At 65.0% G+C, this 57,298-nt stretch carries 47 protein-coding genes and 1 pseudogene (1 of these 48 cut by a window edge); 27 read left to right on the top strand and 21 right to left on the bottom strand.

From position 1 onward, the window contains the following. The 4 genes from dnaJ to grpE all read right to left on the bottom strand — a co-directional run. Positions 1–573, bottom strand: partial view of a molecular chaperone DnaJ gene (gene dnaJ / locus ABQJ48_RS15880; RefSeq protein WP_367838958.1) — the 5' portion only. It extends 567 nt beyond the left edge of the window; only the first 573 of its 1,140 coding nucleotides appear in the window; its start codon is at positions 571–573; its stop codon lies off the left edge, out of view. 280 nt (positions 574–853) lie between these two features. Then, on the bottom strand, positions 854–2,821 hold the full coding sequence (gene dnaK / locus ABQJ48_RS15885) for a molecular chaperone DnaK (RefSeq protein WP_367838959.1): 1,968 nt from the start codon (positions 2,819–2,821) through the stop codon (positions 854–856). A 153-nt stretch (positions 2,822–2,974) separates the two neighbouring features. Beyond that, positions 2,975–3,412 (bottom strand): thioredoxin family protein, encoded by a 438-nt coding sequence (locus tag ABQJ48_RS15890; RefSeq protein ID WP_367838960.1) that lies wholly within the window; start codon positions 3,410–3,412, stop codon positions 2,975–2,977. Between the two features lie 53 nt (positions 3,413–3,465). Beyond that, positions 3,466–4,047 (bottom strand): nucleotide exchange factor GrpE, encoded by a 582-nt coding sequence (gene grpE, locus ABQJ48_RS15895; protein ID WP_367838961.1) that lies wholly within the window; start codon positions 4,045–4,047, stop codon positions 3,466–3,468. Positions 4,048–4,423: 376 nt separating this feature from the next. On the opposite strand from grpE, the gene ABQJ48_RS15900 reads away from it, so the two are divergent. Beyond that, complete coding sequence (locus ABQJ48_RS15900; RefSeq protein ID WP_367838962.1) at positions 4,424–4,585, top strand: hypothetical protein; 162 nt, start codon at positions 4,424–4,426, stop codon at positions 4,583–4,585. On the opposite strand, the gene ABQJ48_RS15905 is transcribed toward ABQJ48_RS15900, so the two are convergent. The 3 genes from ABQJ48_RS15905 to hrcA form a co-directional block, all read right to left on the bottom strand. Next, positions 4,557–4,964, bottom strand: coding sequence for an RNA-binding S4 domain-containing protein (locus ABQJ48_RS15905; RefSeq protein ID WP_367838963.1), 408 nt, complete (start codon positions 4,962–4,964; stop codon positions 4,557–4,559). The genes ABQJ48_RS15900 and ABQJ48_RS15905 overlap by 29 nt on opposite strands. An 8-nt stretch (positions 4,965–4,972) precedes the next feature. Beyond that, complete coding sequence (hemH, locus tag ABQJ48_RS15910) at positions 4,973–6,043, bottom strand: ferrochelatase (protein WP_367838964.1); 1,071 nt, start codon at positions 6,041–6,043, stop codon at positions 4,973–4,975. Between the two features lie 173 nt (positions 6,044–6,216). Beyond that, complete coding sequence (gene hrcA, locus ABQJ48_RS15915; protein ID WP_367838965.1) at positions 6,217–7,236, bottom strand: heat-inducible transcriptional repressor HrcA; 1,020 nt, start codon at positions 7,234–7,236, stop codon at positions 6,217–6,219. Positions 7,237–7,593: 357 nt separating this feature from the next. Here hrcA and ABQJ48_RS15920 point away from each other — a divergent pair, with 357 nt between their 5' ends. Next, positions 7,594–8,496, top strand: a complete 903-nt coding sequence (locus tag ABQJ48_RS15920) for an NAD kinase (RefSeq protein WP_367838966.1) — start codon at positions 7,594–7,596, stop codon at positions 8,494–8,496. A gap of 79 nt (positions 8,497–8,575) precedes the next feature. Further along, positions 8,576–10,249 (top strand): DNA repair protein RecN, encoded by a 1,674-nt coding sequence (gene recN, locus ABQJ48_RS15925; protein ID WP_367838967.1) that lies wholly within the window; start codon positions 8,576–8,578, stop codon positions 10,247–10,249. A gap of 131 nt (positions 10,250–10,380) precedes the next feature. On the opposite strand, the gene glnE is transcribed toward recN, so the two are convergent. Continuing rightward, the gene (gene glnE / locus ABQJ48_RS15930) at positions 10,381–13,230 is read right to left on the bottom strand and encodes a bifunctional [glutamate--ammonia ligase]-adenylyl-L-tyrosine phosphorylase/[glutamate--ammonia-ligase] adenylyltransferase (protein WP_473094141.1); all 2,850 of its coding nucleotides are present in this window, start codon (positions 13,228–13,230) and stop codon (positions 10,381–10,383) included. A 131-nt stretch (positions 13,231–13,361) separates the two neighbouring features. Between glnE and ABQJ48_RS15935 the strand changes: the two genes are divergently transcribed. The 5 genes and pseudogenes from ABQJ48_RS15935 to ABQJ48_RS15955 form a co-directional block, all read left to right on the top strand. Beyond that, positions 13,362–17,567, top strand: coding sequence for a YhdP family protein (locus ABQJ48_RS15935; protein WP_367838969.1), 4,206 nt, complete (start codon positions 13,362–13,364; stop codon positions 17,565–17,567). Between the two features lie 142 nt (positions 17,568–17,709). Next, positions 17,710–18,573, top strand: a complete 864-nt coding sequence (locus tag ABQJ48_RS15940) for a carbon-nitrogen hydrolase family protein (RefSeq protein ID WP_367838970.1) — start codon at positions 17,710–17,712, stop codon at positions 18,571–18,573. 88 nt (positions 18,574–18,661) lie between these two features. After that, positions 18,662–20,128 (top strand): metalloprotease TldD, encoded by a 1,467-nt coding sequence (gene tldD, locus ABQJ48_RS15945; RefSeq protein ID WP_367838971.1) that lies wholly within the window; start codon positions 18,662–18,664, stop codon positions 20,126–20,128. 402 nt (positions 20,129–20,530) lie between these two features. After that, on the top strand, positions 20,531–21,604 hold the full coding sequence (gene aroG / locus ABQJ48_RS15950; protein WP_367838972.1) for a 3-deoxy-7-phosphoheptulonate synthase AroG: 1,074 nt from the start codon (positions 20,531–20,533) through the stop codon (positions 21,602–21,604). A 97-nt stretch (positions 21,605–21,701) separates the two neighbouring features. Then, positions 21,702–21,794: pseudogene (locus ABQJ48_RS15955) on the top strand (helix-turn-helix domain-containing protein); the annotation flags it as partial. A 36-nt stretch (positions 21,795–21,830) separates the two neighbouring features. Here ABQJ48_RS15955 and ABQJ48_RS15960 read toward each other — a convergent pair. Next, entirely contained in the window at positions 21,831–22,385 is a 555-nt protein-coding gene (locus tag ABQJ48_RS15960) for a cob(I)yrinic acid a,c-diamide adenosyltransferase (protein WP_367838973.1), read from the bottom strand. 248 nt (positions 22,386–22,633) lie between these two features. Here ABQJ48_RS15960 and ABQJ48_RS15965 point away from each other — a divergent pair, with 248 nt between their 5' ends. The 6 genes from ABQJ48_RS15965 to proC all read left to right on the top strand — a co-directional run bounded on the left by ABQJ48_RS15965 (position 22,634) and on the right by proC (position 29,704). Beyond that, positions 22,634–24,049: an FAD-linked oxidase C-terminal domain-containing protein gene (locus ABQJ48_RS15965; RefSeq protein ID WP_367838974.1), complete on the top strand. Its 1,416-nt coding sequence runs from the start codon at positions 22,634–22,636 to the stop codon at positions 24,047–24,049. Between the two features lie 97 nt (positions 24,050–24,146). Then, a complete protein-coding gene (locus tag ABQJ48_RS15970) occupies positions 24,147–25,640 on the top strand; it encodes an FAD-linked oxidase C-terminal domain-containing protein (RefSeq protein WP_367838975.1) in 1,494 nt (497 codons plus the stop codon). 139 nt (positions 25,641–25,779) lie between these two features. Next, positions 25,780–26,868 (top strand): glycolate oxidase subunit GlcE, encoded by a 1,089-nt coding sequence (gene glcE / locus ABQJ48_RS15975; RefSeq protein WP_367838976.1) that lies wholly within the window; start codon positions 25,780–25,782, stop codon positions 26,866–26,868. A gap of 8 nt (positions 26,869–26,876) precedes the next feature. Beyond that, positions 26,877–28,103, top strand: a complete 1,227-nt coding sequence (gene glcF, locus ABQJ48_RS15980; RefSeq protein ID WP_367838977.1) for a glycolate oxidase subunit GlcF — start codon at positions 26,877–26,879, stop codon at positions 28,101–28,103. Positions 28,104–28,142: 39 nt separating this feature from the next. Further along, on the top strand, positions 28,143–28,841 hold the full coding sequence (locus tag ABQJ48_RS15985; protein ID WP_367838978.1) for a YggS family pyridoxal phosphate-dependent enzyme: 699 nt from the start codon (positions 28,143–28,145) through the stop codon (positions 28,839–28,841). 47 nt (positions 28,842–28,888) lie between these two features. Continuing rightward, positions 28,889–29,704, top strand: a complete 816-nt coding sequence (gene proC / locus ABQJ48_RS15990; protein WP_367838979.1) for a pyrroline-5-carboxylate reductase — start codon at positions 28,889–28,891, stop codon at positions 29,702–29,704. A gap of 313 nt (positions 29,705–30,017) precedes the next feature. Here the strand turns inward: proC and ubiA are convergent, their stop codons facing one another. From ubiA to recG, 5 genes are all read right to left on the bottom strand, one after another. Continuing rightward, positions 30,018–30,881 carry a 4-hydroxybenzoate octaprenyltransferase gene (ubiA, locus tag ABQJ48_RS15995; RefSeq protein WP_367838980.1) on the bottom strand — a complete coding sequence of 288 codons (864 nt, stop codon included), beginning with the start codon at positions 30,879–30,881 and terminating at the stop codon, positions 30,018–30,020. A gap of 233 nt (positions 30,882–31,114) precedes the next feature. After that, a complete protein-coding gene (locus ABQJ48_RS16000; protein WP_367838981.1) occupies positions 31,115–31,609 on the bottom strand; it encodes a Dps family protein in 495 nt (164 codons plus the stop codon). A gap of 154 nt (positions 31,610–31,763) precedes the next feature. Beyond that, a complete protein-coding gene (locus tag ABQJ48_RS16005; RefSeq protein WP_367838982.1) occupies positions 31,764–31,925 on the bottom strand; it encodes a hypothetical protein in 162 nt (53 codons plus the stop codon). Between the two features lie 259 nt (positions 31,926–32,184). After that, positions 32,185–33,144: a LysR substrate-binding domain-containing protein gene (locus tag ABQJ48_RS16010; RefSeq protein ID WP_367838983.1), complete on the bottom strand. Its 960-nt coding sequence runs from the start codon at positions 33,142–33,144 to the stop codon at positions 32,185–32,187. A 151-nt stretch (positions 33,145–33,295) separates the two neighbouring features. Beyond that, the gene (gene recG / locus ABQJ48_RS16015) at positions 33,296–35,671 is read right to left on the bottom strand and encodes an ATP-dependent DNA helicase RecG (protein WP_367838984.1); all 2,376 of its coding nucleotides are present in this window, start codon (positions 35,669–35,671) and stop codon (positions 33,296–33,298) included. A gap of 148 nt (positions 35,672–35,819) precedes the next feature. Here recG and queA point away from each other — a divergent pair, with 148 nt between their 5' ends. From queA to secF, 5 genes are all read left to right on the top strand, one after another. Further along, positions 35,820–36,887, top strand: a complete 1,068-nt coding sequence (gene queA / locus ABQJ48_RS16020) for a tRNA preQ1(34) S-adenosylmethionine ribosyltransferase-isomerase QueA (protein ID WP_367838985.1) — start codon at positions 35,820–35,822, stop codon at positions 36,885–36,887. Positions 36,888–37,046: 159 nt separating this feature from the next. Beyond that, complete coding sequence (gene tgt, locus ABQJ48_RS16025; protein ID WP_367838986.1) at positions 37,047–38,237, top strand: tRNA guanosine(34) transglycosylase Tgt; 1,191 nt, start codon at positions 37,047–37,049, stop codon at positions 38,235–38,237. A gap of 195 nt (positions 38,238–38,432) precedes the next feature. Beyond that, positions 38,433–38,762 (top strand): preprotein translocase subunit YajC, encoded by a 330-nt coding sequence (yajC, locus tag ABQJ48_RS16030; protein ID WP_367838987.1) that lies wholly within the window; start codon positions 38,433–38,435, stop codon positions 38,760–38,762. A gap of 117 nt (positions 38,763–38,879) precedes the next feature. Continuing rightward, the gene (secD, locus tag ABQJ48_RS16035) at positions 38,880–40,940 is read left to right on the top strand and encodes a protein translocase subunit SecD (RefSeq protein ID WP_367838988.1); all 2,061 of its coding nucleotides are present in this window, start codon (positions 38,880–38,882) and stop codon (positions 40,938–40,940) included. A gap of 18 nt (positions 40,941–40,958) precedes the next feature. Continuing rightward, the gene (secF, locus tag ABQJ48_RS16040; protein WP_367838989.1) at positions 40,959–41,909 is read left to right on the top strand and encodes a protein translocase subunit SecF; all 951 of its coding nucleotides are present in this window, start codon (positions 40,959–40,961) and stop codon (positions 41,907–41,909) included. 87 nt (positions 41,910–41,996) lie between these two features. Here the strand turns inward: secF and ABQJ48_RS16045 are convergent, their stop codons facing one another. The 4 genes from ABQJ48_RS16045 to ABQJ48_RS16060 form a co-directional block, all read right to left on the bottom strand. Beyond that, positions 41,997–43,274, bottom strand: coding sequence for an MFS transporter (locus ABQJ48_RS16045; RefSeq protein ID WP_367838990.1), 1,278 nt, complete (start codon positions 43,272–43,274; stop codon positions 41,997–41,999). A 296-nt stretch (positions 43,275–43,570) separates the two neighbouring features. Then, entirely contained in the window at positions 43,571–44,149 is a 579-nt protein-coding gene (locus ABQJ48_RS16050; protein WP_367838991.1) for a YceI family protein, read from the bottom strand. Between the two features lie 72 nt (positions 44,150–44,221). Continuing rightward, positions 44,222–44,785 carry a YceI family protein gene (locus ABQJ48_RS16055; RefSeq protein WP_367838992.1) on the bottom strand — a complete coding sequence of 188 codons (564 nt, stop codon included), beginning with the start codon at positions 44,783–44,785 and terminating at the stop codon, positions 44,222–44,224. An 8-nt stretch (positions 44,786–44,793) separates the two neighbouring features. Beyond that, complete coding sequence (locus tag ABQJ48_RS16060; RefSeq protein ID WP_367838993.1) at positions 44,794–45,354, bottom strand: cytochrome b; 561 nt, start codon at positions 45,352–45,354, stop codon at positions 44,794–44,796. 430 nt (positions 45,355–45,784) lie between these two features. Here ABQJ48_RS16060 and ABQJ48_RS16065 point away from each other — a divergent pair, with 430 nt between their 5' ends. The 6 genes from ABQJ48_RS16065 to ABQJ48_RS16090 all read left to right on the top strand — a co-directional run bounded on the left by ABQJ48_RS16065 (position 45,785) and on the right by ABQJ48_RS16090 (position 51,965). Beyond that, positions 45,785–46,588, top strand: a complete 804-nt coding sequence (locus ABQJ48_RS16065) for a paraquat-inducible protein A (protein ID WP_367838994.1) — start codon at positions 45,785–45,787, stop codon at positions 46,586–46,588. Between the two features lie 7 nt (positions 46,589–46,595). Continuing rightward, positions 46,596–47,246, top strand: coding sequence for a paraquat-inducible protein A (locus tag ABQJ48_RS16070; RefSeq protein WP_367838995.1), 651 nt, complete (start codon positions 46,596–46,598; stop codon positions 47,244–47,246). Then, entirely contained in the window at positions 47,239–48,900 is a 1,662-nt protein-coding gene (locus ABQJ48_RS16075) for a PqiB family protein (RefSeq protein WP_367838996.1), read from the top strand. Before ABQJ48_RS16070 ends, ABQJ48_RS16075 begins: the two co-directional genes overlap by 8 nt. Beyond that, the gene (locus ABQJ48_RS16080; protein ID WP_367838997.1) at positions 48,897–49,628 is read left to right on the top strand and encodes a PqiC family protein; all 732 of its coding nucleotides are present in this window, start codon (positions 48,897–48,899) and stop codon (positions 49,626–49,628) included. Before ABQJ48_RS16075 ends, ABQJ48_RS16080 begins: the two co-directional genes overlap by 4 nt. Positions 49,629–49,899: 271 nt before the next feature. Beyond that, complete coding sequence (locus tag ABQJ48_RS16085) at positions 49,900–51,204, top strand: THUMP domain-containing class I SAM-dependent RNA methyltransferase (protein WP_367838998.1); 1,305 nt, start codon at positions 49,900–49,902, stop codon at positions 51,202–51,204. Between the two features lie 86 nt (positions 51,205–51,290). Further along, positions 51,291–51,965, top strand: coding sequence for a helix-turn-helix transcriptional regulator (locus tag ABQJ48_RS16090; RefSeq protein ID WP_367839092.1), 675 nt, complete (start codon positions 51,291–51,293; stop codon positions 51,963–51,965). A 45-nt stretch (positions 51,966–52,010) separates the two neighbouring features. On the opposite strand, the gene ABQJ48_RS16095 is transcribed toward ABQJ48_RS16090, so the two are convergent. The 3 genes from ABQJ48_RS16095 to ABQJ48_RS16105 are packed head-to-tail and all read right to left on the bottom strand — an operon-like array spanning position 52,011 to position 54,965. After that, entirely contained in the window at positions 52,011–53,465 is a 1,455-nt protein-coding gene (locus ABQJ48_RS16095; RefSeq protein WP_367838999.1) for an NAD(P)(+) transhydrogenase (Re/Si-specific) subunit beta, read from the bottom strand. After that, the gene (locus ABQJ48_RS16100; protein ID WP_367839000.1) at positions 53,465–53,797 is read right to left on the bottom strand and encodes an NAD(P) transhydrogenase subunit alpha part 2; all 333 of its coding nucleotides are present in this window, start codon (positions 53,795–53,797) and stop codon (positions 53,465–53,467) included. Before ABQJ48_RS16100 ends, ABQJ48_RS16095 begins: the two co-directional genes overlap by 1 nt. Positions 53,798–53,822: 25 nt before the next feature. Next, positions 53,823–54,965: a Re/Si-specific NAD(P)(+) transhydrogenase subunit alpha gene (locus ABQJ48_RS16105; protein ID WP_367839001.1), complete on the bottom strand. Its 1,143-nt coding sequence runs from the start codon at positions 54,963–54,965 to the stop codon at positions 53,823–53,825. 311 nt (positions 54,966–55,276) lie between these two features. On the opposite strand from ABQJ48_RS16105, the gene ABQJ48_RS16110 reads away from it, so the two are divergent. Both ABQJ48_RS16110 and mnmA read left to right on the top strand, forming a co-directional pair. Continuing rightward, positions 55,277–55,768 carry an NUDIX hydrolase gene (locus ABQJ48_RS16110; protein ID WP_367839002.1) on the top strand — a complete coding sequence of 164 codons (492 nt, stop codon included), beginning with the start codon at positions 55,277–55,279 and terminating at the stop codon, positions 55,766–55,768. A gap of 79 nt (positions 55,769–55,847) precedes the next feature. Then, the gene (gene mnmA / locus ABQJ48_RS16115) at positions 55,848–57,002 is read left to right on the top strand and encodes a tRNA 2-thiouridine(34) synthase MnmA (protein ID WP_367839003.1); all 1,155 of its coding nucleotides are present in this window, start codon (positions 55,848–55,850) and stop codon (positions 57,000–57,002) included. The last annotated feature ends 296 nt before the right edge of the window (positions 57,003–57,298 follow it).

Raw genomic sequence — 57,298 nt, forward strand, 5'->3', positions numbered from 1 at the left:
GCAGGTCTGCTGAATGCTGAAGAAGCCTTGCGACATCCGCACCGCGCCAGAGCCGCTACAGGTCGGGCAGGTTTCCGGCTTGGTGCCGGGTTTCGCGCCCGAACCGTGGCAGACTTCGCACGAGACCCAACTCGGCACGCGAATTTGCGTGTCGTAGCCGTGCGCGGCCTGCTCCAGTGTGATTTCCATGCTGTAGCGCAGATCGGCGCCGCGATATACCTGCGGACCGGCACGGCCACCGCCGCGCGCCGCGCCGCCAGCCGCCTGGCCGAAGATGTCGCCGAAAATATCGCCGAATGCATCGGCGAAACCGCCGAAGCCTTGCGCACCGGCACCGCCCATGTTCGGATCGACGCCCGCGTGGCCGTACTGGTCGTACGCGGCACGCTTTTGCGAGTCCGACAGCATTTCATAGGCTTCCTTCACCTCTTTGAAATGCCCTTCCGCATCCTTGTTGCCCGGATTGCGGTCTGGGTGGTGCTTCATCGCGAGCTTGCGATAAGCCTTCTTGATTTCGTCGTCGCTCGCGTTCTTTGCGACGCCCAGAACCTCGTAGTAATCCCGTTTCGCCATATCGGTTCAACGCCACTCGCGCAATGCGACGCGGTGGCTCCTCTTGAATGCTGGAGTCTCGCGACTCGTCCGGCCGCTGTTTTCACCCGTTTCGACACGGTTCAAAACAACGCCCTCCATAAAACAAATGTGCCCGGAGAACCCCAAAAGGCTCGCCAGGCGTGATAACCGCTCTTGCACATTGTTCGCCCGAAGAGGCGCGGTTCCTTGCGGTTCCTTGTGCAGCCGGGCCGCGCACATTGCTCTGTGCGCGGCTTTACGGTCGAAATGCGACCTGGCTTTAGTCCTTCTTCACTTCCTTGAACTCGGCGTCGACCACGTCGTCCTGCTGCTGGCTCGCGCCTGCCGGTGACGCACCCGCGCCCGCGCCCGTCGCGCCTGCCGCACCCGCTGCCGCTGCTTCGGCACCTTGCGCGGCCTGCATGTCGGCGTACATCTTCTCGCCCATCTTCTGCGACGCCGTTGCCACCACTTCGATCTTGGCTTCGATCGCGGCCTTGTCGCTCGATCCGCTCTTCAGCGTTTCTTCGAGGTCTTTCAGCGCGGCTTCGATCTTTTCCTTCTCGCCGGCGTCCAGCTTGTCGCCGTATTCGGTGAGCGCCTTCTTCGTGCTGTGGACCAGCGCGTCGCCCTGGTTACGGGCGTCGGCCAGCTCACGCAGCTTGTGGTCTTCTTCCGCGTTCGCTTCCGCGTCCTTCACCATCTTCTCGATTTCGGCTTCGGACAGACCCGAGTTCGCCTTGATCGTGATGCGGTTTTCCTTGCCGGTCGCCTTGTCTTTCGCACCGACGTGCAGGATGCCGTTCGCGTCGATGTCGAAGCTCACCTCGATTTGCGGCGTGCCGCGCGGTGCCGGCGGAATGCCTTCCAGGTTGAACTCGCCGAGCAGCTTGTTGCCCGCTGCCATTTCGCGTTCGCCCTGATACACCTTGATGGTCACGGCGCTCTGATTGTCGTCGGCCGTCGAATAGACCTGTGCGTGCTTGGTCGGGATCGTGGTGTTCTTGTTGATCATCTTCGTCATCACGCCGCCGAGCGTTTCGATGCCGAGCGACAACGGCGTCACGTCGAGCAGCAGAACGTCCTTGCGGTCGCCCGACAGAACCTGGCCTTGAATCGCGGCGCCAACGGCGACGGCCTCGTCCGGGTTCACGTCACGGCGCGGATCCTTGCCGAAGAACTCCTTGACCTTTTCCTGCACCTTCGGCATGCGGGTCATACCGCCGACCAGAATCACGTCGTCGATTTCGCCGACCTTCACGCCCGCGTCCTTGATGGCCACGCGGCACGGCTCGATCGTACGTTCGATCAGCTCCTCAACCAGCGCTTCGAGCTTCGCACGCGTGATCTTCAGGTTCAAATGCTTCGGACCGGATGCGTCCGCCGTGATGTACGGCAGGTTGATTTCGGTCTGCTGGCTCGACGACAGCTCGATCTTCGCCTTTTCAGCCGATTCCTTCAGGCGCTGCAGCGCGAGCACGTCTTTCGACAGATCGACGCCCTGCTCCTTCTTGAACTCGCCGATGATGTAGTCGATGATGCGCTGGTCGAAGTCTTCACCGCCAAGGAACGTATCGCCGTTCGTGGACAGCACTTCGAACTGCATTTCACCGTCGACGTCGGCGATTTCGATGATCGAGATGTCGAAGGTGCCGCCGCCGAGGTCGAACACGGCGATCTTGCGGTCGCCCTTTTCAGCCTTGTCCAGACCGAATGCCAGAGCAGCAGCGGTCGGCTCGTTGATGATCCGCTTCACTTCCAGGCCGGCGATGCGGCCGGCGTCCTTGGTTGCCTGGCGCTGGCTGTCGTTGAAGTACGCGGGGACCGTGATCACGGCTTCAGTGACCGGCTCGCCGAGGTAGTCCTCAGCGGTCTTCTTCATCTTGCGCAGCACTTCCGCGGAGATTTGCGGCGGCGCCAGCTTCTGCGTGCGCACTTCGACCCACGCGTCGCCGTTATCGGCCTTGATGATCTTGTACGGCATCAGGCCGATGTCTTTCTGCACTTCTTTTTCTTCGAAGCGACGGCCGATCAGGCGCTTGACCGCATACAACGTGTTCTTCGGGTTCGTGACCGACTGACGCTTCGCAGGCGCACCGACGAGGATCTCCCCGTCTTCCATGTAAGCGATGATTGACGGCGTGGTGCGCGCACCTTCCGAGTTCTCGATCACCTTGACCGAATTGCCTTCCATGATCGCCACGCACGAGTTGGTCGTGCCGAGGTCGATACCGATAATTTTGCCCATTTTCACTGATCTCCTGACTTTGATCGCTGCGAGAATCGCCCTGTTTGCGCACGCCGCGCTCGGTCGATCCGCTCTCAATTCACACCTGCACTCAACATAAGTGCGTCCGCATCGTTTTCAAGACCTCTTTTGCGATGCGGTCTTTAATTTTTTTCAATCGGCCGAACTTTTGCCTGCATCCGATCCATCTGCTTGCGCGCCACTTGCAGCGGTGGCCCGGATCTTTTCACGTGCGGCTCTGACTGCCGCCTCGAACTGCCCGAGGCCATGCCAGCCGGTCGCCCGGCCAAGCCGCTTGCCGCGGTGAAAGAAGAACCACGTGGGCACGCCGTGCAGCACGAACCGCCGACCTAATTCGCGGTGCTCGTAAACGTTGCTGTGAAACCAGCGCAAGCCGAGCGCACGGATCGAATCGGGCTGCGCCAGCATGGCCTTCTTGGCGACCTCGCAGTTGAAGCAGTCGAGACCCCAGAAAAAGACCACGGCCAGCTCGTCTCCCGCTTCGGCCAAGCCCGCGTCGAACGAATCGGCGCTCAACTCCTGCATCTCGAACACTGCAAACGCGGTTGCGCCGACGGGGATGTTGGCCATAGCAATGCCGCTGTGCGCGCCCGAAGGAACGGCTTACGAAGCGTCGTGGCGCGTTACTTCGGCGCGGCGACGGTCACGAGCGCGGGACGCAGCACGCGATCCGCAATCACGAAGCCCTTTTGCAGGACGGACACGACCGTGTTCGGTTCCTGGTCGGCCGGCACCACCGAAATAGCCTGATGGCGATGCGGATCGAACTTCTCGCCGACCGGGTTCAGGGCGACGACGCGGCCCTTCTCGAGCGCGCCGGTCAACTGCCGCAGCGTTAGTTCGACCCCTTCGCGCACCTTTTGCAGGTCGTCGGACGAATGGGCGACGGCCGCTTCGAGGCTGTCGACCACCGGCAACAGATGCTCCGCAAAGCTCTCGATCGCAAACTTGTGCGCCTTGGCGACGTCCTCCTGAGCGCGACGACGCACGTTTTCCGTTTCCGCCTTCGCGCGCAGGAAGCTTTCCTGCAACTCGGCGATCTTCGCCTGAGCTTCGGCCAGTGCGGCTTGGTCGGCGGCGACAGGCGTTTGCGTCGTGGCGCTCGCAGCCGCGTCCTGCGGTGCCGCAGCCTCGACGGCCTGGCGCGCGGGCTCGTCCGCGGGCGTGGGATTCTGGCTCGTCGGGTTCTCTTGCGTGTTTTCCATGTCGCTGAAAAGTCGTTAAAAGGTAAAAAACCAACGGTGGCGACGGCGCATGAAGCATGCCGTGCTCTGTGCGTTGCCAGAGAGCGACCTGCGCATTGGCGCGCAACCGGATATCAGAGCCGCAGATGGGGTCGGACAGACCCGTTTCAAGCGATGCGCCGCGTTCTTTTCGCACCGTTTCAGGGCGGCGGAAATGCCCCGTAACAACGATTTTTGCCGCGCAATCAGATTGAGATTGAGTGCGGCGAACAAGTGGCCTATGCTGCAATAAAGCATCGGGAAAGACGCGTTAACCCTAATCTGACGTATCGCTTACCGATTTAACTATTCCACCTGATTCGCCCGTTTCGTCCCGAATCTTCCTGAAGGGAGTACCGTGAAACTGACCTTTGCAATCGGGGTGGTCGCACTGGTACTTGTTGCGGGCACCACGACCATCTGCATGTCCGGTGCGGTCAACGACCGCACCACCGAGTACGGCGGTGTGCACGCGACCATGGAACAGCTGTTTAGTCCCCACCCGAAAATCTGTCGATGACGCGCCGCTGGCGCTTGGTCGGCCGCCCATGCAATTCGGCCGCCGGTTCGCGATATGTCCGGCGCCGCTCCTGCTCGGCCTGGCGCTTCAGCTTGCTCTCTGCGGTCTCCGCATAGAGCGTTTGCGCGACGCTCGCCGGGCCGCGCACGTCGCATACGCCGAGCACTTGCACCTGCCACACGAACCGCTCGATCTCGATCTCGACCAGGTCGCCAACATGCACGTCCTTGGCCGGCTTGACGCTGGCTCCGCCGATGCGCACATGCCCTTGGTCGACCGCGGCCGCCGCCAGCGACCGCGTCTTGAAGAAGCGCGCAGCCCACAGCCATTTGTCGATGCGCAGCTTCGCGCCCGCTTCGGTTGAAATGCGGTAGTTCATGAGCCTGCTCAACCTCCTGTGGCGTGCGGCACAGGCACCGCCTGCACCGGCCAGCCCTGCAAATTCTGCGCGACGATTTCGCCGAGCGCGGCAATCCACGGCTGCGACGCGTTCACGCACGCAATGCGGTGAAACTCCTTGCCGCCCGCATGCAGGAATTCGTCGCGCACTTCCATGCCGATTTCCTCGATCGTTTCGAGGCAGTCGGCAGTGAAGCCCGGACAGAACACGTCGGCACGCCGCACGCCCGCGGCGCCCAGTTCCTTGAGCGTAGGCGCCGTGTACGGCTGCAGCCACTCGGCCTTGCCGAAGCGCGACTGGAAGGTGATCCGGCATTCCACCGGCGTCAGTTCCAGCGCCTGCATCAACATGGCGCCGGTCTGCTGGCATTGCTCGTGGTACGGGTCGCCCAGGTCCAGCGTGCGCTTGGGCACGCCGTGGAAACTGAACACCAGCCTGTCGCCCGCCGCGAAATCCGGACGGCCATGGAGATGCCAATAGTGACGCACCTGCGCGGCGAGCGCCGCAATGTACGCCGGATGATCCGCGTACTGGCGCACCATGCGGATCTCCGGCTGGTTGCGCATGCGCTTGAGCGCCGAAAAAGCGTCGTCGAACGCGGTCGCCGTGGTCGACGATGAGTATTGCGGGTACATGGGCATAAGCAGCACACGCTCGGCGCCCGCCAGCTTCAACTGGTTCAGCATGGCCGGAATGCCCGGCGTGCCGTAGCGCATCGCGTAGTCGACCAGCACCGTGTAGTCGTTCAATTGCAGCAGGTGGCGCAGGGCCTCCGTCTGCTTCTCCGTATAGACGCGCAGCGGCGAGCCTTCGGGCATCCAGACCGCGGCGTACTTCTTTGCAGAACTGCGGCCGCGAAACGGCAGGATCAACAGACGCAGAATGATCTGCCAGAGCAGCGCCGGAATTTCGACCACCCGCGGATCGGACAGGAACTGGGCGAGATAACGGCGCACCGCGCGCGGCGTCGGCGCGTCCGGCGTGCCGAGATTGATCAGCAGCACGGCAACGCGATGTGACGCGGCGTTCTGCGAAGGCCGCTCGAGGTCAAAGCGCATAGGCAGCGGGAGTCACCGCTTCACGCGGAGATTGGATTGAATGGAAATTCATTATAGCGGTGCGGTCCATGGCCGGGTCCGCCGCGCGCCCCTGGCCGTTCGGCCGATTGGCAAGCCGCGCGCGCTCGCGCATCATGCTCGGCACGGCTCGCGGCAATGGAGCCGACCGGCAGCTATTGCTGGCTCAAGGTCAGAGAAAGCAGACGCGCAGTGATGTCGACAATCGGAATCACGCGGTTGTAGGCCATGCGAGTGGGTCCGATCACGCCGAGGGTGCCGACAATCTTGCCATTCACCTCGTACGGCGCGGTGACGACGCTCATCTCTTCGATGGGAACGAGATTCGACTCGCCGCCGATGAAGATCTGCACACCCGCCGCGTGACTCGATACGTCGAGCAATTGAAGGAGACTGGTCTTTTGGTCGAACACATCGAACAGCTTGCGCAGGCGCGCCATGTCCGACGACAGGTCGGCGACTTCCAGAAGATTGCGCTCGCCGGATATCAGCACGGTCTCGCCGGTGTCGGACTCGTCGGTGCTGGCCGTGACGGCGGCGTGCATCAGCGTCGTCATGTCGCCGCGCAGCTCGTCGATCTCCTCACGCAGGCGGCGGCGCACCTCGTCGAACGACAGGCCGGCGAAATGCGCGTTGATGTAGTTGGACGCCTCGACCAGTTGCGACGGCGAAAAATCGCGCTGCGTGGCCATGATGCGATTCTGCACGTCGCCTTCGGGCGTCACGATGATCAGCAGGATGCGCTTGTCGGACAAACGCATGAACTCGATTTGCTTGAATACGTGGCTGCGCCGCGGCGTGAGCACCACGCCGGCGAACTGCGACAGATTGGACAGCACGCTGGCCGCCGCGGCGACGATTTTCTGCGGCTCGCCTGCCTGCAGCGTGGTCTTCACGGTGCGCATCACCGCTTCCTCGTCCGCGGCGGATTCCACCGTCAGCATCGTATCGACGAACAGCCGGTAGCCGCGCGGCGTGGGGATCCGGCCTGCGGAGGTATGCGGACTGATCACGAGCCCCAGATCCTCGAGATCGGACATCACGTTGCGAATGGTTGCCGGGCTCAGTTCGAGGCCCGAATAACGTGACAGCGTGCGCGAGCCGACCGGCTGACCTTCGGCGATGTAGCGCTCGATCAGCGTTTTCAGGAGGGTTTGTGCGCGAGGATCTAGCATGACGAAAAATTTTAGCTCAATGACAGAACGACCGCGAGCGCTAACGATGCCTGGCCCTCACGACCGCACGACTGCTCGCCGGGACGCCACCTGCTGGGTGGTTGGGCGCTGCAAAGTCGCCCAGCACTGGATCCGTCGCGTCAGCAGCGCTCACCCACGGCATCTGGGGCACGCTTCAGGCCGCGCTCGCCGCACGTCGGTCGGCAGATCGCCGCAATGTTTTGGCCGGCGCACACATCATGAAGCCTTCACCATTCTAACGACAATCGCCGCATGCGCTCACGGCCTGCGCGCGGCGGCCCGCTACCGGGTCTGTGTGCGGTTCTTTTCAGGCCCTACCTATGGTGTAATGCCGGCATGCAAGTGACCAGCCAGTTCAAGACCGTCGCGCTCGTTGGGCGCAACAACACGCCAGGCATCGGGGAGCCGCTGACCGCGCTCGCTTCGTGCATCGCGAAGCGCGGCTTCGAGGTCGTGTTCGAAGCCGACACCGCGGCTGAAATCGGCGTCACCGGCTATCCGGCGCTGCGTCCGGCCGAGATCGGCGCGCGCGCCGACGTCGCCGTGGTGCTGGGCGGCGACGGCACGATGCTCGGCATCGGTCGCCAACTCGCGCCGTACCGCACGCCGCTCATCGGCATCAACCATGGGCGGCTCGGCTTCATTACCGACATTCCGATCTCGGACATGAGCGAGATCGTGCCGCAAATGCTGTCCGGCAAATTCGAGCGCGAAGAGCGCGTGCTGCTCGAAGCGCGCATCATGCGCGGCGGCACCCCCATCTACAATGCGCTTGCCTTCAACGACGTCGTGGTCAACCGCAGCGGCTTTTCGGGGATGGCGGAACTGCACGTCTGTGTGGATGGGCGCTTCATGTACAACCAGCGCTCGGACGGTCTGATCGTTGCTACGCCGACCGGCTCGACCGCTTACGCGCTGTCGTCGCAAGGGCCGATTTTGCATCCGCAATTGCAAGGCATCGTATTGGTGCCGATCGCGCCGCATGCTTTGTCGAACCGCCCTATCGTGCTGCCCGACGATTCGAAGGTGAGCATCCAGATCGTCTCCGGGCGCGAAGTGAACGTCAATTTCGACATGCAGTCATTCACCTCGCTCGAGTTGAGCGACACCATAGAAGTACGGCGCTCGCGTCACACTGTGCCGATGCTGCATCCCGTCGGCTACAGCTACTTCGCCACGCTGCGCAAAAAGCTGCACTGGAACGAGTACCCGTCGCACGAAGAAGACCCCAACCCCTGAGCGGCACAGCAACGCTGGAACGCTTGCGACAAAGCCCGCCGCTGCCGGACCCGAATCTCAAAGCTCATCAGACGACCTCATGCTTCGCCACCTCTCGATACGCGACTTCGTCATCGTCGCCGCGCTCGACCTCGAATTCGACAGCGGCTTCACTGTTTTCTCCGGCGAAACGGGCGCCGGCAAGTCGATCCTCATCGACGCGCTGGCGCTCGCGCTCGGTGCCCGCGCCGATGCGAGCGTCGTGCGCACCGGCGAGAGCCGTGCCGACATCACTGCCGAATTCGACACGCATGCCGACGTCGAGCAATGGCTCGACGAGCAGGCGCTCGGCGCGACGGCCGGCACCGGCGACGAGCACGGCGGCACGGTCATGCTGCGGCGCGTGGTGGACGCGAACGGCCGCTCGCGCGCTTTCATCAACGGCACGGCGGCGACGCTCGCGCAGTTGCGCGAGGTCGGCCAGATGCTGGTGGATATTCACGGCCAGCACGCGCACCAGTTGCTGATGCGCGCCGACGCGCAACGCGAGCTGTTCGATACCCACGCCGGCCTTGCCGACCTTGCGGCCAACGTCACGCGGGCGTGGCGCACGTGGCGCGAGAAAGTGCAGGCGCTCGAGCATGCGCAGACGCGCGACCGCGAGCTGCAGCTCGAGCGCGAGCGCCTCGCGTGGCAACTTACCGAACTCGACAAGCTCGCGCCGCAGCCGGGCGAATGGGAAGAGGTCAATAGCGAGCACCGGCGGCTATCGCACTCGGCCAATCTGATCGACGGCGTGCAAGGCGCGCTCGGCGCGCTGTCCGAGTCGGACGAAGCGATGATCACGCAACTTGCGTCGATCGTATCGAAGGTGCGCGACCTCGCGGACATCGACCCGGCGTTGAGCGACGTGCTGGCCGCACTCGAACCGGCCGAAATCCAGTTGCAGGAAGCGGTCTACTCGCTCAGTCATTACGCGCAAAAGCTCGAACTCGACCCGGAGCGGCTCGCGCAAGTCGAAAAGCGCCTCGACGCGTTGCACTCGGCCGCGCGCAAATTCCGCCTGCGACCTGAAACGCTGCCGGACGAGCACGCGGCGCGTCGCGCGCAACTGGCCGCGCTCGATGCCGCCACCGACCTCGACAGCCTGCACGCCGCCGAAGCCAAGGCCAAAGAAGCCTTCCTGAGCGAAGCGAAACAACTGTCGAAGGCGCGTGCCCGGGCCGGCACCGCGTTGGGCGCCGCGGTCACCACCGGCATGCAGGAGCTGTCGATGAAAGGCGGCAGCTTCGAAGTCGCGCTGATGCCGCTGCCCGAAGGCGGCGCGCATGGGCTCGAACAAGTCGAATTCCGCGTCGCGGGACATGCTGGCGTGCCGCTGCGGCCGCTCGCCAAGGTCGCCTCCGGCGGCGAACTCGCGCGTATCAGCCTTGCGCTGGCGGTCATCGCCAGCGCCGCGAGTCCGACCCCTACGCTGATCTTCGACGAAGTCGACACGGGCATTGGCGGCGGCGTGGCCGAAGTCGTTGGACGGCTGCTGCATCAACTGGGACAAGCGCGCCAGGTGTTGTGCGTGACCCACTTGCCGCAAGTCGCCGCGCGCGGCGACCACCATTTCCAGGTGGCGAAAGCGGGCAACGGCAAGGGCGGCACGGTGAGCAGCGTGATTTCGCTCGACAAGGCGAGCCGCGTCGAGGAAGTTGCGCGGATGCTGGGCGGCCTGGAAATCACCGCGACGACCCGCAAGCACGCGAAGGAAATGCTGGCCGCCTAGCGTGAAGTGGCTGGCCAAGCGCTCGTTCGGGGCCTTGCGAACTGGTCGATGCACGAGGTGACAGCGGGGATGACAGCGGGCAACGCGGGCCTCCTGCCCCCGCTCTTAAGCTAAATTCAAGCAACGCCCGCTCACCCGAACACCCGCTTCCACAACGCCAGCACCGCTTCACGCTCGGTGCTGACCAGCGCCGGATCGACCCGCGCCTTCTCCATCCCGTCCAGTCGCAGCGTGTGTTGCAATTTGCGATACCGGCGATACGCGGCGCCGACCGTCTCCGCTTCCGCCTCGCTCATCAGACCAAAGCGCGACACTTCCCGCAGCAACGCGATGTTGCCGGTATTGCGGATCAGTTCGGGATCGCTGGCCGCGTGCAGGAGCACCCAGTACTGCACGGTGAATTCGATATCGACCATGCCGCCGCGGTCGTGCTTCAGGTCGAACAACGCGGGCGTGCGGTTCGGGTGCCCCGCCTCGACGCGCTCACGCATCTCCAGGATCTCCCTGGCGAGCGGCGCCGCTTCGCGCGGCGTGGTCAACACCTGCTCGCGGATGGCCTCGAACTTCGCGCCGATCTCGGCGTCGCCCGCGCAGTAACGCGCGCGGGTCAATGCCTGGTGCTCCCACACCCACGCGGTGTTGGCCGCGTCGCCTTCGCGCAACTGGTAGCGGCGAAACGCGTCGAGGTCGGTGACGAGCAGGCCCGACTCGCCGTTGGGCCGCAGGCGCAGATCGACGTCGAACAACGTGCCGGCGCCCGTCGCTGTAGTCAGCCAGGTGATCAGGCGGCGCGTGTAGGTCGCGTAGACGTCGGCTGCGGCGTCGTCGGGATCGTCGTACAGGAAGATCACGTCGAGGTCGGAGGCGTAGCCCAGTTCCTTGCCCCCCAGCTTGCCGTACGCGATCACCGCGAAACGCGGCACCTCGCGATGGCGTTTCGGCAGCTGGTTCCAGACGGCCTCGAGCGCGACGTCGAGCACCGCGTCGGCGAGTTCGGACAAGCGGTCGCTCACATGTTCGACGCTCAGCTTGCCGGCGAGATCGATCAGCAGAATGCGGAATACCTCCGCCTGGTGCGCGTGCCGCAGCAGGTCCATCTGCTGCTCGACGCCGTCGGCGGCGGCAAGCCGCAAGCGCAGCGTGCGCTTGAACTCCGGCCAGTCGAACGGGCTGTTGATCGCTTCTTCGTCCAGCAGTTCGTCGAGCAATTGCGGATGGCGGATCAGATAGCCCGCCGCCCAGCGCGATCCGCCTAGCACCGACAGCACCTGATGCAGCGCCTGCGGATATTCGGTCAGCAGCGCGAGGTAGGCGCCGCGCCGGCTCACCGCTTCGAGCAGATCGAAGCAGCGTGCAAGGGTGTCGCCGCGTCGCTCGGGCGGCTCCAGCGTGCGCGCGGCTTCCAGCGCGCGCTGCGCGACGATGTCGAAGCGTTGCCGGCTGCGCTCGACGAGCCCCGCGTAGCGCGACGATTGCCACACCGCGCGCAGACGCGCGAGCAGCTCGCCAGGCTCGGACACACCGAGCTCGATCAGGCGCGCGCGCAACGCGTCGCCGGCGCTGTCGTCGGCGAGCGCGCTGCTCCACACCCACGCGGCCGCGCCGTCTTCGGGCACGCCACAGCCGTCGCGGCCGTTCATCTTGTCGGCGAAAATCTGGTCGAACTGCTGTTCGACGAATTCGCGATGCGCGTCGAGCCTTTCCATCAGCGCAGCGTAGTTTTCGCAACCCATTGCCTGAGCGAGCGCGGCGCGCTCTTCGGGATCGACCGGCATTGCGTGCGTCTGCGCATCGTTGCGGTATTGCAGCCGGTGCTCCAGTTCGCGCAGGAACCGGTAGGCCTGCGAGAGCTTTACGCACACCGACGAGTCCAGCAGCCCGTGCGTGGCCGCGTGCCGTAGCACGGCGAGCGTCGGCCGCACGCGAAAGCCCGCGTCCTGGCCGCCGCGGATCAGTTGGAACACCTGTGCGCTGAATTCTATTTCGCGGATGCCGCCGCGCCCGAGCTTGATGTCGTCGGCCTTGTCGGGCCGCATGGACGCACGGCGCTGCGCCTCCTGGCGAATCTGCAGATGCAGCGCGCGAATCGCACTGATGACGCCGAAGTCGAGATAGCGGCGGTAGACGAACGGCGTGACGATCGCATCGAGTTGCTTGTGCAGCCGTTGGGCAGCGTCGCTCGCGCTTTCGGACACGAGGCGGCCCTTGATCCACGCATAGCGCTCCCACTCGCGGCCCTGCACGTAGAAATACTCTTCGAGCATCCCGAGGCTGCATACGAGCGGCCCCGAGTCGCCGTTCGGCCGCAGACGCATGTCGACCCGGAACACGTAGCCGTCGGCGGTCAGGTCAGCGAGCGCGGCGATCAGGCGCTTGCCCAGGCGGGTGAAGAAATCCTGCGTCGCAATCGGCGAACGCTGGCCGCCCGCGGTCTCGCCATCGTCTTCGTAGACGAAGATCAGGTCGATGTCCGACGATACGTTGAGCTCCCGGCCGCCCAGTTTGCCCATGCCGACCACGCCCAGCACCAGCCGCTCGCCGTGCGGACCGCGCGGCTCGCCGTAAAGCGCTTCGAACTCGGCCGACAGAACCGCGAGTGCCCGCTGGATAGTCGCCTCCGCCAGATCGGTCATTGCGCCGGTGACTTCGGCGACGTCCGCTTCGCCCGCCAGGTCGCGCTCCATCACCGCGCAAAAGACCTCCGTGCGCAGTTGGCGCAACGCCCGTTTGAGCGCATCCTCGTTCAATGGCGCGCCGGCCGCGCCGGCGGCTTGCGCGCACAATGCGTCGAGGCGCGCGTCGAGACGCTCGCGGGTCAGCGGCGCGCACGCAAGCGCGGCGACCTGCGCCATCAGTTGCGGACGGGCCGCCACGGCGCGCGCTGCGTAGTTTGAATAGCTGGAACTCAGGGGAGTGGCGTCAGTCATTAATGGTCTGGCTCGCTCGTTGCGTGAATGGCGTTGTCCGGTACGCTGAAACACCCCGACCCCGCGCCGCGCGCAGGGCGCGAGGCGGCATGCAGACAGGGTTTGCAGGAAGTCCGCCGGCGCGATTGCGTGTGTTACATTTCGTCGTTAACTCGCAAAACTACCATACGCCCACCCGCCGCAGCATGTCCGAGCGAAACGAATCCGCCGACCCGCACGAAACCGGGCAGGTCCGGCCTGTGAGCGGAAACGACCACATCGTGCTGCGTCGGATCCTGCGTGTGGTTCTGACCTTCGCGCTCGTCGTCTATTTCATTGCAACGGGTCTCTTTCTTGGCTTGCGCTACGTCGTACTGCCCCGCGTCGACTCGTTTCGTCCACGCATAGAAGCCGCCGTCTCCGACAAGCTGCACACCCAGTTCACCATCGGCAAGCTGGCGCCGCATTGGAGCGGCTTTCAACCGGGCGTCGACGTCACCAATCTGGTCATTCGCGATCACGAAGGCAAAGCCGCGCTGACGATCCCGCGCGCCACCGCCACGGTTTCCTGGCACTCCCTGTGGCAATTCCATCCGGCGCTCTCCAGCCTGATCGTCGAGCAGCCCGACGTGCTGATTTCGCGCAGCAACGACGGCGTGCTGGCCGTCGCGGGCGTGCCGGTGCCGACCCGCCACAGCGGTAACGACACCTTGTCCACCTGGCTGTTGCGCCAGCAGGCGATCGTGGTGCGCGGCGGCGTGCTGCGCTGGCGCGATGCGACGCACCCTGCGCCGGAACTCGCGCTGCGCGATATTCGCATCGCCATTCTCAACGACGGCTACGACCACCGTCTGGCCATGCAAGCGCCCCCCGACGGCCAGGTGCTGCTGGGCCCGATCGATTTCCGCACGCACTTCCGGCATGCGCCGCTCTCCGCGATCGGCAAGCCGATCAACTGGACCGGCCAGGCGTACGTGTCGACGGGACCGGTCGAGCTGCCAGCGCTCGCGCGCTACGTCAACTTCCCGATCGAGGCGTTTGCCGGCCGCATCGACAACGCCATCTGGATCGACTTCACCGACGGCCAGATGAAGACCGCGACCGGCCAGCTGGCCGGCACGGACGTCGCGCTGCGCGTGCGTCCCACGCAGCCGAAACTGCTGCTGCCGATTGCCCATTTCTCGTGGCGCCTCGACGCCGGGCAGCGCGACTACCGGCTGCAGCTGACCGACATGCGCGCCGAACTGGGTCAGCCGCCCCTCGAGGACGGCACGCCGCTCACCCGCACGCTGACGTTCTCGGTGCTCAACGCCCGCTACCGGACCACCTCACAGCAGTACGGGCAGCTCATCAGCATCAACGGCGACCGGGTCGACCTCGGCATTCTCGCGGAATTCAGCCGCGCGCTGCCGCTGCCGCGGCGCCTCCTCAACAGCCTCGTGCGCTTCAATCCGCGCGGCCTCGTCGCCAACTATGTGATCGAAGTAGAGCGCGCCAAACCGGAGTCCGGCGAAGCAGGCAGCGACCGCCGCTCGGCCGGCGCCGAGCCGATCGAGCACTATCGTTTCAACGGCGATCTGCAAGGCATCAGCGTGGCCGCCCAGGAACCGCCGCCGGGGTTGACCGCGCGCAATCACCCGCGCGCGGGCATACCGGGCATCGAAAATCTGTGGGGCCGCGTCGACGCCGACGAAAACCACGGCACCGCGCTTCTCGACACGTCCAACGTGGCGATCACGTTGCCGGGCGTGTTCGACGACCCCCGGTTGAAGCTCGACCGCCTCCACGGCCGCGCCGACTGGACAGTGAAGCCGAAGACGCCGGGCGAGAACCGGCCGGGCTTCACCGTGAAGCTGGCCGATTTCGGCGTGTCCAACGCGGATGTCGCGGCCACGGCCAGCGCCGACTACAGCAACCCCGGCCACGGTCGCGGCTCGCTCGACCTGAAAGCCGATTTCCAGCGTGCGCAGGTAGCGCGCATTGCCCGCTACCTGCCGACCAGCATCAGCGAAAAACTGCGCATCTATCTGGCGCACGGGCTGCAGGCCGGCATGTCGCGCGGCGCGACGATCGAAGTGCACGGCGACCTGACCAAATTCCCGTACTCGCGCGATCCGGAGGCGGGCCTGTTCCATATCGTCGCGCCGTTCAAGGGCGGCAAGTTCGACCCTACACCCTACCCGCCCCGCAATATGAGGAACGGCACGCCGAACGTGTGGCCGCCGCTCGACGGCATCGACGGTGTGTTCGAACTCAAGCAGAACGTGCTGCGCTTCGATATCGACCGCGGGCGCTACAAGCGCGTCGCGCTGACCGGCGTCAACGGCAAGATAGACGACCTCGGCAACCGGGGCTCGAACCTCGTGATCCAGGGCAACGGGCGCGGGCCGCTCGCCGACATGCTCGACTACGTGAACGGCAGCTCGCTCGGCATCATGACCCGGCATCAGACGGAGAAGATCCGCGCGGAGGGGCCGGCCTCGCTCGCGCTCAAGCTGACGTTGCCGCGCACGCCGCAACCACATGTCGGCGTGGAAGGCGCGGTCGGCTTCCTGAACAACCGCTTGAGCATCCCGCAGGCGCCGCCGCTGTCGCAGCTGAACGGCCGAGTGCGCTTCACCGAGCACACCGCACAGGCCGAGCGGCTGTCCGGGCGGTTTCTGGGCGGCGACGTCCATGCGAACGGCGGTCTGCGCCAGGATGGGACGTATGCGCTGGCGCTCGGTGGCCATATTGCCGTCGATGCCGCGCGCGGCCTCGATCTGCATGGCCCGGCCGCGCAGGTGCTGGCGCGCATGAGCGGCAGCGCACCCTACGCGCTGAACGTGCAAGGCGCGAAAGGGCGCTTGCCGGAAGTGAGTGCGAATTCCGATCTGACCGGCCTTGCGCTCGACTTCCCGGCGCCATTCCACAAGCAGGCCGGCACGCCTATGCCGCTGCACTTCGCCGTCAACCCGTCCGGGACGCCGGGCGAAGTGGGCCTCGAACGCGCCGATCTCACCTTCGGGCCGATTGCCGCCGCGTATCTGCTGCGCTATCGGCCGAAAGCCGTGCCGACGGTCGTGCGCGGCGCGATCGGCGTGAACCGGCCCGCCGACCTGCCGTCCGAGGGCGTGGTCGCCGCTATCGACGTGCCCGCGTTCGACGCCGACGCATGGCGCGCGCTCGTCACCCAGATGCGCAGCCAGGGCGCGGCCACCGCAAGCGCAGTGCTCGCGGCGAGCGCGCCGCCGCCCGCACCGAACCCCGCCGTCACCCAGTTCCTGCCGAACCGCTTCGCGCTCCATATCGACACGCTGACCCTGCTCAAGCGCCACTGGGACGACGTGGTCGTCGGCGCGTCGCACACGGAGGGCAATTGGCAGGCGAACGTAGCGTCGAACCAGGTGTCCGGCCACGTGTCGTGGCTGCCGGGCGCCGCCCGCAACTCGCCCGGCACGCTGCAGGCGCGCTTTGCGCGCGTCGTGATCCCGGCCGTGGCCGACAAGGATCTGCTCGGCCCGGCGATGTCCGCGCCCGTGCAGAACATGCCGACGATCGATCTGGTGGTCAACGAGCTGATCGTGCGGGATCGCAACGTCGGCCGTGTCGAAGTCGACGCGCACAACTTCGAGGAAGACGGCGTGCCGGTGTGGCAACTCGACAAGCTCGACATCACGAACCCGGCCGCCACGCTGAGCGCCACCGGGAACTGGCGCACCTCGGCGTCACTGGGCGGCGCCACCGACGAAGCCACGCCGCGCCGCACCGTGTTCGATTTCAAGCTCGACGTGAAGGATGCCGGAGCGCTGCTCGAACGGCTCGGCCAGCCGCGCACGATCAAGGGCGGCAGCGGCTCGCTGGCAGGCAAAGTGGTGTGGCGTGGCGGCCCGGCCACGATCGACTATCCGACGCTCAACGGCAATTTGGCCATGGACCTGCGGCACGGCCAGATCCTCAAGATCGACCCGGGCGTCGCCACGCTGCTGGGCGTGCTCAGCCTGCAAAGTCTCGCGCGCATTGCCACGCTGGATTTCCGCGACGTGATGGGCGAAGGACTGCCGTTCTCGAGCGTCACGGGCACTGCGCAGATCCACGACGGCATCGGCCACACGGACAACTTCAGGATGGTGACCGCGCCGGCGCGCGTCGACATGGCGGGCTCCGTCGATCTCGCACAGAAGACCCAGGACATACATCTGCATGTCACGCCGACCCTGAGCGTCGGCGCCGCGGTGATCGCCGCGGCGGTCATCAATCCATTCCTGGGCCTGGGTGCGTTGGCGGCCGATCTGGCGTTCAGCCACTCGGTCTCGCACGTGTTCGCGCGCGAGTATGCGATCACCGGGTCGTGGACGAAACCGCACATCGAGCGGCTGACGGGCGATCGCGGTAAGATGGACGTTCCGGCTTCGGCCGTGGAAGCGCACTGAGCTTTCTCCGGGCCGCGCCCTTTGTCCCGTTGCCCGTCCGAAACAGCCCAGCGCCACAGCGACGGCCCCAGCCAACCCTGAACGACGTCAGCGGCGCGAGCGGTTCCAGCCGTCGCCTTGCCGGGAGTTTTCTGAAACGCTCATGAGCGAAACACACGCCTTCTCATCTCCGTCCGCCGCGGCGTCCAGCGGTCCTTCGGCAAGGACGTTCCGGGTGGCCGCGCTGCAGATGGTGAGCACGCCCGAGCCCGAACGCAATCTGGCCGAGGCGCAGCGCCTGATCGCCGAAGCCGCCGCCGACGGCGCGCAACTCGTGCTGCTGCCCGAATACTTCTGCTTCATGGGCTTCAAGGACACGGACAAGCTGGCCGTGCGCGAAGCCTATCGCGACGGGCCAATCCAGCGTTTTCTCAGCGACGCCGCGCGCCGCCATCAGATCTGGGTGATCGGCGGCACGCTGCCGATCACCGCGCCCGAAGTGTCGCGCGTGCTGAACACCACGCTGGTGTTCGACCCGCAAGGCACCGAAGCCGCGCGCTACGACAAGATCCATCTGTTCAACTTCGAGAAAGGCGAAGAATCGTTCGACGAGGCACGCACCATCTGCCCCGGCGGCGAGGTCCGCAGCTTCGAGGCGCCGTTCGGCCGTGTCGGCCTGTCGGTCTGCTACGATCTACGCTTTCCGGAACTGTACCGGCGCCTGGGCGACTGCGCGTTGATGGTGGTGCCGTCCGCGTTCACCTACACCACCGGCCGCGCGCACTGGGAAATGCTATTGCGCGCCCGGGCGGTCGAAAACCAGTGTTACGTGCTGGCCGCCGCGCAAGGCGGCAAACACGAAAACGGCCGCCGCACGTGGGGCCACAGCATGTTGATCGACCCATGGGGCGACATCGTCGCGGTGCGCGACGAAGGCGCCGGCGTGGTGGCCGGCAATCTCGAGCGTGCGCGCATCGAAGAAGTGCGACAGAGCCTGCCCGCCTGGCGCCATCGTGTGCTCAGTTAAAGCCGGCACTGAAACTGCGGCGCCCCGCAATCCCCCGAGTGAGTTGGGCGCTAACCGAATCCTTCGTATCGAGCAGAACATACTTCGCATGAACATCATCGAACCCGGTATCCGTAATCTCGCCACCGCCAAGGACATCCTTCTCACGCCCTACGGTCTCGACGAATCTCTGCTCACCCGCACGCTTGCCGAAATCTTCACGCACCGCATCGACTACGCCGACCTGTACTTCCAGGCAACCCGCAGCGAAGCGTGGAGCCTCGAAGAAGGCATCGTGAAGTCGGGTAGCTTCAGCATCGACCAGGGCGTCGGCGTGCGCGCCGTGGCAGGCGACCGCACGGCTTTCGCGTACTCGGACGACCTGTCGCCCGAAGCGATTCGCCAGGCCGCGATCGCCACCCGCGCGATCGCCAAGGCGGGCGGCGGCAAGCAGAAGATCAAGGTGGCCTCGTCGCTGACCGGCATTGCCGGGCGCGATCTGTACCTGCCGTCCGATCCGCTGCATTCGCTCGACGCCACCGCCAAGGTCAAGCTGCTCGAACGCATCGAGCAGATGGCGCGCGGCCGCGACCCGCGCATTCAGCAGGTGATGGCCGGGCTCGCGGGCGAATACGACGTGGTGCTGGTCGCGCGCAGCGACGGCGGCTTCGCGGCCGACATCCGTCCGCTGGTACGCGTGTCGATCACGGTAATCGCCGAGCAGAACGGCCGCCGCGAAATCGGCAGCGGCGGCGGCGGCGGCCGCTTCGACTACGGCTATTTCACCGACGAAGTGCTGTCGCGCTACGTCGACGACGCCGTGCACGCGGCGCTGGTGAACCTGGACGCCCGCCCTGCGCCGGCCGGCGCAATGACCGTCGTGCTCGGCCCGGGTTGGCCCGGCGTGCTGCTGCACGAGGCGATCGGCCACGGCCTGGAAGGCGACTTCAACCGCAAGGGTTCGTCGGCGTTCGCCGGGCGGATCGGCGAGCAGGTTGCCGCAAAGGGTGTCACCGTGGTCGACGACGGCACGCTGCCCAACCGCCGGGGTTCGCTCAACATCGACGACGAAGGCAATCCGACCCAGTGCACGACCCTGATCGAAGACGGCATCCTGAAGGGCTACATTCAGGACACGCTGAACGCGCGTCTGATGAAGATGCCGGTCACCGGCAACGCGCGCCGCGAGTCGTACGCGGCGCTGCCCATGCCGCGCATGACCAACACCTACATGCTCAACGGCGACCGCGACCCGCAGGAAATCCTCGAGTCGGTGAAAAACGGTTTGTACGCGGTGAATTTCGGCGGCGGCCAGGTGGACATCACCAACGGCAAGTTCGTGTTCTCGGCCTCCGAGGCGTACATGATCGAGAACGGCAAGATCACCTATCCGGTCAAGGGCGCGACGCTGATCGGCAGCGGTCCGGAATCGCTCAAGTATGTCAGCATGATCGGCAACGACATGAAGCTCGATTCGGGCGTCGGCGTGTGCGGCAAGGAGGGTCAGAGCGTGCCGGTGGGCGTCGGCCAGCCGACGTTGCGCATCGACCGGATGACGGTTGGCGGCACGGCCTGACCCCGGGCAGACGCATGTTTCGCGCATGAACAATGGCAAACATGCGGTTTTTCCGCATTTTAGTGCCCTGAAGCTTGTCAGCTCAGCCTGAGCGGGTTATAAAGTCACGCACTCTTTTCATCAGCCACCTCATTTCGCCATGTCTGCCAAGTTTTATTTTCACTTCTTTTGGTATCTCAGACCGCTGGCGGATCGAGAGGGGTGTTAGTGCATGCAGGACACCGAGAATTCCCGAAAAACCGCCAGCTAGCCTGGCGGTTTTTTTTCGCCTCACGCGCTGGAAACCGCATTTGAAGCCTAGTCGTTGAACATTTTTTGATTGTTGTCCGCTCTGGCACCGCTGCGTCATCACAGCCTTGGTTGCCCGCGCGAACACGCTACGAACCGATCCAGGAGAACAGCATGCCCCCGCACAACACCGACGATGTCCGCATCCGCGAATTGAAAGAACTCACGCCGCCCGCCCATCTGATCCGCGAATTCGCCTGCGACGAAACGGTGTCCGACCTGATCTACAACTCGCGCAACGCGATGCATCGCATCCTGCACGGCATGGAAGATCGTCTTATCGTCATCATCGGGCCGTGCTCGATTCACGATCCGCAGGCTGCGATCGAATACGCCGGGCGTTTGATCGAGCAGCGCAAGCGCTTGGCGGGCGAACTCGAAATCGTGATGCGCGTGTACTTCGAAAAGCCGCGCACGACGGTGGGCTGGAAGGGCCTCATCAACGATCCACACATGGATAACAGCTTCAAGATCAACGAAGGTTTGCGCGCCGCCCGCGAACTGCTGTTGCGCATCAACGAGCTGGGCCTGCCGGCCGGTACCGAATACCTCGACATGATCAGCCCGCAATACATCGCCGATCTCATCTCGTGGGGCGCGATCGGCGCGCGCACCACGGAGTCGCAAGTACACCGCGAACTCGCGTCGGGACTGTCGTGCCCGGTCGGCTTCAAGAATGGCACGGACGGCAACGTGAAGATCGCCGTCGACGCGATCAAGGCCGCCTCGCAGCCGCACCATTTCCTGTCGGTCACCAAGGGCGGCCACTCGGCGATCGTATCGACCGCGGGCAATGAGGACTGCCACATCATCCTGCGTGGCGGCAAGACGCCGAACTACGACGCGGACAGCGTCAACGCCGCTTGCGCCGACATAGGCAAGGCTGGGCTCGCGGCGCGTCTGATGATCGACGCAAGCCACGCGAACAGCTCGAAGAAACATGAAAACCAGATTCCGGTGTGCGCGGACATCGGCCGCCAGATTGCTTCGGGCGACGAACGAATTGTCGGCGTGATGGTGGAATCGCACCTCGTGGCGGGTCGCCAGGACCTGCAGCCGGGCTGCGCGTTGACGTACGGCCAAAGCATTACGGACGCGTGCATCGGCTGGGACGAAAGCGTCGCCGTGCTCGAGGGTCTCGCCGACGCGGTCAAGCAACGCCGGATTGCACGCGGCAGCGGCAATTGACACGCTGCCCCGCTGTTCAACTCCGTAGCAAAAACCGGTTCACTTCGTGCGCCGGTTTTTTTTAGGCAAGCGGACGAAGGGTGCTTCATCAAGGGTCCTGGTGAACAAGAAAACCACCAGGTTCACCATCGATACGCTCATCGAAATGATGTGCCGGATCGGCAAACCTGTCACGCTGGCCGTCGGTTGACACCGGCCTGGCTAACGTGAACAAACCGCTGCGGGTTCAGCCTGTGCTGCGTTCATGCTGCCACAGCACATCGGTGCCGCCGTCGACACGATTGAGTACGCGCGCGAGCACGAACAGCAGGTCGGACAGCCGATTCACATACTGACGCGGCGCCGCGTTGACCGGCTCCTGTTCTCCCAATGCAACAATCGCCCGTTCGGCCCGCCGGCAGACCGTGCGGCACACGTGCGCGAGCGCGGCTGCGCGGGAGCCTCCCGGCAGAATGAACTCCTTGAGCGGCGGCAATGCCGCGTTGTAATCGTCAAGCCAGTCGTCGAGTTGAGCGAGATGCCGGTCGGTAATCATCGTGTGGCCGGGAATGCATAGTTCGCCGCCAAGATCGAACAGATCATGCTGGATCGCAATCAGCGCCGCGCGAACCGTGTCGGGCAGCGCTTCGCACAAGAGCACACCGAGATTCGAATTGAGTTCGTCGACCTCGCCTATCGCGGCAATGCGCGCGCTGTCCTTGCGCACGCGGCGGCCGTCGCCGAGACCCGTGGTGCCGTCGTCGCCGGTACGGGTTGCGATCTTGCTCAAGCGGTTGCCCATGATGTCTCCCTGGTCTTCTGTGACGATGCGTCCGTCGAATATGGCTTGAAACAGGGTGCAGCAACGAGAAGCAGCGCAACGGCTCCTTGCGCCACCGCGTTTGTCCACGCGTTTGTCCATATTGCGCGCATCACGAAGTCGCCGCCATTATAGAAGCGATGGCCGGACCGACGCCGGCCTGGGGGCGACCGGCGTAAAATCCAAAGACCGGCTGCGAACCCGCTCTGGCCCAATATCAGGAGACATGCGTGAACCATCCCGTGCCGCCGGCCCCGCTGCGCCGGCCGTTTCCCGCTGAATTGCTCGACGCGCTCAAAGCTGTCTTCGGCGAGCGCGTCTCCGTTGCCGAAGCCGTGCGGGCCCACCATGGCCGCGACGAATCGCCGTTCGATCCTCAACTGCCCGACGCCGTTGTGTTCGCGAGCAGCACGGAAGACGTGCAAGCTGCCGTCAGACTATGCGGCGAGCACAACGTGCCGATCATTCCGTACGGCAACGGCTCGTCTCTCGAAGGCCATCTGCTGGCGGTGCAAGGCGGCGTGTCGATCGACCTGTCGGAAATGAACCGGGTGCTGTCCATCAACGCCGAAGACCTGACCGTCACGGTCGAGCCCGGCATCTCGCGCAAGCAGTTGAACGAAGCGCTGCGCGCCACGGGCCTCTTCTTTCCGATCGACCCCGGCGCGGACGCAAGCATCGGAGGCATGTCGGCGACCCGTGCGTCGGGCACCAATGCCGTGCGCTACGGCACGATGCGCGAGAACGTGCTTGGGCTGAGCGTCGTGCTGGCCGACGGCCGCGTGATCAAGACCGGAACGCGGGCGCGCAAATCGTCGGCAGGCTACGACCTCACGCGTCTGTTCGTCGGCTCGGAAGGCACGCTCGGCGTCATCACCGAAATCACCCTGCGCCTGTATCCGCAACCGGAAGCGGTTTCCGCCGCGGTGTGCGCGTTTGCGTCGATGGGGGATGCGGTGCGCGCGGTCATCGAAACGATCCAGATCGGCGTGCCGATTGCACGCGTGGAGTTCGTCGACTCGCTTGCAATCCGCTCGATCAACCGCCACTCGAATCTGACGCTACGTGAAGCCCCCACGCTGTTCTTCGAATTCCACGGCACGCAAGCCGGTGTGAAAGAGCAAGCCGAACTGGTGCAGGAAATCGCCGCACAGCATGCCGGCGAAGGCTTCGAATGGGCGACGCGTCCGGAAGAGCGCAGCCGTCTGTGGAATGCGCGTCACAACGCGTACTTCGCGATGCTGCAACTGAAGCCCGGCTGCCGCGCTGTCACGACCGACGTCTGCGTGCCGATCTCGCGCCTCGCCGAGTGCGTAGTGGAAACGGAGCAGGACCTGCAAGCATCGCCGCTGCCTTGCCCGATCGTCGGCCATGTCGGCGACGGCAACTTCCACGTCGCGATCCTGATCGACCCCAACAAGCCCGAGGAACTCGAAGAAGCCGAGCGCCTGAATCACCGCATCGTGCAACGCGCGTTGCGCATGGACGGCACCTGCACCGGCGAGCATGGGGTTGGGCTGCACAAGATGGGCTTCCTGCTGGAAGAACACGGCGACGTGGCCGTCGACACCATGCGCTCCATCAAGCACGCACTCGACCCGCGCAATCTGATGAACCCGGGCAAGATCTTCGCGTGGGCGGCTTGACGCGATCTCAGGCGCCGCGGCGTGGCAGCGCGGCCGCTGCAATAAAACAGCTTGCAACCAGAGCAAGATGGGCGAAACGCACGAGGAGACAAGTGACATGAACGCACCCGCTGAACTGACGGCCGACGTACTCGCCCAGCGCCAGCGCGAAGTCGTGCAGGCGCTGATGGCTGTTTTGCCGACCCACTGTCTGCTGTATCGCGAGGAAGACACCGTCGCCTATGACTGCGACGGCCTCGCCGCATACCGGCGTCTGCCGCTCGCGGTCGCATTGCCGGAAACGGAGTCGCAGGTGCAGCGCATCGTGCAGATCTGCCACCGGCTCGACGTGCCGATCGTGCCGCGCGGCGCGGGCACCGGCTTGTCGGGCGGCGCGATGCCGATCCGGCACGGCGTGGTGGTGTCGCTCGCGCGCTTTCGCAAAATCGTGGAAGTCGACTCGTATGCGCGAACCGCCACCGTGCAGCCGGGTGTGCGCAATCTGTCTATTTCGGAGGCCGCCGCCCCGTATGGGCTCTACTACGCGCCCGACCCGTCGTCGCAGATCGCCTGCACGATCGGCGGCAATGTGTCGGAGAACTCGGGCGGCGTGCATTGTCTGAAGTACGGCCTCACCGTGCACAACGTACTGCGCGTGCGCGCGGTGACCATGGAAGGCGAGGTCGTCGAATTCGGCTCGCTCGGGCCGGATGCGCCCGGTCTCGATCTGCTCGCGGTGCTGATCGGCAGCGAAGGCATGTTCGCTATCGTCACCGAGGTCACCGTCAAGCTGATCCCGAAGCCGCAAACCGCGCAAGTCATCATGGCCAGTTTCGACGACGTGGTGAAAGGTGGGGACGCGGTCGCCGGCATCATCGGCGCGGGCATCATCCCCGCGGGCCTCGAGATGATGGACAAGCCCGCCACGCGCGCCGTGGAGGAATTCGTCAAGGCGGGCTACGACCTGGATGCGGCCGCTATTCTGCTATGCGAGTCGGATGGCACGCCGGAAGAAGTCGCCGACGAAATCGTGCGGATGACAGCGGTGCTGCGAGAACACGGCGCCACGCGCATCCAGATTTCGCGCTCGGAAGCGGAACGGCTGCGCTTCTGGTCCGGCCGCAAGAACGCATTTCCAGCCGCCGGCCGCATTTCGCCCGACTACTACTGCATGGACGGCACGGTGCCGCGCCGCAGTATCGGGCCGCTGCTCGCGCGTATCGAAGCGATGGAGAAAACTTACCGCCTGCGCTGCATCAACGTGTTCCATGCCGGCGACGGCAACATGCACCCGTTGATTCTTTTCAATGGCAACGACCAGGACGAGTGGCACCGGGCCGAGGCGTTCGGTAGCGACATCCTGGAAGCCTGCGTGGAACTCGGCGGCACGGTGACGGGCGAGCACGGCGTCGGCATCGAGAAGATCAATTCGATGTGCGTGCAATTCTCGCCGGAAGAGCGCGACGCGTTCCATGCAGTCAAGCGAGCGTTCGACGCACCCGGTCTGCTGAACCCCGACAAGGGTATTCCCACCCGCGCGCGCTGCGCCGAATACGGCAAGCTGCACGTGCGCGGCGGCTTGCTGCCTCACCCGGAACTGCCGCGTTTCTGAGCTCCTCACCGCACATGAGAGGCCGCGTCGGCCGGCCTCTCACGGTGTCCCACCCTGATTACCCGATGCGGGTCCGCTCCTGGTTGCCAGCGAGCCCCCGCCCGGTACAATCAAACGAAACACAACGAAGCAGGGCACCATGGAAGAGGACGACATCGTCGCCGTATGGTCGGAACGCGTGCGTTCGGCCACCGCCGAGGGCCGCGCGTTGCGCCTGCGCGGCGGCGGCACCAAAGACTGGTATGGTCAGACGCTGGAAGGTGAGATCCTCGACACGCGCGCGTATCGCGGCATCATCGCGTACGATCCGGCGGAACTCGTCATCACCGCGCGAGCGGGCACACCGCTGCTGGAGATCGAAGCCGCTCTGGCCGATCACCATCAAATGCTGGCTTTCGAGCCGCCGCACTACGGACCTCAGGCCACCTTCGGCGGCTGCATCGCCGCGGGCATCGCCGGCCCGCGCCGCCCCGCGGTCGGCGCGGCGCGCGACTTCGTGCTGGGCGCCGTCATCATGAACGGCCAGGGGCAGAAGCTGCATTTCGGCGGTCAGGTGGTGAAGAACGTCGCCGGCTACGACGTGTCGCGTTTGATGGCGGGCTCTCTCGGCACGCTGTGTTTGATCCTCGAACTGTCGATCAAGGTGCTGCCGCGGCCGAAAGCCGAAACCACCCTCAAGTTCGACGTGAACGGCACCGATGCCGTGCGCAAGCTCAACGAATGGGGCGGCCGGCCGCTGCCGATTTCCGCGAGCGCATGGCGTAACGGTACGCTCGCCGTGCGCCTCGCGGGCGCCGAAGCGGCGGTCAAGGCGGCGCGAACGTCACTCGGCGGCGAGGTAGTCGATGCGGTGGAAGCAGAACGTTTCTGGGCCGGCCTGCGCGAGCAAACCGATCCGTTTTTCGCGGCTATCCCGCCGCAGGCAGCGCTCTGGCGTCTTGCGCTGCCCTCGATCACCGAGCCGATGCAACTGCCCGGTGCACAGCTGATGGAATGGGGCGGCGCCCAGCGCTGGTGGATCACCGACACCGATGCACAAACCGTGCGCATCAGTGCGAAGCAGGCGGGCGGCCATGCCACGATCTTCCGCACCGGCCCTGGTTACGACCGCAGCACGGGCGTCTTCACCCCGCTGCCCGCGCCGCTGATGAAAATCCATCGCGGCCTGAAAAGCGCTTTCGACCCGGCCCGGATCTTCAATCGCGGCCGGCTCTACCCCGACTTCTGAGCGACGCGATGCAAACCAACCTCGCGGACTTCATTCGCAATACGCCCGATGGCGACGAAGCCGACGCCATCTTGCGCAATTGCGTACATTGCGGTTTCTGCACGGCCACCTGCCCGACCTACCAGTTGCTCGGCGACGAGCTGGACGGTCCCCGCGGGCGCATCTATCTGATCAAGCAGATGGTCGAAGGCGCGCCGGTCACGCGCAGCACGCAGCTCCATCTGGACCGGTGCCTGACCTGCCGCAACTGCGAAACCACCTGTCCGTCCGGCGTGCAATACGGCCGGCTGGTGGAGATCGGCCGCAAGCTCACCGAAGAGAAGGTCACGCGCCCGCTGGGTCAGCGGCTCACGCGCCGGCTGCTCGCGAGCTTCGTGCCGAACAGCGCGGTGTTCACGCCGACGATGCGCCTCGGCCAGCATTTCCGCCGCGTGCTGCCGAAGAAACTGCGCGACAAGGTGCCCGCGCGGCAGCGTCCCCTGGAATGGCCGAGCGCGAAACACCCGCGCAAGATGCTGATGCTGGCGGGTTGCGTGCAACCGTCGATGATGCCCAATGTCAACATCGCGACGGCGCGCGTGCTCGATGCGCTCGGCATCGAAACCGTGATCGCGCCGGATGCCGGCTGCTGCGGCGCAGTCCGCCTGCATCTGGGCTACAACGATGAAGCGCTCGACGACCTGCGCGCCAACATCGACGCATGGTGGCCGTATGTCGAAGAAGGCGTCGAGGCGATCGTGATGAACGCGTCCGGCTGCGGCGCGACGGTCAAGGAATACGCGCACCTGTTGCGCCATGACCCGGCGTATGCGGACAGGGCGCGCCGCATCGTCGAACTGACGCGCGACATCGCGGAAGTGCTGCCGGACTTCGAAGAAGCGCTGACCGCGATCACGCGCCGGCGCGCCGTTCATACGGTGGCGTTTCATCCGCCCTGCACGTTGCAGCACGGTCAGCAGGTGCGCGGCAAGGTCGAGCAGCTGCTCACCGCGCTCGGCGTCGAAGTGCGCCTGCCCACGGACAGTCATCTGTGCTGCGGTTCGGCCGGTACTTACTCGATCACGCAGCCGCGGCTCTCGTATGCGCTGCGCGATCAGAAGCTCGAACGACTGCATGCCCAGGAGCCGCAGTTGATCCTGTCCGCGAACGTCGGCTGCATTGCGCATCTGCAAAGCGGCACGTCGACGCCGGTCGCGCATTGGATCGAATTGGTCGAACACATGCTGTCCGTATAATCCGGTGATCGCCATTCGCTGAGCTACCGGTTCCGTTTTATGCCCGACCTGACACACAACCTCGAAGCGGTGCGGCAACGCATCGCCTCGGCCGCGCATGCGGCCGGGCGCGATGTGGGCTCGGTCACGCTGCTCGCGGTCTCGAAGACCTTTCCCGCCGACGCGGTGCGCGCCGCGCACGGCGTCGGCCAGCGCGCGTTCGGCGAGAACTACGTGCAGGAAGCGCTTGGGAAGATCGAGACGCTCGCCGATCTGCGCGCGTCGCTCGAATGGCACTTCATCGGTCCGTTGCAATCGAACAAGACCCGGCCGGTCGCCGAGCATTTCGACTGGGTGCATTCGGTCGACCGGCTGAAAATCGCGCAGCGGCTCTCCGAGCAGCGCCCCAGCGATCTGCCGCCGCTGAACCTGTGTTTGCAGGTCAACATCAGCGGCGAGGCGTCGAAAAGCGGCGTCAGCGTCGCCGAGGCGGTCGAAGTCGCGCAGCAGGTCGCCGCGCTGCCGAAGCTGAGGCTGCGCGGGCTCATGTCGATTCCCGAGCCGGCCGGCGATATCAATGCGCAACGTGTGCCGCATCGCCAGTTGCGCGAGCTTTTCGAGCGGCTGCGCGAGGGCGGACTGCAACTCGACACGTTGTCGATGGGCATGTCGGGCGATCTCGAAGCGGCGGTGCTCGAAGGTGCGACGATCGTGCGAATCGGCACCGCGATTTTCGGCATGCGCGACTATTCCCACTGATTTTGGCGGCGCTCCGCCGCTCTTCATCGAACCTCATTCGGATCAACATGAAAATTGCTTTCATCGGCGGCGGCAATATGGCTGCGGCATTGATCGGCGGTCTCATCAAGCGTGGCGTCGCCCCGGCGGACCTCTATGCGATCGACCCCAACGAAGAGGCGCGCAAGCGCAATGACCAGCAGTTCGGCATCCGCACCGGCGCAACGGCCGACGCCGCGCTCGCCGAATACGACGCCGTCGTGCTGGCGGTCAAGCCGCAGATCCTGAAGAGCGTCGCCCAGGCGCTGGCGCCGCATCTGAGTGCGTCGCAACTGGTCATCAGCATCGTCGCCGGCATTCGCATGGTCGATATCTCGCGCTGGCTGAACGGCCACGGCCGCATCGTGCGCGTGATGCCGAATACGCCGGCGCTGATCGGCATGGGCGTGACGGGCCTCGTCGCAACCGGCAGCGTCGACGAGGCGGGCCGCGCGCTCGCGTCCCAGGTGCTCGGCGCAGTCGGTGCGACGGTGTGGTTCGACGACGAAGCCAAGATCGACGCCGTCACTGCGATCTCGGGCAGCGGGCCGGCGTACGTGTTCTATTTCATCGAAGCGCTGCAGGAAGCCGCGCGTCAACTGGGCATGGACGAAGCGCAAGGCCGCGCGCTCGCGGTCGCGACCTTCACGGGCGCGGCCCAACTGGCGGCAAACTCCGACGAGCCGCCGAGCCTGCTGCGCGAGCGCGTGACATCGAAGGGCGGCACTACGGCTGCCGCGCTGGCGTCGTTTGACGCGAGCGGCATCAAGGAGGCGATCGTCCGCGGCGCGCTCGCTGCCGATACGCGCGCACGCGAAATGGGCGACGAGTTCGGCAAGCAGTGAGCGCGGCTGAGGCGGCGTTTAGCTCGAGGTGCGGGTTTGGCTTGAGCGGCGCCTGCTGCTGGTCACGCTTTAGCATGACCGAAAGAGAGGACGCCGCAGGATGCCACGCACGAGTTCAAGTCGGGCCGGCGGGTACTGCATGTAAAGAAGCGTGCAAGCCGCGCAACGGAACTGGAGCGATGCAGCGTGCCGCCGCAAACCGCTGCCGCATCCGCGCGCAGTCACGCGTGAGCGCAGGCAGCCGCCACTGCGGCATCTGTGTCGACTGAAACGCGAATGCCGGCACGCAGCCACCACCGCCGCGCCGGAACGACTAGAACGAAGCCACCGCGTAATGCGCGGCAATCCCCGCAAACAGCGCGCCGCCGAGCCAGTTGTTGTGCCGGAATGCGGCGAAGCACGCCATCCGCTCGCGGTCGCGAATCAGTGCGTAGTGGTAGACTGCGCAACCCACCGCCGCCGCCCAGCCGAGCCAGTACAGCACGCCGAAACCGAGCAGCGCGCCGATACCCAGGTAAATCCCCAAGGTCAGCCCATAACAGAGCATGATCGCGGCCACGTCGAAGCGGCCGAAGGTCAGCGCCGACGTGCGGATGCCGATCTTGATGTCGTCGTCGCGATCGACCATCGCATATTCGGTGTCGTACGCGACCGACCAGAAGACATTGGCGAGCAGCATCACCCACGCCAGCATCGGCACATGGTTCTGAATTGCCGCGAACGCCATCGGAATGCCGAAGCCGAAGGCGATGCCGAGATAAGCCTGCGGAATAGCAAAGAACCGCTTGGTGAACGGATACGAGCCGGCGACGAACAACGCCGCCACGGAAAGCTCTTTGGTCAGCGCGTTCAGCGGCAGTATCAGCAGAAAGGCCAGCAGCGACAAACCCGCCGCCAGCGCGACCGCTTCCCATGCCTTGATCTTCCCTGACGTAATCGGCCGATTTTCCGTGCGCTTCACGTAGCGGTCGAAGTCTCGATCCGCGTAGTCGTTGATCGCACAGCCCGCCGAGCGCATCAGCACCGTGCCCACGGCGAAGATCACCAGCAGCGGCCACGACGGATGCCCGTCGGATGCAATCCACAATGCGTTGAGCGTCGGCCATAGCAGCAGCAGGCTGCCGATCGGCTTGTCCATGCGGACGAGTCGCAGATACAGCGGAAGTCGGGCGAACATGGCGGATTCGGTGAAATGCGAGGACAGTGCGGCTATTTTAAGGGATGCCGGCGGCGGCCAGCTTCCGCGCGGGCCAGGCCGCAAAACCGGTCTGCATTGGCAGCGAGGCACGACCGGCCGCGCCCGAAAAGAATAAAGCCTTCCGCGAAGGAAGGCTTTGTTGTACTTCAGCGCAAAGCGAGCCCTGAACGAACCGGCTCGCTCGTCGAGCCGAGCGCGGCAACGCAATGTGCTCAGGCCAGCATCGAACGCAGCATCCACGCAGTCTTTTCGTGCGTCTGCATGCGTTGCGTCAGCAGGTCGGCGGTGGGCTCGTCGTTGGCGGCTTCCGTCGACGGGAAGATCTCGCGTGCTGTGCGCACGACGGCCTCCTGCCCTTCCACCAGTTGGCGGATCATTTCTTCAGCGGCCGGCACGCCGTCCGCTTCGGGAATCGACGACAGCTTCGCGAAGTCCTTGTAACTGCCCGGCGCATGCACGCCGAGCGCGCGGATGCGTTCGGCGATGGAGTCGACTGCCAGCGCCAGTTCGTTATATTGCGTTTCGAACATCAGGTGGAGCGTGTTGAACATCGGACCCGTCACGTTCCAGTGAAAGTTGTGGGTCTTCAGGTACAGCGTGTAGGTGTCGGCGAGCAACCGCGACAGGCCCTCTGCAATTTTCTTGCGATCCTTGTCGCTGATCCCGATGTTGACGGGCGGTACGGCTGCGGCTTCTTTCTTGGCCATGATGACTCCTGTGACAAGTGATACGAACCGGTCGGCAAAATGACGGTCTTGCGAATGGCAAAGTCGATACATCGGACGCTCGACAGTGTAGCCTGGAAATCCGCTGGGTTCGCGCAAGCTGCGCTCCGCTGGCGAATGCGCGGCCCGCCTGTGATCAGCCGCCCAGCGCGTGCTGCAACGCCTGCGCGACGAGCACCGCCGAGCCGCCTGCGACTATCGCAAAACCGAGCGCCTGGCGCACCCTGACCACCTGTTGCCGTTGCGCACCGCGTGCGGTTGGCGAGCCACCTCGTGCGGCAAATATCGTCTGTATCATGATTGGGCTCCTGCTTCGGACTGCTTTATATCGCTTGGTATCGCCGCATCGCGCCATCGCAATGGAGGACAGCCAGCGTTGCAACAGACGGTCCGGCGAGAAGCCGATGCGCGGCGCGAACGCCGCCACGATGTCTTATCGGGTCAATAGGTGAGCCGGCGATCCATGGAGGCGACTATATCAACAGCTATCGAATATCTGTATTTGATTAATTTTATATATTCGATAGCCTTCGCATTCGACAGACGCGTTGCCAACCTCAGTTGACGGCGACGGGCAAATCGAGCTTTTTGACGCCCGGCAGTTCGCAGGCGTTGATCGCATCGCAAATGGCGTCGATTGCGGGCATACGCGTGAAGCTCTTGCGCCACGCCAGCACGACGCGGCGATCCGGCACCGGTTCGCCGAACGCGACGTAGCTGAGCAGGCCTGCGTCGATGCCGCCCGCATGCGGCTTCACTTCGTGCACCGACATGCGCGGCAGCACGGTGATCCCGACGCCGCTCGCCACCATATGGCGAATGGTTTCCAGCGACGATCCTTCGAAGGTCTTCTGGATGCCGTCCGCATTTTGCGAAAAGCGCATCAGTTCCGGACACACGCCGAGCACGTGGTCGCGGAAGCAGTGGCCGCTGCCGAGCAGCAGCATGGTCTCCTGCTTCAGATCGTCCGCGTCGATTGTCTGGCGGTTTTCCCACGCGTGCCCCGACGGCAGTGCGACGACGAACGGTTCGTCATACAGCGGACGCAGCATCAGACCCGTTTCAGGAAACGGCAACGCCATGATCGCGACGTCGATTTCGCCCTGCTTGAGTAGCTCGATCAGCTTGAGCGTGTAGTTCTCTTGCAGCATCAACGGCATTTGCGGAACGCGCTTGATCATCTGCTTGACGAGCGTGGGCAGCAGGTACGGTCCGATCGTGTAAATCACGCCGAGCCGCAGCGGCCCGATGAGCGGGTCCTTGCCCTGTTTGGCGATTTCCTTGATGGCGAGCGTCTGCTCGAGCACGCGCTGAGCCTGTGTGACGATCTGCTCGCCGATCGGCGTGACACTCACTTCGCTGGTGCCGCGCTCGAAAATCTGCACGTTCAGTTCGTCTTCGAGCTTTTTGATTGCCACCGACAGCGTCGGCTGGCTGACGAAGCACGCTTCAGCGGCCCGGCCGAAGTGCCGCTCGCGGGCCACCGCAACGATGTATTTCAATTCGGTGAGCGTCATTCGTGGACCAATCAGTGCAATGAGTTTGATAGGTTCTAGTTATACACCCATAGGGTCGGTTCGCCAACCTCTGCGTGGCGGCGGGCGGGTTGACTTTGCAGAAGACGTTTGGGGCGGCCGCCCGCGCACGGACATCGACGTCAAACCAGCGTCACGCCTTCAAATACTGCTCTCGCGCGCCGAGCCACCGCGCCAGATGCCGCATCACCACGTCGGGATATTGGTCGAGCAGGACGGCCGCAGCGTCGCGCGCGGGCTCGATCAACCACTGGTCGTTCTCCAGATCGGCGAACCGCAGCATCGCCGCGCCCGACTGACGCGCACCCAGAAACTCACCCGGTCCCCGGATTTCGAGGTCGCGCCGCGCGATCTCGAAGCCGTCGGTCGTCTCGCGCATCGTCTGCAAGCGGGCGCGCGCCGTCATGGACAGCGGTCCCGTGTAAAGCAGCACGCACACCGACGCCGCGCTGCCGCGCCCCACCCGGCCGCGCAACTGGTGCAGTTGCGCGAGGCCGAAGCGCTCGGCGTGCTCGACCACCATCAGCGACGCGTTCGGCACGTCGACGCCCACTTCGATCACTGTGGTCGCGACTAGCAACTGCACCTCGTTGCGCGTGAACGCATCCATCACCGATGCCTTCTCGGCAGGGCTCAGACGCCCGTGCACGAGGCCGACGTTCAGCTCGGGCAGCGCCGCGACCAGCGTCTCGTAGGTTTCGACCGCGGTCTGCAACTGCAAGGTCTCGCTTTCTTCGATCAGCGGACACACCCAGTAGACCTGGCGCCCGGTCAGCGCCGCCTCGCGCACGCGGGCGATCACCTCGTCGCGCCGCGCATCGGATACGAGCTTGGTGAGGATCGGCGTGCGTCCGGGCGGCAATTCGTCGATGGTCGACACGTCGAGGTCGGCGTAGTAGGTCATGGCCAGCGTGCGCGGAATCGGCGTCGCGGACATCATCAGCTGATGCGGCTGGAAGTCGCGCGCGCGGTCGGCCGCGTTTTGCCCGGAAGGTGCGCCCGCCGGGGGGCTCGCCTTGGCGCGCAGCGCGAGCCGTTGGGCGACGCCGAAGCGATGCTGTTCATCGACGATCACGAGCCCGAGGCGGGCGAACTCCACGGCGTCCTGAATGATGGCATGCGTGCCGATCACGAGTTGCGCGGTGCCGAGCGAGGCGGCTTCGAGCGCGGCGCGCTTTTCCCTGGTCTTCAAACTGCCCGCCAGCCACGCGACGCTCACGCCAAGCGGTTCCAGCCAGCCGCGCAGCTTGCGCGCGTGCTGCTCGGCGAGGATTTCGGTCGGCGCCATCAGCGCGGCCTGGTAGCCGGCGTCGATGGCCTGCGCGGCGGCGAGCGCGGCGACGATCGTCTTGCCGCTGCCCACGTCGCCTTGCAGCAGGCGCTGCATCGGATGAGGCTGGGTCAAATCCAGCGCAATCTCGCCGCCGACGCGCTCCTGCGCCGCCGTCAGCGAAAACGGCAGCGCCTTGAGCAAGCGCGCGACCAGCGCCGACTCATCGCCCTGCTTGCGGCGCGGCATGGCCGGCGCGGTACGCGCGCGGCGCTCTTCGTGCGCGCGCTTGAGCGACATCTGCTGCGCGAGCAGCTCCTCGAACTTGATGCGCACCCACGCCGGATGCGTGCCGTCGATCAACGCAGTCTCGTCGGTCTGCGCGCCGGGATGATGCAGGGTGCGCACCGCGTCCATCAGCGACGGCACGCCGAGCGGCGCGAGGAACGCGTGCGCGACGGGCTCGGGCAACAACTCCGGCAGCGACGTGCGCGCCAGCGCGTTGTCGATCGATTTGCGCAGATACGCCTGCGTGACGCCGGCGGTGCTCGGGTAGACCGGCGTGAGCGCCTGCGGCAACGGCGTGTCCTGGTCGACGACGCGCACTGCCGGGTGCACCATCTCCATGCCGAAGAAGCCGCCGCGCACATCGCCGCGCACCCGCAGCCGCGCGCCGATCGCCATCTGCTTGACCTGCGAGCCGTAGAAGTTCAGGAACCGCAGCACGAGTTCGTCGCCGGCATCGTCGTGCAGCTTCACCAGCAGCTGACGGCGCGGCCGATAGGCGATCTCGTTGTCGAACACGACGCCTTCCGTTTGCGCGATGCCGCCCGGCAGCAACTGGCCGATTGGCGTCAGCGAGGTTTCGTCCTCGTAACGCATCGGCAGATGCAACACGAGGTCGATGTCGCGCGTGAGGCCGAGTTTGGCCAGTTTGTCGGCGGGCTTCGCGCCGGCTTTGCCGGCGGGTTTGCCAGCGGCGGGTTTGCCAGCTGGCTTATCGCCGAACGGGTCAGCGGGCTTTTCAGGGAGATCTTCGCCGGCTCTTTTACCCGGGTCTTCACCCGCCTTGTCCGCCGTGTTTTCACCTTCAACGGCAGCGCTCGCCCGGTGCGTCTTCGCAACGTCCGCGCCGGTCTCGCTCACGTGCGCCGCCGCACCGCCGCGCATCCCGCGGCGCTTCGGTTCGGCGCCCGCTTCATCGGTAGCGGAGGACAATCGGCGGTCGGACAAAGGCATGGGCTGCTTCGCAAGTACAATATCGGCTGTCAAAGGTATTGCCGCCATACAGCGCGCGGGCGTGCGGGCCGCTCTGGCGTCCCGCAATCATAGCCGCCCGGCTCCGGCTTCGGCTCAATCCAGTCTCAATTCGCTTCCAGTCGTTCGCATGTTTAAGCTTTCCGATTTCGATTTCGATCTGCCACCCGAGCTGATCGCGCAAGTCGCGCTGCCCGAGCGCAGCGCCAGCCGTCTGCTCGAAGTGGACAACACCGGCGACGCAGCGCGTCTGATCGATCGCCGCTTTGCCGAATTCCCCGCTTGCATCGCGCCTGGCGATCTGCTGGTCTTCAACGATACCAAAGTCCTGAAGGCGCGCTTCCTCGGCCAGAAGGCCAGTGGCGGCAACATCGAAGTGCTGGTAGAGCGCCTCACCGGCGAGCGCACGGCGCTCGCGCAGATCCGCGCGAGCAAGAGCCCGCAGCCGGGCAGCACCATCCGTCTCGCCGACGCCTTCGACGTTACCGTCGGCGAGCGCGTCGAGCCGTTCTACACGCTGCACTTCCCCGCCGACTGCCTGACGCTGATCGAGCAGTTCGGCCGTCTGCCGTTGCCGCCGTACATCGAGCACGATCCCGACTCGACCGACGAGACCCGCTACCAGACCGTGTTCGCGCGAAACCCCGGCGCGGTGGCCGCACCCACCGCCGGCCTGCATTTCGACGACGCGCTGCTCGCGCAACTGGATGCCCGCGGCGTGGAGCGCGCGACGCTGACGCTGCACGTCGGCGCGGGCACGTTCCAGCCGGTGCGGGTAGAGAATCTCGACGAGCACAAGATGCATAGCGAGTGGTATCACCTGCCGCAGTCGCTCGCCGACAAGATCGCGACGACGAAGGCGCGCGGCCACCGCGTGATCGCGGTGGGCACGACCTCGATGCGCGCGCTCGAAGCCGCCGCACGCGACGCCGAAGCAGCCGGTCGCCCGCTCGCCGCGGCCAGCACGGAAACCGACATTTTCATCACGCCGGGCTACCGGTTTCGCGTGGTCGACCGGCTGGTGACCAACTTCCATTTGCCAAAGTCGACGTTGCTGATGCTGGTGTCGGCGTTCGCCGGTGTCGAGACGATTCGCGCGGCATATCGTCACGCGATCGCGCAGCGTTACCGGTTCTTCAGTTACGGCGACGCGATGCTGCTCACGAGGCGCGAGCCTTGGGCCGGGCCGGCCGCATAGCCTGATCAGCTTTTTGAGCTTTTCGCAATTCCCTTAGCCGCCGCGAAGCCTTCCGGCGGCGATTCGATATTCACGCCGGACTTGCCGATCCGAAGCGAGCGCCGCAGCGCTTGCTCCGGTCCCAGGCAAAGCGCTTTCCGGCAGCACAGGAGTTAGCCCATGACCATCGGTCATCGATTGCAAGAGACCGCCGCCGAGCGCCCTGCCAACGGCCTCAAATTCGAACTGCTCGGCACCGACGGCCAGGCGCGCCGCGGCCGTATCACGCTCACTCACGGCGCGGTCGAGACGCCGATCTTCATGCCGGTGGGCACCTACGGCACGGTGAAGGCGGTCCAGCCGCGCGAGCTGGAGGAAATGCACGCGCAGATCATCCTCGGCAACACCTTCCACCTGTGGCTGCGCCCGGGTCTCGAAACCATCGAGGCGCACGGCGGCCTGCACGGCTTCATGGGCTGGAAGAAGCCGATCCTGACGGACTCCGGCGGCTTTCAGGTGTTCTCGCTCGGCGAGCTGCGCAAGATCACCGAAGACGGCGTCACGTTCGCGTCGCCGATCAACGGCGACAAGCTGTTCCTGTCGCCCGAAGTGTCGATGCAGATCCAGAAGGTGCTGAACTCGGACATCGTCATGCAGTTCGACGAATGCACGCCGTATGCGACCAACAACGTACCGACCTCGCACCAGGACGCGGCCGATTCGATGCGCATGTCGATGCGCTGGGCGCAGCGCTCGATCGACGAATTCAGGCGGCTCGGCAATCCGAACGCGTTGTTCGGGATCGTGCAGGGCGGCATGTTCGAGGACCTGCGCGAAGAGTCGCTGGCCGGACTCGCGCAAAAGGACTTTCACGGTCTCGCGATCGGCGGGCTGTCGGTCGGCGAGCCGAAGGAAGACATGATGCGCGTGCTGAACCACATCGGCCCGAAGCTGCCGGCCGACAAGCCGCACTACCTGATGGGCGTCGGCACGCCGGAAGATCTGGTGGCAGGCGTCGCGGCCGGCGTCGACATGTTCGACTGCGTGATGCCGACCCGCAACGCGCGCAACGGCTGGCTGTTCACGCGGTTCGGCGACATCAAGATCCGCAACGCCGCGCACCGGAATTCGCTGCGCCCGCTCGACGAGCAATGCGGCTGCTACACCTGCCGCAATTTCACGCGCGGCTATCTGCATCATCTGCACCGCGTCGGCGAAATCCTCGGCGCGCAGCTGAACACGATCCATAATTTGCACTACTACCTTGAGCTGATGCAGGAAATCCGCGACGCAATCGACGCGAAAATGTTCGAGCCGTTCCGCAAACGCTTTCACGAAAATCGGGCGCGCGGCGTCGAGCAGGCGCCGTGACGGAGCGCGGCGGCGAATTCGACGGAACCATCCGGGCGCTTGTCGAACGAGACCTTACAATCCACTTTCGCGACCGTCGCAAAAGGCTTCAACGTTCGATCGCAAAGCCGATTCGCCGCGTCGACGCAGGTTCGGCCAGTGGTAGAATAACCGGCTGATTTTTTTGATAGTTTGACTGATAACGGAGAGACCAACGTGTCGTTCATTTCCAATGCCTTTGCCCAAGGCACAGCAACAGGTGGCATTGAATCGAACCTGATGAGTTTCCTGCCGCTGATCCTGATGTTCGGCGTGCTGTACTTCATCATGATTCGTCCGCAAATGAAGCGCCAGAAGGAACATCGCAACATGCTCGCGGCGATGGCCAAGGGCGACGAAGTGGTGACCAACGGCGGCATCGTCGGCAAGGTGACCAAGGTGGGCGAAGCTTACGTCGGCGTCGAGATCTCGGCAGGCACGGAAATCACCGTGCAAAAAGCGTCGGTCACGACGATTCTCCCGAAGGGCACGATCAAGTCGCTGTAAGGCCTGCTCTCTCGCGTCCGGCGCGGCCTCGCCGGCGGGGCACGCCATCGCATGCCAATCCGCCCGCGCTCATCGCCGGACGCATCGCTTCCAAGCCAACCTTCCGTTGGACCGCTCATGAATCGCTACCCCCTGTGGAAATACGCCGTGATGCTGGTGGCTCTGGTCATCGGCCTCCTGTACACGCTGCCCAACCTGTTCGGCGAAGCGCCGGCGGTGCAGGTGTCGAGCGGCAAGGCAACAGTCAAGCTAGACTCGGGCACGCTGGCTGCAATCGAAGCCGCGCTCGCCGCCAACCAGATCAAGCCGACCGCCGTCACGTTCGACAACTCCGCGACCAACGCGAACGTTCGCGTGCGCCTCACGGACACCGACACGCAATTGCGCGTGAAGGACCTGCTGCAAAAGACACTGAACAGCGACCCGACCGATCCGCAGTTCGTCGTCGCGCTCAACCTGCAAAGCGCTTCGCCGACGTGGCTGTCCGCGCTGCATGCGCTGCCGATGTACCTCGGTCTCGATCTGCGCGGCGGCGTGCACTTCCTGCTGCAAGTGGACATGGCCGGCGCGCTCAACAAGAAGCTCGACTCGGACGCGTCGGACGTGCGCACCATGCTGCGCGAAAACAACGTGCGCGACGGCGGCGTGGATCGCGTCGGCCAGTCGGTGGTGGTCAAGCTGGCCGATCAGGCTACGGCGGACGCGGCGCTCAAGCTGCTCGGCCGCAACATCAGCGAACTGCAGTGGGCTTCGCAGCCGGGCCAGGACGGCGGCGTGCAACTGGTCGGCACGTTCACGCCGGCAGTGCAACGCGCTGTAGAAGACGCCGCGCTCAAGCAGAACATCACGACGCTGCATAACCGCGTGAACGAACTGGGCGTGGCTGAGCCCGTGATCCAGCAGCAAGGCGCGGACCGCATCGTAGTCGAGCTGCCGGGCGTGCAGGACACGGCGAAGGCGAAAGACATCATTGGCCGCACCGCGACGCTCGAAGCGCGCCTCGCCGATCCGGTCAATACGCATCCGAATCCGTCCGACCCCGTGCCGCCGGGCGACGAGCTGTTCACGCAAGGCAACCAGACGCCGGTGCTGCTGCGCAAGCAGGTCATCTTCACTGGCGACCGGATCATCGACGCGTCGGCGGGCTTCGACGAACATCAGCGTCCGTCGGTCAACCTGCGCCTCGACTCGGCCGGCGGCCGCGCGTTGCGCAGCGTGTCGCGCGACAACATCGGCAAGCCGATGGCGATGGTGCTGTTCGAACACGGCAAGGGTGAAGTGCTGACGGTGGCGACCATCCAGTCGGAACTGGGCGACCGCTTCCAGATCACCGGCCAGCCCACGCCGCAAGCCGCCGCCGATCTCGCGCTGCTGCTGCGCGCCGGTTCGCTGGCCGCGCCGATGGAGATCATCGAAGAACGCACCATTGGTCCGAGCCTCGGCGCCGACAACATCAAGAAGGGCTTCCACTCGGTGGTGTGGGGCTTCGCGGCAATCGCCGTGTTCATGATCGCGTACTACATGCTGTTCGGCGTGATCTCGATGATCGGCCTGTCCGTGAACCTGCTGCTGCTGATCGCGGTGCTGTCGATGCTGCAGGCCACGCTGACCTTGCCGGGCATCGCCGCTATCGCGCTCGCGCTCGGTATGGCGATCGACGCGAACGTGCTGATCAACGAACGTGTGCGTGAAGAACTGCGCCACGGCGCGCCGCCGCAACTGGCGATCCAGAACGGCTATGCGCACGCCTGGGCGACGATTCTCGACTCGAACGTCACCACGCTGATCGCCGGTCTCGCGCTGCTCGCCTTCGGCTCCGGCCCGGTGCGCGGCTTTGCGATGGTCCACTGTATCGGCATCCTGACGTCTATGTTCTCTGCGGTGTTCTTCTCGCGCGGCCTGGTCAACTTCTGGTATGGCGGCAAGAAGAAGCTGAAGTCGCTGGCGATCGGCCAGGTGTGGCGTCCGGAAACCGCGCCCGCGGGCTCGGCCGCGTACCTCGGCACCAACGACGCGGCAACCGACACCGCGCAAGCCGTCGCTGCGGTCACCGCGAAGCGCAAGGCCCCGGCCAGTGCCCAGGCGCGCGCCGGCAAGCCGAGCGTGCGCCGCCGCAACGCGGCGGCTTCGTCGCCGGGTTCATCCAATACGCCGCAGAAACCGGGTTCATCCCGCTGAGTCCCGGAGAACAAGACCATGGAATTTTTCCGTTTTCGCAAAGACATTCCGTTCATGCAGCGTGCGTTGATCTTCAACGCGATTTCGCTGCTGACGTTCCTCGCCGCGGTGTTCTTCCTCGTGCATCGCGGGCTGCATCTGTCGGTGGAGTTCACGGGCGGCACCGTGATCGAAGTGCAGTACCCGGGCGCGGCGCCACTGGACCCGGTGCGCGCCACCCTCGGCAAGCTCGGTTACGCCGACGCTCAGGTGCAAAACTTCGGCACGTCGCGCGACGTGCTGATCCGTCTGCCGCTCAAGCAGGGCCTCACGTCGGCGCAACAGAGCGACCAGGTGATGAGCGCGCTCAGGGCCGACACCCCGCAGGTGCAGTTGCAGCGCGTGGAGTTCGTCGGCCCGCAGGTCGGCAAGGAACTCGCCACCGACGGCCTGCTCGCGCTCGCGTGCGTGGTGATCGGCATCGTGATCTACCTGTCGTTCCGCTTCGAATGGAAGTACGCGGTGGCCGGCGTGATCGCGAACTTGCACGACGTGGTGATCATTCTCGGCTTCTTTGCGTTCTTCCGGTGGGAGTTCTCGCTCTCGGTGCTGGCCGCGGTGCTCGCCGTGCTCGGCTATTCGGTGAACGAGTCGGTCGTCATCTTCGACCGGATTCGCGAGACGTTCCGCCGCGAACGCAAGCTGACCGTGATCGAGGTGATCAACCACGCGATCACCAGCACGATGTCGCGAACCATCATCACGCACGGCTGCACGCAGATGATGGTGCTGTCGATGTTCCTCTTCGGCGGCCCGACGCTGCACTACTTCGCTCTGGCGCTGACGGTCGGTATTCTGTTCGGTATTTATTCGTCGGTGTTCGTCGCCGCCGCCCTCGCGATGTGGCTCGGCGTGAAGCGCGAAGATCTGCTGAAGGACAGGAAGGACCGCCCCGATCCGAACGATCCAAATGCGGGTGCGCAAGTGTGATTCTGCTATAGCAGCGGACTTCGCGAATGCACGAGGCCGGTTCACGATGAACCGGCCTTGTGCGTTTACCGCCGCCTCCATCCGGTGTCAGCGAAATCCCAGCTTGCGACGCGCCGCCATCAACGCCACCAGACTCACCGCTGCGGCGAAGATCAGGTAGTAGCTCGGCGCTGCTTTCGAACCCGTGGCACCGATCAGCCACGCGATGATGAACGGCCCAAACCCGCCGAAGATCGTCACCGCGATGTTATAGGCGAGCGACATGCCGGTCGTGCGCGTTTGCACCGGGAACATCTCGGACAGCAAACCCGGCAGCGCCGCGAAGTAGCCGGTCATCAGAAACCCGAGCACGATTTGCATGACCATCAGCGTGCCGAAGCTCGGATGCGCGATCAGATAGACAAAGGCCGGGTAGATCAGCACGAGCAGCAGCAGCGCCGGGACCAGCATGAGGGTGGTGCGCCCGTGCCGGTCCGACAGATGACCGATGATCGGCGAAAACACCATCTGGATTGCGCCGGTCAGCGCGATCGCCGCGAACGCCACCGACGGCGCCAGTCCCAACTGCTTCACCCCATAGGTCGGCATGAACAGCACCAGATACGTCGACACGGTGCCGAGCACCACCACGCCGATCGCGATCAGAAGCCGCAGTTTCTGGCTCGTGAAGGTGTCGCGCAAGGGCGTCGTGGTCGCTTGCGCCGCGAGGAACTCGGGCGTTTCGTCGAGCTTGGTGCGAATGTACCAGGCGACCGGCCCGATCAGCAGACCGAAAACGAACGGCACCCGCCAGCCCCATGACGTCATCTGTTCGGGCGCGAGGCTCCCGGTGAGCAGCACGCCGAAGCCGGCGGCGAGCAGCGTCGTCAGACCCTGGCTCGCCACTTGCCAACTCGCGAAGAAGCCGCGCCGCCCGGGCACGTGTTCGGCCAGAAAAGCGGTTGCGCTGCCGAACTCGCCGCCGGCCGAAAAGCCCTGCATCAGACGCGCGATCACGAGGATGACCGGTGCGGCAAGGCCGATGCTCTGGTAGGTCGGCAAGATTGCGATGATCAGCGTGCCGCTCATCATCAGCAGGATCGACAGCGTAAGCGCCGCCTTGCGCCCGACGCGGTCCGCGTAAGCGCCGATCACGATCGCCCCGAGCGGCCGCATGAAGAACGACACACCGAAGGTGCCGAGCGTCAGCAGCAGCGAGACCGTGTCGTTGCCGGCCGGAAAAAACAGCTTCGCGATGGTCACCGCGAAAAAGCCGTACACCACCAAGTCGAACCATTCGAGCGCGTTGCCGATCGACGCCGCGATCACCGCGCGCCATGAATTGCGCCGGCTTCCCACGATGCCTGCTGCTGTCGTTGCGTTCATCCAGATCTCCAGTTCGCGCGAAATATTATCGATGCGGGCTTGGTACGCCCGATAATGCCCGACCGGATACGCGCATAGCCGGTGCGACGTCAGCGCTATATTTAACTGGAAAATGGATTCGACGCGAGCGGCAGATTGGATGCGATGCCGCAAAAGGCGTCCGTCGCCGCATGACGCGCGCAAAAAAACCGCTTCGTCGCAAGGCGAACGAAGCGGTTTTTAGCGTTGCGGCGCAACCCGCGCAAGCGATCCGATACCGATACCTGTACCGGAATGCGCGAGACTTACTCAAGCGCTCATTGCTTGATGCCCTCGGACTGGATATGCAGCTTCGTCTCCATGTTGAAGCCGTACTTGGTGCCGAAATCCATCCCGTAGTCGGCGCGGTTGAATTGCGCGCTCGCTTCTACGCCGCACACTTCGCGCTTGAGCAGCGGGTGCTGCATGCACTTGAATGACTCCACCTTCAGATTGAGCGGCTTGGTCACGCCGTGCATCGTCAGGCTGCCGATCACTTCCACCGGTTTGTCGCCATCGAACTTGATGTCGGTGCCCTTGTAGGTCACCGCCGGATACTTGGCCACGTCGAAGAAAGCATCCGTTTTCAGATGATCGTCGAGCTTGCTGTTGCCGGTCTGCACCGAAGCGGGATCGACGGTCACGTCGACGGTACCGGTCTTCGCTGCGCGGTCGAGCGTCACGGTGCCGGAGCTTTTAGTGAACTTGCCGCGCCATGTGGACAAACCGCCGAAATGATCCGCATCGAAACTCGGATACGTGTGCGTCGGATCGAGCTGATAGGTGTCGGCGGCAAACGCGCCGAGCGAGAAGGACGAAGCGAGTGCTGCAACAGCGATCAACGTGCGTGTTTTCAATTCATGCTCCTGGTTTTGCTGAAATATAGCCGCGCCCGCAAGGCGCAGCGGACATCGGGCTCGCCAAACGCGTCACTTGTGCGCGGCGACGATATGAAATTTGATCACCACGTCATCGGCGACCACCGACGTGTCTTTCCACTCACCGGTGCCGATGTCGAATTGCGAGCGCTTGATCGGCAACGAGCCGTCGAATAATTGCGTCGCCCCCTGCTGGCTCACCGTGACCGGCACGACCACTGTCTGCGATTTGCCCTTGATGGTCAGCTTGCCGGTCACCTTGAACTGATTGCCGCCGGCCGGCACGATCGAGCTCGACACAAAGGTAGCGCTCGGATAGGCCTTCGCGTCGAACCACTCCTTGCCGCGCACCTGGTCGTTGTAGCTTTCGTCGCCGAGATCGTAGCTCGCCACGTCGATGCTCAGTTGCGCGCTGCCGTCGGCCGGCTTCGCCGGATCGAACTTGACCTGCGCATTGAATTTGCCGAACTTGCCTTCCACCGGCACGTTCATCTGCTTCGAAGTGGCCGTCACGGAACTCTTCCCGACGTCCACTTGCGCGAGCGCGCTGCCGGCCGCGGTCAGCGAGGCCGCGGCGAACGCAGCGAGCATGTAGCGATAAAACGAGACCTTCATATTTGTCCTTATTTGAGGAAAGGGAGCATGCGCGACAGCAGGCCGTCACGATCCAGCCATTGATGCTTGAGCGCACCGGCCACATGCAGCGCAACCAGCACGAGCAACGTGTAATTCAGCGCGATGTGCACGTTCTTGAGCAGCTCCTTCAGGTGCGGGTCCGGCGCGATCAGACGCGGCAGCGGAATCAGCCCGAGATACACCACCGGTACGTTCGCCGCCGAGCTGAACAGATAGCCCGAAGCCGGAATCGCGATCATCAGCACGTACAGCAGCAGATGCACGAGGTGGGCCGCGCCGCGCTGCCAGGCGGGCATACGGCGCGGCAGCGCCGGGGACGCGTGCGTCGCGCGCCACAGGATGCGCAGGATGGCGAGCGCGAACACCGTCACGCCGATCCATTTATGCCAGGAGAAATAGCGCAGCTTGGTGGGGGTGAAGCCCGGGATATCGGTCATCACCCAGCCGAGCGCGAAACCGCACACGATCAGAAGCGCGATCAGCCAGTGAAAGGCAATCGCAGTGCGCGTGTACGACTCCCGACTGCCGAATGAAGGATTAAGTGCCATGACTGATCAACACGAGCTAAGAGAGGTTAACGGCGCAGCTTGCCCTGCTATTCCCCCGCCCCAATGCGGCGAGCATCGGTGCTTGCGGTCAGGTCTTGTCGGCTGCGGTACACGCCAAGGCCGCCATGCTACCCCATACGCAAAAAGCCGGCCGAGCAGCCCCCAGGCGAGGCTGTCCGAACCTGGCAGCGCTGCGTTGGCTGCTGTCGCAAAATAAGGGACGGTGGCGGTGAACGAGGCCCAGTCGCGTAAGACTTTCGTATGCCGAGGCCGTCGCCGTGAGCGCGCGCGGCCCGCGCCGGAGGTGGGTCAGCGCGGCCGGGACGCCGCGTTTGGTACTATTGCTCGGCACTTGCTCCACACTCCGCCGGACAGGCTCCCGAAGATTCGATGTCGACCGCCGCCGCTCACTCCGTTAGTCCTTCTGCCGATGGAACATGACAACCTGATCGCGTGCCATGAATGCGATACGCTGTTCCGCAAGCCACGGCTTGTGGGACGCACAACCGCGCGCTGTCCGCGCTGCCGGGCGACGCTCTATCGCGGCGTGTCGCGCAAGCTCGACAACATCTGCTCGATGACGCTGGCCGCGCTGATCACCTTCATGATTGCGCAGGCCTTTCCGATCGTCGAACTGGAAACCAACGGCATCACCTCGCAGACCACGCTGTTCGGCGCACTCGTCGCGCTCTGGGGCGAGGACATGCAGATCGTCGCGGTGATGGTGTTCTGCTCGACCATTCTCTTCCCGCTGACGGAACTGGTCGCGCTGCTATATGTGCTGGTGCCGCTGCGCGCCGGCTATGTGCCGAGCGGTTTCAACCGCGTGCTGCGCGCCATCCAGTTCGTGCGCCCGTGGGGCATGATCGAAGTGTTCATGCTCGGGGTGCTGATCACCATCGTCAAGATGGTCAGCCTCGCGCGCGTGATCCCGGAAGCCGCGCTGTTCGCTTTCGGCACGCTGACGCTGATGTTCGCCGTCGTCGTCACGTTCGATCCGCGCGTGCTGTGGGATCTCGCCGACGAACTCGGCGGGCTCGATCAGCGGCCGCGGCCGCGCACGCGCGCCGACAGCGCGGCGGCGGCCCTCGGCTCGCAAGCCGTGCCGCCCGCGCCGGCAGATGTGCAAGCTGCGGTGCCGACCCGGTTGCCTGGCGCGCCGTCGAGCGCAGCGCAACCAGCGACGCCACCGGCATTGCCGCCGGACTTGCCGCGCGCGCCGCGTCACGGATGAGCCGGCGATGAAATACGTCACTGCGAAACGCGCGGGTCTCGTCTCCTGTCATGCATGCGGACGTGTCGAGCCGCGCATCCGCTCTATCTCGCCGCAGCACTGCGGACGCTGCGGCGCCCGGCTTCACTCGCGCACCCCCGACAGCCTGATGCGCACGTGGGCGCTGCTGATCGCGGCCGCGCTGCTGTATATTCCGGCGAATCTGCTGCCCGTGATGCACACCTCGTCGCTGCTCGGCTCCGAAGACGACACCATCATGAGCGGCGTCGTGTACTTCTGGACCTCGGGCGACTGGCCGCTCGCGGTGATCGTGTTCGTCGCCAGCATCATGGTGCCGATGCTCAAGCTGAGCGTGCTCGTCCTGCTCACCGTCACGGCGCAGCGCCGCTCGCGCTGGCGGCCCGAGCAGCGCATCACGCTGTACCGGATGGTCGAGCGGATCGGCCGCTGGTCGATGCTCGACGTGTTCGTCGTGACGCTGACCGTCGCGCTGGTGCGCTTCAAATCGCTTGCCGTGATCACCGCCGGACCGGGCGCGATCGCGTTCGGCTCGGTGGTGGTTCTGACCATGATGGCGTCGATGCAATTCGATCCACGGCTCATCTGGGACCCCGTCGACGGCAACATTCAAAACACTCAGGATCTCGAACATGACTAGCCCGCAAGGACCGACGCCCGCTTCCGCAGATGCGCCGCGCAACGATTCGAACGGACCCACGCTGCCGCCCCAACTCCCCGAGCCCGAGATCGAACCGCGCAGCCGCTGGCTGCCTTCGCTCGTCTGGGTGATTCCGCTCATCGCCGCGCTAATCGGCGTCGCGCTGGTGATCAGGTCTGTGACGGAGCGAGGCCCCACCATCACGATAAGCTTCATCAGCGCCGAAGGGCTCGAGCCGGGCAAGACCCAGGTGAAGTACAAGGACGTCAACGTCGGTGTGGTGAAGACCATCACGCTGTCACAGGATCTCTCGCATGTGCTGGTGCAGGTGCAACTGACCAAGGAGGGCGGGAAGTTCGCGGTCAAGGATTCGCGCTTCTGGGTGGTGCGCCCGCGCATCGGGGCGAGCGGGGTGTCGGGTTTGACCACCCTGCTTTCCGGCGCGTACATCGGCGCGGACGCCGGCCGCTCGCCGGACAGCGAAGACCGCTTCGTCGGCCTCGAAACGCCGCCGCCTGTCACGGGCGACCAGAAGGGCCACCAGTTCATCCTGCATGGCGACTCGCTCGGTTCGATCGACATCGGCTCGCCGATCTTCTACCGGCGCGTGCAGGTCGGCCAGGTGGTCGGCTTCTCGCTCGATAAAGACGGCACCGGCGTGACCATGCAAGTGTTCGTGTCCGCGCCGTTCGACCAGTACGTCGGCACCAACTCGCGCTGGTGGCATGCGAGCGGCCTCGACCTGCGGCTCGATTCGAGCGGCTTCAAGCTGAACACGCAGTCGCTCGCGACGGTAATCGTCGGGGGCCTGTCGTTCCAGTCGCCGCCCGGCCAGGGCGTGGGCGCGCAGGCGCCGAACAATACGACGTTCCGCCTCGCGTCGGATGAGGGCGACGCGATGCGCGATCCGGACGGCGTGCCGCTGCGCGTGGTGATGAACTTCAATCAGTCGCTGCGCGGGCTGTCGATCGGCGCGCCGGTCGACTTCCGCGGCATCGTGCTGGGTCAGGTGACCAACATCGGCATCGACTACGACCCGAAAACGCGCAGCTTCACGATGCCGGTGACGATGAACCTGTATCCGGACCGCCTCGGCAAACGCTTCCGCGAAACCGCGCCGGAGCAAGGCAGTCTCGCCGGCCAGACGCTGCTGCAGCAACTGGTCAAGCATGGACTGCGCGGCCAGTTGCGCACCGGCAACCTGATCACGAGCCAGCTGTACGTCGCGCTGGACGTCTTCCCGAAGGCGCCGCCGGCCACCGTCGACGTTGCCAGCGATCCGCTCGAATTGCCGACGATTCCGAACACGCTGGACGAGTTGCAGACCCAGGTCGCCGACATCGCGAGAAAGCTCGACAAGGTGCCGTTCGATCAGATCGGCGACAACGTGAACACTGCGCTGAAAAACGCCGATCGACTGTTCACGCGTCTGGACAAGGAAGTCCTGCCCCAGGCGCGCGACACGCTGGCCGCGGCGAAACAGACCTTCGGCTCGGCGCAGGCGACGTTGCAGCAGGACTCGCCGATGCAGTCGGATGTTCATCAGGCGTTGCAGGAACTGACGCGCACATTGCAGTCGTTGAACGCGCTGTCGGATTATCTGGAGCGTCATCCGGAAGCGCTGTTGCGCGGTAAATCAGGAGATAAACCATGATGTTTGCCCGGCTCCCCCGCTCGCCGCGAGCGCTCGTGCGCGGCGCTGTGTACGCCGGCGCGCTGGCCGCGGCGGTGGCGCTCGCGGCGTGTACGTCGCCGCAAAGCCGCTTCTATACGTTGGGCGCCGATTCGGCCGCGTCCGCGGTGCCGGTCAGCGCGAGCACGGCGGCCCCCGCCTGGCTGATCGAGGTCGCGCCGATCGACGTGCCGCCGCAAGTGGCGAAGAACCAGCTGGTCGTGCAGAGCGGGCCAACCCAGGTCAGGGTGCTCGAAGAAGAGCGCTGGGCCTCGCTGCCCGGCGACGAGATCCGCCGCGCGCTGTCGACCAGTCTCACGCAGCAACTGCGCACCATCGACGTGTACGGCACCGCCCATCCGGATGCGACGCCCGTGTATCGCGTCAGCATGAACGTGCAGCGCTTCGAGTCGTGGCCGGGTTCGCGCGCGCTGATCGACGCGGTGTGGAGCGTGCGGGCGGTGCGCAGCAATGCGGTGATGACGTGCCGCAGCGTGGTCAACGAGCCGGTCGGCGGCGGGTATGACGCGCTGGTCGAAGGGCATCGGCACGCGTTGGCGCAGATCTCCGCACAGATTGCGGCGGCCGTGCAGGCAATGGCGGCGGGCAACGCTGCGCGTGCGACGAGCGGCAGTTCGGGCAAGGCGGCCAGCGTGGCGGTGCCGGCCTGTCCTCCCGCGGCTGCAACGACGGCGGCGGCTGGCAGCTGAAGTGGCTGAGGCGCGTTGAGTGGAGGCGCAAAGACGACGTACCCGCCTTCAGGCGGCACACCGCAGGGGCAGTGACGCGTGACGCGGAAGCGTCGATGATCCGCCGTAGTGTGTCGGCCAACGTGCCTGATCGTGGACGCGAAGCCAGCTAGCGGCGGTTAGCGCCGCGCGTAGGCCAGCACCGCGGCGGCAGCGCCGCCATCAATCGCGCCGAGCGGCCTACCCCGACCGCGTACAATAGCGCCTTATCCAACGCCTTCCGGCAAGCTCAATGTCCTTCGATTTCTTCCTCCCTTGCCCACGCGGCCTTGAAGCCTCGCTCGCGGCCGAACTCGCCGAAATCGCCACGAAACCTCTGAACGGCGCGCCGTTCACGGCCGGCGCACAAGTGCCGGGCGGCGTGCATTTCCGCGGCGGCTGGGCTGCCTGCATGGCCGCCAACCTGCATTCGCGCCTCGCGAGCCGGGTGATGCTGAAGATCGCGCATCGACCGTATCGCAGCGAGCAGGACATCTACGAACTCGCGGTCGAACAGCGTTGGGAACAGTGGTTTTCGGCCAACGAGACGCTGCGCGTCGATGTCACCGCGATCAAGTCGCCGCTGCGCAGCCTGGAATTTACGACGCTGCGCGTGAAAGACGCGATCTGCGATCGTCTGCGCGAAGTCAGCGGCGCGCGGCCGAGCATCGACACCGCCATGCCCGACGTGCGCGTGTTCGCGTTTCTCACCGCCACCGATTGCACGCTCTACCTCGACACCTCCGGCGACCCGCTGTTCAAACGCGGCTGGCGTCTGGACAAGGGCGCGGCGCCGCTGCGCGAGAACCTCGCGGCCGGCATTCTGCGTTTGACTGGCTGGAGCGTGGGCACCCCGCTGTACGATCCCATGTGCGGCAGCGGCACGTTCCTCGCGGAAGCCGCGCAAGTGGCGCTGAATATTGCGCCGGGAGCGGAGCGCCACTTCGGTTTCGAAAAGCTCAAGCCATTCGAAGCCAGGACCTGGCAGACGCTGAAGGCCGCCGCGCTCGACGCGAAGCACGCCGCGCGCAGCTCGCGCGCCGATCTGCAGATCTTCGGCAGCGATATCTCAGGCGACATGCTCGACAAGGCCCGCGCCAACTTCCAGCGCGCCGGCTTGCCGTCGATCCCGCTCAAGCAGCTCGACGCGCGCGGTATGACGCCGCCGAGCGCCGCTGCGGGTATCCTCGTCGCGAATCCGCCGTATGGCGAGCGGATCGAAGTGCGCGGCCGCAACGCGCGCGGCGAACTGCGCGAAGGCCGCGCCAATCGCGAGAGCCGCGACGACGATGGCTTCCGCCGCGCGCAGGAAGAAACGCCGGACAGCGAGTTTTTCCAGTCGCTCGGCGATGCGTTGAAGCAGCGCTTCACCGGCTGGCATGCGTTCATCCTGACATCGGATCGCAAACTGCCGGGGCAATTGCGGCTGCGCGAGTCGACCAAGACGCCGCTCTTTAACGGCGCGCTGGAATGCCGGCTGTTCCGCTTCGATCTGATCGCGGGCAGCGTGCGTCAGCGCCCGCAGGCCGATACGCCGGCGGGATCAGAGGGCGCCTGATACACGCCTCGTCACACCGCAAGCAAAACCGCGGACCTTCGGGTTGCGCGGTTTTTTTTCGTCGTTGCGACTCGCGCGCCGACCGCCTGTTCCAGATCGCCGAACTGCTGCGCGGGCGGCGTTTGACCACCGCGCAGCAACTCGCCGACTGGCTGAACATCTCGCTGCGCACGGTCTATCGCGACGTGCGCGATCTGCAATTGTCAGGTGTGCCAATCGAAGGCGAAGCCGGCATCGGCTACCGGCTAAGCCGCACGGCGAGCCTGCCGCCGCTCACCTTCACCGCCGACGAACTGGCCGCGCTCGCCGCTGGCGCGCGCATGCTCGAAACATGGGGCGGCGCGGGCTTCGCGGGCGGCGCACGCGGGGCGCTCGCCAAGATCGCCTCGGCGATGCCCGCCGACAAACGCGCAGCGCTCGAACGGCTGGCGATCTTCGCGCCGTCGTTTCACATCAAAGGGAATTTTTCGGCGCAGCTCGATGCGCTGCATCGCGCGATCGACACGCGGCACGTGGTGCGCTTCGCCTACACCGATGCGAACGGCGCAGCGACCGAGCGCCGCGTCTGGCCACTCGCGCTGGCCTATTGGGGCGCGCGCTGGACGCTCGGCGCGTGGTGCGAGCTACGCGGCGACTTCCGCAATTTCGGATTGGAGAACATCAAAAATCTTCAGGTGCTCGAACTTTATCCGGACCAGGAAGGCCGGCGGCTCGCGGACTTGCTGCGGCACGTGAACGCGAAGTCCAGATCGGGCAGGTGACGAAAGCGGGCATCGCGGGTACGCGACCCGCGATGCCCGCCGCAGTCATTCCACTGCCTTGACCATATCCTCAATCACCTTCTTGGCGTCGCCGAACACCATCATCGTCTTGTCCATGTAGAACAGATCGTTGTCGAGCCCGGCGTAGCCCGCCGCCATCGAGCGCTTGTTGACGATCACCGTGCGCGCCTTGTACGCCTCGATGATCGGCATGCCCGCGATCGGTGACTTCGGGTCGGTTTTCGCGGCCGGATTCACCACGTCGTTTGCGCCGAGCACCAGCACCACGTCGACCTGACCGAACTCGCCGTTGATGTCATCCATTTCATAGACCATGTCGTACGGCACTTCGGCCTCGGCGAGCAGCACGTTCATATGCCCCGGCATCCGCCCCGCCACCGGGTGAATCGCGTACTTCACCTCGATGCCCTTCTCGACCAGCTTGTCGGTCAACTCCTTCAACGCGTGCTGCGCGCGCGCCACAGCAAGTCCATAACCCGGCACGATCACCACGGTTTCCGCATTGCCGAGCATGAACGACGCATCATCCGCCGAACCCGATTTCACCGGACGCTGCTCCGCCGAGCCGCCCGCCGCCGCCGCCCCCGGCTCATTGCCGAAGCCGCCGAGAATCACGTTGAAGAACGAACGGTTCATCGCCCGGCACATGATGTACGACAGGATCGCGCCCGACGACCCCACCAGCGAGCCCGCGATGATCAGCATCGGATTGTTCAGCGAAAAGCCGATGCCCGCCGCCGCCCAGCCCGAGTACGAGTTCAGCATCGACACCACCACTGGCATGTCCGCGCCGCCGATCGGAATGATGATCAGCACGCCGAGCACGAACGCGATGATCGTCATGATGATGAACGGCAGCCACGCCTGCGTGAGGAAGAAGAGGATGCCGAAGCCGAGCATTGCGATCGCCAGCAGCAGGTTGATCAGATGCTGGCCGCCGTACACGACCGGCGCGCCCTGGAACAACCGGAACTTGTACTTGCCCGACAGCTTGCCGAACGCGATCACCGAACCGGAGAACGTGATGGCGCCGACGAACGTGCCGATGAACAGTTCGATGCGATTGCCGTAAGGCAGGAAGCCGGGAACCGGATTCTCGGGATCGATGAGTCCAAACGCGGCCGGCTCCGACACCACCGCATACGCGATACACACCGCCGCCAAACCGATCAGCGAGTGCATCGCGGCGACCAGTTCGGGCATCTTGGTCATTTCGACGCGCGCCGCGACGAACGCGCCGACCGCACCGCCGATCACCAGCGCGAACAGCAGCAAGCCGAGCCCGAGGCCGAGATTCGAGCCGAGCGCGCTCGCCTGGTTAGCAATCAGCGCAATGGTGGTGAGGATCGCAATCGCCATCCCGACCATGCCGAAGGTATTGCCGACGCGCGCCGTCTTCGGATTCGACAGGCCCTTGAGCGCCTGAATGAAGCAGACCGACGCGACCAGATAAAGCAGCGTGACGACGTTCAGGCTCATTACGCGTTCTCCTTGGCCGTCTTGTCGGCGATCAGCTTCTTGGGCTCTTTCTTGCGAAACATCTCCAGCATGCGCCGCGTGACGAGAAAGCCGCCGAACACATTCACCGCCGCAAGTGCGACCGCGAGCGTGCCGAAGAACTTGCCTGGCGTGCCAAGCGTCAGACCGGTCGCGAGCATCGCGCCGACGATCACGATCGCCGAAATCGCGTTGGTCACGGCCATCAGCGGCGTGTGCAAGGCGGGTGTGACATTCCAGACCACGTGGTAGCCGACGTAGATCGCCAGCACGAAGATGATCAGATTGATGACGGTGTGGTTGAGCACTTCCATCGCCGTTTCTCCTGGTGAATTCGCTTTATGTCTTGCGCGTGACGGCGCCATCGCGAGCCAGCAGCGTGGCCGCGACGATGTCATCCGCGAGATCGATGTTCAGGGCGCCTTCCTTCGTGATGATCAGCTTGAGGAAGTCGAGCAGGTTGCGTGCGTACAGCGACGACGCGTCGGCGGGCACCATCGAAGCCAGGTTCGTGTAGCCGACAATCGTCACGCCGTGCTTCACGACCACCTTGTCCGCCTCGGTCAGCGGACAGTTGCCGCCGCGCTGGCCCTCGTAGTCGGGCCCGCGGCCCGCCGCCAGGTCCACCAGCACGGAGCCAGGCTTCATCGCCTGCACGGTTTCGACCGAGATCAGCGTCGGCGCGGGCCGTCCCGGAATCAGCGCGGTCGAGATCACCACGTCCGCCTGCTTCGCGCGCTCGTGCACGAGCGCCGCCTGGCGCGTGAGCCAGGACGGCGGCATCGGCCGCGCATAGCCGCCGACACCCTGCGCGGCTTCGCGCTCCTCGTCTGTCTCGTAGGGCACGTCGAGAAACTTCGCGCCGAGCGATTCGATCTGCTCCTTCACCGCCGGCCGCACGTCCGAGGCCTCGATCACCGCGCCCAGGCGCTTGGCGGTCGCGATCGCCTGCAAGCCCGCCACGCCCGCGCCGAGAATCAGCACGCGCGCGGCTTTCACCGTGCCGGCGGCGGTCATCAGCATCGGCATGAAGCGCGGATAGAGCGTCGCCGCCAGCAGCACCGCCTTGTACCCGGCGATGTTCGCCTGCGACGACAGCACGTCGAGACTCTGCGCCCGGGTGGTGCGCGGCGCGGCTTCGAGCGAGAACGCGGTGACGCCGGCCTCGGCCAACTTCTGCGCGTTCTCGGCGTTGAACGGATCGAGCATGCCGACCAGCGTTGCGCCGCGTTTCAGAAGCGGCAGTTCGCTGTCGGTGGGGGACTGGACTTTCAGGACGAGATCGGCGCCAAAGGCGGCGGCCGCGTCGACGATTTCCCCGCCGACGGCCGTGTAGGCGTCGTCAGGGAAGCTCGCTGCGGCGCCGGCGCCGCTTTGGAGCGTGACCCGGTGGCCTTGGGCCACGTACTTCTTGACCGTCTCGGGCGTGGCGGCGACGCGGGTTTCGTGCGCGCGCGTCTCGGCTGGCACTCCGATGTGCATCGTTGTTTCTCCTCGACTTCCTGTTTGACGACAGATCGGCCGACGAGGCACGCCGGCTTGCAACTACGACTGAGACTGCAACGGCTAACGCCTCACTTTAACCGAAACCGGGGGGGGCGCAATAATCGGGGACAATCCGGGGGTTCCACGCGGGCCGTCATGGGCAGCTGTGGGCCGCTGTGGCCAGCTGTGGTCCGCCATGGGCAGCAGCGGGCCGCCATTGGGCCGGCATTGGTCTACTATGGGCCGCGACGGGCCGCTATAGGCCGCCTCCCGGCAGCCAAGGCTCATAACCGGTAAAATGCGCAGCCATGAAACCGGAAACCTGGCTGCCGCACGTCACCGTCGCGGCGATCGTCGAGCGTGACGGGCGCTTTCTCATGGTGGAGGAACACACCGCCAACGGCTTGCGCCTGAACCAGCCCGCCGGCCACCTGGAGGCGGGCGAAACGCTCGAGCAAGCGGTGATCCGCGAAACGCTCGAAGAGACCGCCCATCAGTTCGCGCCCGAGGCGCTAGTCGGCGTGTATATGACCCACTTCGAGCGACCCCGCACTGAAGGCGTGACTGCTGGCGTCACCTACCTGCGCTTCACCTATTGCGGCACGAGCGGCGAGCCCGACATGGCCCGCGCGCTCGACCCCGACATCGTCCGCACACTGTGGATGAGCGCCGACGAATTGCGCGCCTGCCGGGAGCGGCACCGCACGCCGCTCGTCATGCAGTGTCTCGACGATTACCTCGCAGGCCGGCGTTTCCCGCTCGACTTCGTGCACACGCATTCCGTCGGGCCCAAACAGTGAGCGTCGCGGTAGCCGTTACCCGTTGCCATTTCACGCACCCACAAGTCCAGGCAGTGATGCAGCACCCAGTGAGCACCTTATGAGCAAGCAGAAAGTCGTAGTAGGTATGTCGGGCGGCGTCGATTCGTCGGTCACCGCGTGGCTGCTGAAGGAACAGGGCTACGACGTGGTCGGCCTGTTCATGAAGAACTGGGAAGACGACGACGACAGCGAATACTGCTCGACGCGGCAGGACTGGATCGACGTGGTGTCGGTGTCGGACCTCATCGGCATCGACGTCGAGGCGGTCAACTTCGCGTCCGAATACAAGGACCGCGTGTTCGCCGAATTCCTGCGCGAATACTCGGCCGGCCGCACGCCGAACCCGGACGTGCTGTGCAACGCCGAAATCAAGTTCAAGGCTTTCCTCGACCACGCGATGTCGCTCGGCGCGCAAACCATCGCGACCGGCCACTATGCGCGCGTGCGGGAGAACAATGGCCGCTTCGAATTGCTCAAGGCGTTCGACCATACGAAGGACCAGTCGTACTTCCTGCATCGGCTGAACCAGGCGCAACTGTCCAAGACGCTGTTTCCGCTCGGCGAGATGCCCAAAACGAAAGTGCGTGAAATCGCTGCGCAAATCGCGTTGCCGAACGCGAAGAAGAAGGATTCGACCGGCATCTGCTTCATCGGCGAGCGGCCGTTTCGCGATTTTCTGAACCGCTATCTGCCGACCAGGCCAGGCCCGATGAAGACCACCGAGGGCAAGGTGGTCGGCGAACACATGGGCCTCGCGTTCTACACGTTCGGCCAGCGCAAGGGCATTGGTCTGGGCGGCAGCAAGGACGGCAGCGGCGAGCCGTGGTTCGTTGCGGCCAAGGATATCCCGTCGAACACGCTGTATGTCGCGCAGGGGCATGAACATCCGTGGCTGCTCAGCCATAGGTTGAGCGCGGGCAATACGAGCTGGGTCGCGGGGGAGCCGCCCGCGGAAGGCCTGGCATGTGGCGCGAAAACGCGTTACCGGCAAGCTGATGCGGCGTGCACGTTCAGCGCGGCGGGCCACCGTGCGGCCGGCGAAGGCCTTTTCGAGCTGACTTTCGACACCGCGCAATGGGCTGTCACACCGGGGCAATCAGCCGTGCTCTACGATGGCGACGTGTGTCTAGGCGGCGGCATCATCGAACACGCGCTCACCGGCCAGCCGGAAGCACATCAGCCGCAAAAGGCGGCGCTGCTGAGCGCGCGCTGAGCCACCGGCGCGGGCGAGCGGTGCAGACAGGCCCACTCGCCCTCGTCGCGCCCGCTTCATCTTGGCCCTTGCGTCAGGCGCGTCGTCTTCATGCGCCTCCTCGCATCGCCCCGACACTTTGCGGCGGTCACGGAAAGCACCCACGCGCCGGCGCGCACACACCACGCAAGCCTCACGCTGTTCAGCATTGCTGTTCACCGCAACGAGCAGTTTTCCCTCGCAGCCGATTCCGTCAGCGCCGAGCGGCCAGCGGCGCCAACGATCCCGCCGCGACGACCTTCACTGCACTGGAGTTT

It is taken from the genome of Paraburkholderia suaedae (genome assembly GCF_040812055.1).
Taxonomy (GTDB): Bacteria; Pseudomonadota; Gammaproteobacteria; order Burkholderiales; family Burkholderiaceae; genus Paraburkholderia.

Excerpts from the sequence above, each read along its gene's own strand:
- dnaK (WP_367838959.1), bottom strand. The coding sequence starts at position 2,821 with ATGGGCAAAATTATCGGTATCGACCTCGGCACGACCAACTCGTGCGTG.
- ABQJ48_RS15890 (WP_367838960.1), bottom strand. The coding sequence starts at position 3,412 with ATGGCCAACATCCCCGTCGGCGCAACCGCGTTTGCAGTGTTCGAGATG.
- grpE (WP_367838961.1), bottom strand. The coding sequence starts at position 4,047 with ATGGAAAACACGCAAGAGAACCCGACGAGCCAGAATCCCACGCCCGCG.
- ABQJ48_RS15905 (WP_367838963.1), bottom strand. The coding sequence starts at position 4,964 with ATGAACTACCGCATTTCAACCGAAGCGGGCGCGAAGCTGCGCATCGAC.
- hemH (WP_367838964.1), bottom strand. The coding sequence starts at position 6,043 with ATGCGCTTTGACCTCGAGCGGCCTTCGCAGAACGCCGCGTCACATCGC.
- hrcA (WP_367838965.1), bottom strand. The coding sequence starts at position 7,236 with ATGCTAGATCCTCGCGCACAAACCCTCCTGAAAACGCTGATCGAGCGC.
- ABQJ48_RS15920 (WP_367838966.1), top strand. The coding sequence starts at position 7,594 with ATGCAAGTGACCAGCCAGTTCAAGACCGTCGCGCTCGTTGGGCGCAAC.
- recN (WP_367838967.1), top strand. The coding sequence starts at position 8,576 with ATGCTTCGCCACCTCTCGATACGCGACTTCGTCATCGTCGCCGCGCTC.
- ABQJ48_RS15935 (WP_367838969.1), top strand. The coding sequence starts at position 13,362 with ATGTCCGAGCGAAACGAATCCGCCGACCCGCACGAAACCGGGCAGGTC.
- ABQJ48_RS15940 (WP_367838970.1), top strand. The coding sequence starts at position 17,710 with ATGAGCGAAACACACGCCTTCTCATCTCCGTCCGCCGCGGCGTCCAGC.
- tldD (WP_367838971.1), top strand. The coding sequence starts at position 18,662 with ATGAACATCATCGAACCCGGTATCCGTAATCTCGCCACCGCCAAGGAC.
- aroG (WP_367838972.1), top strand. The coding sequence starts at position 20,531 with ATGCCCCCGCACAACACCGACGATGTCCGCATCCGCGAATTGAAAGAA.
- ABQJ48_RS15960 (WP_367838973.1), bottom strand. The coding sequence starts at position 22,385 with ATGGGCAACCGCTTGAGCAAGATCGCAACCCGTACCGGCGACGACGGC.
- ABQJ48_RS15970 (WP_367838975.1), top strand. The coding sequence starts at position 24,147 with ATGAACGCACCCGCTGAACTGACGGCCGACGTACTCGCCCAGCGCCAG.
- glcE (WP_367838976.1), top strand. The coding sequence starts at position 25,780 with ATGGAAGAGGACGACATCGTCGCCGTATGGTCGGAACGCGTGCGTTCG.
- glcF (WP_367838977.1), top strand. The coding sequence starts at position 26,877 with ATGCAAACCAACCTCGCGGACTTCATTCGCAATACGCCCGATGGCGAC.
- ABQJ48_RS15985 (WP_367838978.1), top strand. The coding sequence starts at position 28,143 with ATGCCCGACCTGACACACAACCTCGAAGCGGTGCGGCAACGCATCGCC.
- proC (WP_367838979.1), top strand. The coding sequence starts at position 28,889 with ATGAAAATTGCTTTCATCGGCGGCGGCAATATGGCTGCGGCATTGATC.
- ubiA (WP_367838980.1), bottom strand. The coding sequence starts at position 30,881 with ATGTTCGCCCGACTTCCGCTGTATCTGCGACTCGTCCGCATGGACAAG.
- ABQJ48_RS16000 (WP_367838981.1), bottom strand. The coding sequence starts at position 31,609 with ATGGCCAAGAAAGAAGCCGCAGCCGTACCGCCCGTCAACATCGGGATC.
- ABQJ48_RS16005 (WP_367838982.1), bottom strand. The coding sequence starts at position 31,925 with ATGATACAGACGATATTTGCCGCACGAGGTGGCTCGCCAACCGCACGC.
- ABQJ48_RS16010 (WP_367838983.1), bottom strand. The coding sequence starts at position 33,144 with ATGACGCTCACCGAATTGAAATACATCGTTGCGGTGGCCCGCGAGCGG.
- recG (WP_367838984.1), bottom strand. The coding sequence starts at position 35,671 with ATGCCTTTGTCCGACCGCCGATTGTCCTCCGCTACCGATGAAGCGGGC.
- queA (WP_367838985.1), top strand. The coding sequence starts at position 35,820 with ATGTTTAAGCTTTCCGATTTCGATTTCGATCTGCCACCCGAGCTGATC.
- tgt (WP_367838986.1), top strand. The coding sequence starts at position 37,047 with ATGACCATCGGTCATCGATTGCAAGAGACCGCCGCCGAGCGCCCTGCC.
- secD (WP_367838988.1), top strand. The coding sequence starts at position 38,880 with ATGAATCGCTACCCCCTGTGGAAATACGCCGTGATGCTGGTGGCTCTG.
- secF (WP_367838989.1), top strand. The coding sequence starts at position 40,959 with ATGGAATTTTTCCGTTTTCGCAAAGACATTCCGTTCATGCAGCGTGCG.
- ABQJ48_RS16045 (WP_367838990.1), bottom strand. The coding sequence starts at position 43,274 with ATGAACGCAACGACAGCAGCAGGCATCGTGGGAAGCCGGCGCAATTCA.
- ABQJ48_RS16055 (WP_367838992.1), bottom strand. The coding sequence starts at position 44,785 with ATGAAGGTCTCGTTTTATCGCTACATGCTCGCTGCGTTCGCCGCGGCC.
- ABQJ48_RS16060 (WP_367838993.1), bottom strand. The coding sequence starts at position 45,354 with ATGGCACTTAATCCTTCATTCGGCAGTCGGGAGTCGTACACGCGCACT.
- ABQJ48_RS16065 (WP_367838994.1), top strand. The coding sequence starts at position 45,785 with ATGGAACATGACAACCTGATCGCGTGCCATGAATGCGATACGCTGTTC.
- ABQJ48_RS16070 (WP_367838995.1), top strand. The coding sequence starts at position 46,596 with ATGAAATACGTCACTGCGAAACGCGCGGGTCTCGTCTCCTGTCATGCA.
- ABQJ48_RS16075 (WP_367838996.1), top strand. The coding sequence starts at position 47,239 with ATGACTAGCCCGCAAGGACCGACGCCCGCTTCCGCAGATGCGCCGCGC.
- ABQJ48_RS16080 (WP_367838997.1), top strand. The coding sequence starts at position 48,897 with ATGATGTTTGCCCGGCTCCCCCGCTCGCCGCGAGCGCTCGTGCGCGGC.
- ABQJ48_RS16085 (WP_367838998.1), top strand. The coding sequence starts at position 49,900 with ATGTCCTTCGATTTCTTCCTCCCTTGCCCACGCGGCCTTGAAGCCTCG.
- ABQJ48_RS16095 (WP_367838999.1), bottom strand. The coding sequence starts at position 53,465 with ATGAGCCTGAACGTCGTCACGCTGCTTTATCTGGTCGCGTCGGTCTGC.
- ABQJ48_RS16100 (WP_367839000.1), bottom strand. The coding sequence starts at position 53,797 with ATGGAAGTGCTCAACCACACCGTCATCAATCTGATCATCTTCGTGCTG.
- ABQJ48_RS16105 (WP_367839001.1), bottom strand. The coding sequence starts at position 54,965 with ATGCACATCGGAGTGCCAGCCGAGACGCGCGCGCACGAAACCCGCGTC.
- ABQJ48_RS16110 (WP_367839002.1), top strand. The coding sequence starts at position 55,277 with ATGAAACCGGAAACCTGGCTGCCGCACGTCACCGTCGCGGCGATCGTC.
- mnmA (WP_367839003.1), top strand. The coding sequence starts at position 55,848 with ATGAGCAAGCAGAAAGTCGTAGTAGGTATGTCGGGCGGCGTCGATTCG.